Source organism: Streptomyces ardesiacus (assembly GCF_003112575.1).
Classification (GTDB): domain Bacteria; phylum Actinomycetota; class Actinomycetes; order Streptomycetales; family Streptomycetaceae; genus Streptomyces; species Streptomyces ardesiacus.
The window spans coordinates 682,448-739,108 of sequence record NZ_BEWC01000002.1; the positions used below are offsets into that span (position 1 = coordinate 682,448).

At 73.2% G+C, this 56,661-nt stretch carries 52 protein-coding genes (1 of these 52 running past the window's edge); 29 read left to right on the forward strand and 23 right to left on the reverse strand.

All coding sequences use genetic code 11. From position 1 onward, the window contains the following. Positions 1-126: 126 nt before the first annotated feature. The gene (locus Sdi02f_RS10160; protein WP_108933120.1) at positions 127-1,143 is read right to left on the reverse strand and encodes a GNAT family N-acetyltransferase; all 1,017 of its coding nucleotides are present in this window, start codon (positions 1,141-1,143) and stop codon (positions 127-129) included. A gap of 140 nt (positions 1,144-1,283) precedes the next feature. On the opposite strand from Sdi02f_RS10160, the gene fdxA reads away from it, so the two are divergent. Together fdxA and Sdi02f_RS10170 are read left to right on the forward strand one after the other, a co-directional pair. After that, positions 1,284-1,604, forward strand: coding sequence for a ferredoxin (gene fdxA / locus Sdi02f_RS10165; protein WP_003973842.1), 321 nt, complete (start codon positions 1,284-1,286; stop codon positions 1,602-1,604). Positions 1,605-1,725: 121 nt separating this feature from the next. Next, on the forward strand, positions 1,726-2,823 hold the full coding sequence (locus Sdi02f_RS10170) for a bifunctional succinyldiaminopimelate transaminase/glutamate-prephenate aminotransferase (protein ID WP_030400739.1): 1,098 nt from the start codon (positions 1,726-1,728) through the stop codon (positions 2,821-2,823). Between the two features lie 92 nt (positions 2,824-2,915). Here Sdi02f_RS10170 and Sdi02f_RS10175 read toward each other — a convergent pair whose 3' ends face one another. Together Sdi02f_RS10175 and Sdi02f_RS10180 are read right to left on the reverse strand one after the other, a co-directional pair. Then, on the reverse strand, positions 2,916-3,347 hold the full coding sequence (locus Sdi02f_RS10175) for an ATP-binding protein (RefSeq protein ID WP_108933121.1): 432 nt from the start codon (positions 3,345-3,347) through the stop codon (positions 2,916-2,918). A 282-nt stretch (positions 3,348-3,629) separates the two neighbouring features. Then, positions 3,630-4,610: a VldE C-terminal domain-containing protein gene (locus Sdi02f_RS10180; RefSeq protein WP_078869361.1), complete on the reverse strand. Its 981-nt coding sequence runs from the start codon at positions 4,608-4,610 to the stop codon at positions 3,630-3,632. Between the two features lie 83 nt (positions 4,611-4,693). Between Sdi02f_RS10180 and dapE the strand changes: the two genes are divergently transcribed. Both dapE and Sdi02f_RS10190 read left to right on the forward strand, forming a co-directional pair. After that, positions 4,694-5,773 carry a succinyl-diaminopimelate desuccinylase gene (dapE, locus tag Sdi02f_RS10185; protein ID WP_030400736.1) on the forward strand — a complete coding sequence of 360 codons (1,080 nt, stop codon included), beginning with the start codon at positions 4,694-4,696 and terminating at the stop codon, positions 5,771-5,773. A gap of 116 nt (positions 5,774-5,889) precedes the next feature. After that, a complete protein-coding gene (locus Sdi02f_RS10190) occupies positions 5,890-6,648 on the forward strand; it encodes an LOG family protein (protein WP_108933122.1) in 759 nt (252 codons plus the stop codon). A gap of 29 nt (positions 6,649-6,677) precedes the next feature. On the opposite strand, the gene folP is transcribed toward Sdi02f_RS10190, so the two are convergent. Further along, positions 6,678-7,550, reverse strand: a complete 873-nt coding sequence (gene folP, locus Sdi02f_RS10195; RefSeq protein ID WP_031082558.1) for a dihydropteroate synthase — start codon at positions 7,548-7,550, stop codon at positions 6,678-6,680. Positions 7,551-7,707: 157 nt separating this feature from the next. Between folP and Sdi02f_RS10200 the strand changes: the two genes are divergently transcribed. Both Sdi02f_RS10200 and Sdi02f_RS10205 read left to right on the forward strand, forming a co-directional pair. Beyond that, complete coding sequence (locus Sdi02f_RS10200) at positions 7,708-8,067, forward strand: DivIVA domain-containing protein (RefSeq protein WP_053665387.1); 360 nt, start codon at positions 7,708-7,710, stop codon at positions 8,065-8,067. Then, positions 8,064-8,648, forward strand: coding sequence for a DNA-3-methyladenine glycosylase I (locus tag Sdi02f_RS10205; protein WP_030400732.1), 585 nt, complete (start codon positions 8,064-8,066; stop codon positions 8,646-8,648). Before Sdi02f_RS10200 ends, Sdi02f_RS10205 begins: the two co-directional genes overlap by 4 nt. Before the next feature lie 42 nt (positions 8,649-8,690). On the opposite strand, the gene chcB is transcribed toward Sdi02f_RS10205, so the two are convergent. Then, entirely contained in the window at positions 8,691-9,500 is an 810-nt protein-coding gene (gene chcB / locus Sdi02f_RS10210; protein ID WP_450176003.1) for a 2-cyclohexenylcarbonyl CoA isomerase, read from the reverse strand. Positions 9,501-9,854: 354 nt separating this feature from the next. Between chcB and Sdi02f_RS10215 the strand changes: the two genes are divergently transcribed. Next, the gene (locus Sdi02f_RS10215) at positions 9,855-10,022 is read left to right on the forward strand and encodes a DUF3117 domain-containing protein (RefSeq protein WP_003966491.1); all 168 of its coding nucleotides are present in this window, start codon (positions 9,855-9,857) and stop codon (positions 10,020-10,022) included. A gap of 97 nt (positions 10,023-10,119) precedes the next feature. On the opposite strand, the gene Sdi02f_RS10220 is transcribed toward Sdi02f_RS10215, so the two are convergent. After that, positions 10,120-10,818, reverse strand: a complete 699-nt coding sequence (locus tag Sdi02f_RS10220) for an O-methyltransferase (RefSeq protein ID WP_078869359.1) — start codon at positions 10,816-10,818, stop codon at positions 10,120-10,122. A gap of 302 nt (positions 10,819-11,120) precedes the next feature. On the opposite strand from Sdi02f_RS10220, the gene sigE reads away from it, so the two are divergent. From sigE to Sdi02f_RS10245, 5 genes are all read left to right on the forward strand, one after another. Next, entirely contained in the window at positions 11,121-11,789 is a 669-nt protein-coding gene (sigE, locus tag Sdi02f_RS10225) for an RNA polymerase sigma factor SigE (RefSeq protein WP_030400729.1), read from the forward strand. After that, on the forward strand, positions 11,786-12,775 hold the full coding sequence (locus tag Sdi02f_RS10230) for an anti-sigma factor family protein (protein ID WP_053665383.1): 990 nt from the start codon (positions 11,786-11,788) through the stop codon (positions 12,773-12,775). Before sigE ends, Sdi02f_RS10230 begins: the two co-directional genes overlap by 4 nt. Positions 12,776-12,869: 94 nt before the next feature. Further along, positions 12,870-14,879 carry a trypsin-like peptidase domain-containing protein gene (locus Sdi02f_RS10235; RefSeq protein ID WP_108933123.1) on the forward strand — a complete coding sequence of 670 codons (2,010 nt, stop codon included), beginning with the start codon at positions 12,870-12,872 and terminating at the stop codon, positions 14,877-14,879. A 146-nt stretch (positions 14,880-15,025) separates the two neighbouring features. Beyond that, the gene (locus Sdi02f_RS10240) at positions 15,026-15,499 is read left to right on the forward strand and encodes a sec-independent translocase (RefSeq protein ID WP_030400726.1); all 474 of its coding nucleotides are present in this window, start codon (positions 15,026-15,028) and stop codon (positions 15,497-15,499) included. A 247-nt stretch (positions 15,500-15,746) separates the two neighbouring features. Beyond that, positions 15,747-16,418 carry a hypothetical protein gene (locus tag Sdi02f_RS10245; protein ID WP_030400725.1) on the forward strand — a complete coding sequence of 224 codons (672 nt, stop codon included), beginning with the start codon at positions 15,747-15,749 and terminating at the stop codon, positions 16,416-16,418. A 93-nt stretch (positions 16,419-16,511) separates the two neighbouring features. On the opposite strand, the gene Sdi02f_RS10250 is transcribed toward Sdi02f_RS10245, so the two are convergent. The 3 genes from Sdi02f_RS10250 to Sdi02f_RS10260 are packed head-to-tail and all read right to left on the reverse strand — an operon-like array spanning position 16,512 to position 19,580. Then, positions 16,512-17,645 carry an Mrp/NBP35 family ATP-binding protein gene (locus Sdi02f_RS10250; RefSeq protein ID WP_030400724.1) on the reverse strand — a complete coding sequence of 378 codons (1,134 nt, stop codon included), beginning with the start codon at positions 17,643-17,645 and terminating at the stop codon, positions 16,512-16,514. Positions 17,646-17,689: 44 nt separating this feature from the next. Then, positions 17,690-18,289 carry a DUF1003 domain-containing protein gene (locus tag Sdi02f_RS10255; protein ID WP_031082566.1) on the reverse strand — a complete coding sequence of 200 codons (600 nt, stop codon included), beginning with the start codon at positions 18,287-18,289 and terminating at the stop codon, positions 17,690-17,692. Further along, positions 18,279-19,580 carry a magnesium transporter MgtE N-terminal domain-containing protein gene (locus Sdi02f_RS10260; RefSeq protein WP_030400722.1) on the reverse strand — a complete coding sequence of 434 codons (1,302 nt, stop codon included), beginning with the start codon at positions 19,578-19,580 and terminating at the stop codon, positions 18,279-18,281. Before Sdi02f_RS10260 ends, Sdi02f_RS10255 begins: the two co-directional genes overlap by 11 nt. A gap of 268 nt (positions 19,581-19,848) precedes the next feature. Here Sdi02f_RS10260 and Sdi02f_RS10265 point away from each other — a divergent pair, with 268 nt between their 5' ends. Next, on the forward strand, positions 19,849-20,586 hold the full coding sequence (locus Sdi02f_RS10265) for a hypothetical protein (protein WP_030400721.1): 738 nt from the start codon (positions 19,849-19,851) through the stop codon (positions 20,584-20,586). A gap of 18 nt (positions 20,587-20,604) precedes the next feature. Here the strand turns inward: Sdi02f_RS10265 and Sdi02f_RS10270 are convergent, their stop codons facing one another. After that, complete coding sequence (locus Sdi02f_RS10270) at positions 20,605-21,117, reverse strand: hypothetical protein (protein ID WP_108933124.1); 513 nt, start codon at positions 21,115-21,117, stop codon at positions 20,605-20,607. Positions 21,118-21,150: 33 nt separating this feature from the next. Continuing rightward, positions 21,151-22,266, reverse strand: coding sequence for a magnesium and cobalt transport protein CorA (locus Sdi02f_RS10275; RefSeq protein ID WP_030400719.1), 1,116 nt, complete (start codon positions 22,264-22,266; stop codon positions 21,151-21,153). Positions 22,267-22,822: 556 nt separating this feature from the next. Here Sdi02f_RS10275 and Sdi02f_RS10280 point away from each other — a divergent pair. Beyond that, positions 22,823-23,419 (forward strand): suppressor of fused domain protein, encoded by a 597-nt coding sequence (locus Sdi02f_RS10280; protein WP_030400718.1) that lies wholly within the window; start codon positions 22,823-22,825, stop codon positions 23,417-23,419. 76 nt (positions 23,420-23,495) lie between these two features. Here the strand turns inward: Sdi02f_RS10280 and Sdi02f_RS10285 are convergent, their stop codons facing one another. Next, positions 23,496-24,719: an MFS transporter gene (locus Sdi02f_RS10285; RefSeq protein WP_030400717.1), complete on the reverse strand. Its 1,224-nt coding sequence runs from the start codon at positions 24,717-24,719 to the stop codon at positions 23,496-23,498. Between the two features lie 230 nt (positions 24,720-24,949). On the opposite strand from Sdi02f_RS10285, the gene Sdi02f_RS10290 reads away from it, so the two are divergent. From Sdi02f_RS10290 to Sdi02f_RS10300, 3 genes are all read left to right on the forward strand, one after another. Continuing rightward, on the forward strand, positions 24,950-25,600 hold the full coding sequence (locus Sdi02f_RS10290; RefSeq protein WP_031082570.1) for a DUF6758 family protein: 651 nt from the start codon (positions 24,950-24,952) through the stop codon (positions 25,598-25,600). A gap of 233 nt (positions 25,601-25,833) precedes the next feature. Then, entirely contained in the window at positions 25,834-26,691 is an 858-nt protein-coding gene (locus Sdi02f_RS10295) for a PHP domain-containing protein (RefSeq protein ID WP_055467377.1), read from the forward strand. A gap of 62 nt (positions 26,692-26,753) precedes the next feature. Continuing rightward, the gene (locus Sdi02f_RS10300; protein ID WP_030400714.1) at positions 26,754-27,359 is read left to right on the forward strand and encodes a MarC family protein; all 606 of its coding nucleotides are present in this window, start codon (positions 26,754-26,756) and stop codon (positions 27,357-27,359) included. A gap of 66 nt (positions 27,360-27,425) precedes the next feature. Here the strand turns inward: Sdi02f_RS10300 and Sdi02f_RS10305 are convergent, their stop codons facing one another. Continuing rightward, positions 27,426-27,578 carry a DUF8834 family protein gene (locus tag Sdi02f_RS10305; protein WP_007444413.1) on the reverse strand — a complete coding sequence of 51 codons (153 nt, stop codon included), beginning with the start codon at positions 27,576-27,578 and terminating at the stop codon, positions 27,426-27,428. A gap of 264 nt (positions 27,579-27,842) precedes the next feature. Here Sdi02f_RS10305 and Sdi02f_RS10310 point away from each other — a divergent pair, with 264 nt between their 5' ends. Beyond that, entirely contained in the window at positions 27,843-28,739 is an 897-nt protein-coding gene (locus tag Sdi02f_RS10310; RefSeq protein WP_108933125.1) for an NYN domain-containing protein, read from the forward strand. On the opposite strand, the gene Sdi02f_RS10315 is transcribed toward Sdi02f_RS10310, so the two are convergent. Together Sdi02f_RS10315 and Sdi02f_RS10320 are read right to left on the reverse strand one after the other, a co-directional pair. Then, positions 28,736-29,617 carry an alpha/beta fold hydrolase gene (locus Sdi02f_RS10315; RefSeq protein WP_030400712.1) on the reverse strand — a complete coding sequence of 294 codons (882 nt, stop codon included), beginning with the start codon at positions 29,615-29,617 and terminating at the stop codon, positions 28,736-28,738. The genes Sdi02f_RS10310 and Sdi02f_RS10315 overlap by 4 nt on opposite strands. 115 nt (positions 29,618-29,732) lie before the next feature. Beyond that, positions 29,733-32,177, reverse strand: a complete 2,445-nt coding sequence (locus tag Sdi02f_RS10320; protein ID WP_108933279.1) for a DEAD/DEAH box helicase — start codon at positions 32,175-32,177, stop codon at positions 29,733-29,735. Positions 32,178-32,668: 491 nt separating this feature from the next. Between Sdi02f_RS10320 and Sdi02f_RS10330 the strand changes: the two genes are divergently transcribed. Further along, positions 32,669-33,451 (forward strand): ferritin-like domain-containing protein, encoded by a 783-nt coding sequence (locus Sdi02f_RS10330; RefSeq protein ID WP_108933126.1) that lies wholly within the window; start codon positions 32,669-32,671, stop codon positions 33,449-33,451. Positions 33,452-33,508: 57 nt separating this feature from the next. On the opposite strand, the gene Sdi02f_RS10335 is transcribed toward Sdi02f_RS10330, so the two are convergent. From Sdi02f_RS10335 to Sdi02f_RS10350, 4 genes are all read right to left on the reverse strand, one after another. Beyond that, complete coding sequence (locus Sdi02f_RS10335; RefSeq protein WP_030400710.1) at positions 33,509-33,778, reverse strand: hypothetical protein; 270 nt, start codon at positions 33,776-33,778, stop codon at positions 33,509-33,511. A gap of 230 nt (positions 33,779-34,008) precedes the next feature. Beyond that, positions 34,009-34,236 (reverse strand): DUF3107 domain-containing protein, encoded by a 228-nt coding sequence (locus tag Sdi02f_RS10340; protein WP_007444428.1) that lies wholly within the window; start codon positions 34,234-34,236, stop codon positions 34,009-34,011. Between the two features lie 142 nt (positions 34,237-34,378). Next, entirely contained in the window at positions 34,379-35,020 is a 642-nt protein-coding gene (locus tag Sdi02f_RS10345; protein ID WP_030400709.1) for a TetR/AcrR family transcriptional regulator, read from the reverse strand. A 246-nt stretch (positions 35,021-35,266) separates the two neighbouring features. Further along, on the reverse strand, positions 35,267-35,488 hold the full coding sequence (locus Sdi02f_RS10350) for a hypothetical protein (protein ID WP_030400708.1): 222 nt from the start codon (positions 35,486-35,488) through the stop codon (positions 35,267-35,269). Between the two features lie 227 nt (positions 35,489-35,715). Here Sdi02f_RS10350 and Sdi02f_RS10355 point away from each other — a divergent pair, with 227 nt between their 5' ends. From Sdi02f_RS10355 to Sdi02f_RS10365, 3 genes are all read left to right on the forward strand, one after another. After that, positions 35,716-36,783, forward strand: a complete 1,068-nt coding sequence (locus tag Sdi02f_RS10355; RefSeq protein ID WP_108933127.1) for an alpha/beta fold hydrolase — start codon at positions 35,716-35,718, stop codon at positions 36,781-36,783. Between the two features lie 8 nt (positions 36,784-36,791). After that, positions 36,792-38,462, forward strand: a complete 1,671-nt coding sequence (locus Sdi02f_RS10360; RefSeq protein ID WP_108933128.1) for a DUF3152 domain-containing protein — start codon at positions 36,792-36,794, stop codon at positions 38,460-38,462. A gap of 217 nt (positions 38,463-38,679) precedes the next feature. Beyond that, positions 38,680-40,446, forward strand: a complete 1,767-nt coding sequence (locus Sdi02f_RS10365) for a DUF3492 domain-containing protein (protein ID WP_108933129.1) — start codon at positions 38,680-38,682, stop codon at positions 40,444-40,446. A 62-nt stretch (positions 40,447-40,508) separates the two neighbouring features. Here the strand turns inward: Sdi02f_RS10365 and Sdi02f_RS36350 are convergent, their stop codons facing one another. Beyond that, entirely contained in the window at positions 40,509-40,697 is a 189-nt protein-coding gene (locus Sdi02f_RS36350) for a hypothetical protein (RefSeq protein WP_245962169.1), read from the reverse strand. Positions 40,698-40,778: 81 nt separating this feature from the next. Here Sdi02f_RS36350 and Sdi02f_RS10375 point away from each other — a divergent pair, with 81 nt between their 5' ends. The 4 genes from Sdi02f_RS10375 to moeZ all read left to right on the forward strand — a co-directional run bounded on the left by Sdi02f_RS10375 (position 40,779) and on the right by moeZ (position 45,178). Further along, the gene (locus tag Sdi02f_RS10375) at positions 40,779-41,981 is read left to right on the forward strand and encodes a hypothetical protein (RefSeq protein ID WP_245962170.1); all 1,203 of its coding nucleotides are present in this window, start codon (positions 40,779-40,781) and stop codon (positions 41,979-41,981) included. A gap of 111 nt (positions 41,982-42,092) precedes the next feature. Further along, on the forward strand, positions 42,093-43,151 hold the full coding sequence (locus Sdi02f_RS10380) for an SDR family oxidoreductase (RefSeq protein ID WP_030400703.1): 1,059 nt from the start codon (positions 42,093-42,095) through the stop codon (positions 43,149-43,151). Next, positions 43,139-43,936 carry a spherulation-specific family 4 protein gene (locus Sdi02f_RS10385; RefSeq protein WP_245962171.1) on the forward strand — a complete coding sequence of 266 codons (798 nt, stop codon included), beginning with the start codon at positions 43,139-43,141 and terminating at the stop codon, positions 43,934-43,936. The genes Sdi02f_RS10380 and Sdi02f_RS10385 overlap by 13 nt, the downstream gene beginning before the upstream one ends. 63 nt (positions 43,937-43,999) lie before the next feature. Further along, positions 44,000-45,178 (forward strand): adenylyltransferase/sulfurtransferase MoeZ, encoded by a 1,179-nt coding sequence (moeZ, locus tag Sdi02f_RS10390; RefSeq protein ID WP_030400701.1) that lies wholly within the window; start codon positions 44,000-44,002, stop codon positions 45,176-45,178. A 71-nt stretch (positions 45,179-45,249) separates the two neighbouring features. On the opposite strand, the gene Sdi02f_RS10395 is transcribed toward moeZ, so the two are convergent. The 3 genes from Sdi02f_RS10395 to Sdi02f_RS10405 all read right to left on the reverse strand — a co-directional run bounded on the left by Sdi02f_RS10395 (position 45,250) and on the right by Sdi02f_RS10405 (position 51,425). Then, a complete protein-coding gene (locus Sdi02f_RS10395; protein WP_053637486.1) occupies positions 45,250-46,791 on the reverse strand; it encodes an alpha/beta hydrolase in 1,542 nt (513 codons plus the stop codon). 154 nt (positions 46,792-46,945) lie between these two features. After that, the gene (locus Sdi02f_RS10400) at positions 46,946-48,496 is read right to left on the reverse strand and encodes an alpha/beta hydrolase (protein WP_108933132.1); all 1,551 of its coding nucleotides are present in this window, start codon (positions 48,494-48,496) and stop codon (positions 46,946-46,948) included. Between the two features lie 115 nt (positions 48,497-48,611). After that, positions 48,612-51,425, reverse strand: a complete 2,814-nt coding sequence (locus Sdi02f_RS10405; protein ID WP_108933133.1) for a lysylphosphatidylglycerol synthase transmembrane domain-containing protein — start codon at positions 51,423-51,425, stop codon at positions 48,612-48,614. A gap of 185 nt (positions 51,426-51,610) precedes the next feature. On the opposite strand from Sdi02f_RS10405, the gene Sdi02f_RS10410 reads away from it, so the two are divergent. From Sdi02f_RS10410 to Sdi02f_RS10420, 3 genes are all read left to right on the forward strand, one after another. Beyond that, positions 51,611-52,039 (forward strand): MGMT family protein, encoded by a 429-nt coding sequence (locus tag Sdi02f_RS10410; RefSeq protein WP_281262860.1) that lies wholly within the window; start codon positions 51,611-51,613, stop codon positions 52,037-52,039. 266 nt (positions 52,040-52,305) lie between these two features. Continuing rightward, entirely contained in the window at positions 52,306-55,848 is a 3,543-nt protein-coding gene (locus Sdi02f_RS10415; RefSeq protein WP_108933135.1) for an ATP-dependent helicase, read from the forward strand. A gap of 165 nt (positions 55,849-56,013) precedes the next feature. Further along, on the forward strand, positions 56,014-56,661 hold the 5' portion of the coding sequence (locus Sdi02f_RS10420; RefSeq protein ID WP_108933136.1) for an ATP-dependent helicase. It continues 2,847 nt past the right edge of the window; 648 of the gene's 3,495 nt are visible here — the first part of the coding sequence; the start codon lies at positions 56,014-56,016; its stop codon lies beyond the right edge, outside the window.

Genomic DNA, 56,661 nt, shown 5'->3' on the forward strand with positions numbered 1-56,661 from the left:
GGGGTCGATACGGGGGCGGGACGGGACGGGACGACGCCGGGCGGGCGGGGCGGGAGGGACGGTACGACGCCGGGCGGGCCGGGGCGAGGCGGGACGACGCCGGCCGAGGCGTGGCGGGGCGATCGGCTACCGGTCCGTCCCGGCGTCCCCGGGCTCCCGGTAGTGGTGGTAGGCGTGGTGCGCGGCGAAGCCCGTCCCGGCGTACAGCGCCCGGGCCCCGGCGTTGTCCGTCTCCACCTGGAGCCACGCCGCCGACGCGCCCTCGTCGAGCGCCCGCCGGGCCAGCGCGGACATCACGGCGGTCGCGAGCCCCCGGCGCCGCTGCGCGGGGTCGACCTCGACGGCCGCGAAGGAGGCCCAGCGCCCGTCCACGACACACCGCCCGATCGCCGCCGGAACCCCCGCCGCGTCCGCCCCCGGCACCGTGGCGAACCACACCGACGGTCCGCCGCCCAGCACCCGCAGGGCCACCTCGCTCACGCCCTTGCGCTGGTACCGGGCCAGCCAGGCCTCGTCCGCCTCCCGGGACAGGACCACACCGTCGCCCCCGGCCCGGTCGGCGACCGGTGCGAGCGCGCCGGTCCACACCTCCGCCGTCACCTCCCGCACCCAGCCCCGCCGCTCCAGCTCCGCGCACAGCAGCTCCTGCGTGCCGACGGCGCCGGTGGCGGTCTGGACGTACGCGGGCAGCCCGCGCTCGCGGTACCAGCGCCGTACGGCCGTCAGCGCCCCGTCGAGCGGGAGCCCCGGATCGCCGAGCGGCAGCACGGAGTTGGCTCGCCGGGTGAAGCCTCCGGCCGCCCGCAGCTCCCACGCGCCGAGCCGTTCGCTCTCCACCGGGGGCCAGGCCCGCGCGGCGGCCCGCGCCAGCTCCTCGTAGGACGCGGCGGGCCCGCGCCTGCGGGCGGGTGCGGGCGGCACGACCTTCCCGGCGACCAGACCGGACTCGGCGACCCGCACGGTCTCGCCACTCTTTCGTGTGATCAGCAGCACACCATCGGTCCACGATGTGAGAACACCAACCGTGTCGGTGAACTTCTCACCTGCGACACCAGCGTGGCCCAAGCGCCGTACGGAGACTCGTTTGCCCACGTCAGCAGCGGTGATACGGACCTCAAGCCGTCCTGCGGCAGAGATTTCCACGGGTCTGTCCACCCCTCCTGTTCGGATCATGCCCAAGAACGGAGATACTAGGGGCGGGCATCGACGACGCCGCGCTCCCGCGCGCCAGGCGGCGGAGCCTACGGAGGCCCGCCAGCGCCCTATCGAGGAGGAACGACAGCGTGACCTACGTCATCGCGCAGCCTTGTGTCGACGTGAAGGACAAGGCGTGCATCGAGGAGTGCCCGGTCGACTGCATCTACGAGGGCCAGCGGTCCTTGTACATCCACCCGGACGAATGCGTCGACTGTGGTGCCTGTGAGCCGGTCTGCCCGGTCGAGGCGATCTTCTACGAGGACGACACTCCCGAGGAGTGGAAGGACTACTACAAGGCGAACGTCGAGTTCTTCGACGAGCTCGGCTCGCCCGGCGGCGCCAGCAAGCTGGGGCTGATCGAGCGCGACCACCCGTTCGTCGCCGCGCTGCCGCCGCAGAACCAGTAAGAGCGGCCCCGCACACGCGCCGCCTCGGTCCCGTACGGCCCGGTCACTCCGATCGGCGCCGCACGGGACCGAGGCGTTTGCCGTAGCACCGGGCGCCGACGAGGAAAGGGAGCCACCCACCGTGTCCGCAGTCTCCGACCGTCTTCCCACCTTCCCCTGGGACAAGCTGGAGCCGTACAAGAAGACGGCCGCCGCCCACCCCGGCGGCATCGTCGACCTCTCGGTCGGCACCCCGGTCGACCCGGTCCCCGAGCTGATCCAGAAGGCCCTGGTCGACGCGGCGGACTCCCCGGGCTACCCGACCGTCTGGGGCACCCCGGCGCTGCGCGACGCGATCACCGGCTGGGTCGGGCGCCGCCTCGGTGCCCGCGACGTCACCCACCGCCACGTGCTGCCCATCGTCGGCTCCAAGGAACTCGTCGCCTGGCTCCCGACCCAGTTGGGCCTCGGCCCCGGCGACAAGGTGGCCTTCCCGCGCCTGGCCTACCCGACGTACGAGGTCGGTGCCCGCCTGGCCCGCGCGGAGTACGAGGCGTACGAGGATCCGACCGCTCTCGACCCGGCGGGCCTGAAGCTCCTGTGGCTCAACTCCCCGTCCAACCCGACCGGCAAGGTCCTTTCGAAGGCCGAGCTGACCCGGATCGTGGCCTGGGCGCGCGAGCACGGCGTCCTCGTCGTCTCCGACGAGTGCTACCTGGAGCTGGGCTGGGAGGCCGACCCGGTCTCGGTCCTCCACCCGGACGTCAACGGCGGTTCGTACGACGGCCTGGTCGCCGTGCACTCCCTCTCCAAGCGCTCCAACCTCGCCGGGTACCGCGCGGCCTTCCTCGCCGGCGACCCGGCGGTCCTGGGCCCGCTCCTGGAGATCCGCAAGCACGGCGGCATGATGACCTCGGCGCCGACCCAGGCGGCCGTGGTGGCGGCCCTCGGCGACGACGAGCACGTCCGCGTCCAGCGCGAGCGCTACGCGGCCCGCCGCACCGTCCTGCGCGAGGCCCTGCTCGGCCACGGCTTCCGCATCGAGCACAGCGAGGCCAGCCTCTACCTCTGGGCCACCCGCGACGAGTCCTGCTGGGACACGGTCGCCCACCTGGCCGACCGCGGCATCCTGGTGGCCCCGGGCGACTTCTACGGCCCCGCGGGCGACCACTTCGTCCGCGTGGCCCTGACCGCGACGGACGAACGGGTCCAGGCAGCGGCAGCCCGCCTGAAGCCCTGACCCCGGCCGCGGGCGTCGTTCCGACCCGGAACACACGAACGCCGGGGTCCAGGGAGCGCATCCCGGACCCCGGCGCCGCTGCGGCCCGGCGCTCAGCCGACCGGCAGCCCCTGAACCGGCAGCCCGCCCTTGCCCAGCGCGTCCGTCGGCAGGCCGCCCTTCGTGGCGGTCGCCGCCGTGTCACCCACGATGTCCCCGGCGGCGCCCGCCGCACCCCCCGCGGCGTTCTGCGCGGCGGGCGTGGCCTTCTTGACGACCGATCCACCGGTCTTGCCGGCGGCCGGCACGGCCTTCTTGACGGCCTTGCCGCCGGTGTCGCCCGCGGACTTGGTGACGCTCTGCGCCGCGGAGTCGACGGTGTTGCCGACGTTCGCCCCGTCCAGGGCGGTCAGCCCCCCGAGGTTCGGGGTGGCCGGAAGTTTGGGAGCCGCGCTCGCGGAGCCGGCCGCACCGACCCCGGCAGCCGCTCCCGCAGCGACGAGCAGCGCGGCACGGGCGATCCGGCGGGTCAGGGGGAGGGACATGATGCTCCTTCGACGGAAGTCAACGATGATCGTCCGGACTCGGACGCAGTGACTACCGCTCGAGAGCCGCGAAGGTTGCGGCGGCCCAACGTAAAGAGTTGGTAATGCGTCGCATTATCAGGTGCACAGAAAAACGGGCAAAAGGGCGGCGGTCGGAAAGTCTGCTGAATCCTTACGGCCCTTGATTTTCCTGGGCTCCCGCGCGTTCGGGGGTGAGTGTGCGAAAACCCGTGCTCCGCGCCGACGCGGTCACTCTCCAGGCCGACGGTTCGTACGGGCGAACTACCGGGCGGAGGTGATCCGCACCGGCCCCGCCGCCCGCTCCGCCCCCTTGGCGCCCGTCGAGCCCTTCGGGTACCACTTGCTGTCGGTGTTGCCCGCGGTCCACTCCCGGCCCGCATAGGTGACCCGCTGGATGCGCAGTGACGAGGCGTTGGCCACCGCCCAGTGCGCCACCTGCCAGCCGCGCCGCTCGGCCTCCCGCTGCCCCTTCGCTCCGGTGCCGCCGGTCACGGGCACGGTCACGGTCCGCTCGTCGGGGGCGCCCGCGGACCGCGAGGCGCCGGTGCCGGCGTCCTCACCCGCGGACACCTGCGCGCCGGCCGGTGCGAGCACGGCGCGCCCGAAGTCCCGCACCAGCGCCGCGCGTACCGCCTCCGGACCCTTCCGGGGCGCCGAGCCGGGGCGCCCGTCGCAGGTCAGCGTCGCCGCGGAGCGCCCGGTGAGCGCGGCGGCGAGCAGCGCGGCGTCCTGCTCGTGCTTGGCGTACGCGTACGGGAAGGCACTGCGCTGCACACGCTGGGCGGCGTCGGTCAGCGGAAGGTCCAGATACCCGGGAACCTTGACCAGGTGGTCGTAGAACAGGCCCGCCGAGTACACCGGATCCATGATCTCCTCGGGCTTGCCCCAGCCCCACGAGGGCCGCTGCTGGAACAGGCCGAGCGAGTCCTTGTCGCCGTGGTCCAGGTTGCGCAGCGACGACTCCTGCATCGCGGTCGCCAGGGCGATCGTCACGGCCCGCTCCGGCAGTTGGCGCGCGGTGCCCACGGCGGTGATCGTCGCCGCGTTCACCGCCTGCTCCGGCGTGAACGCGTACGCCCTCCGGCCGTCCTCGCCCGAGACCACCTTGCACCCGGGGGCGCCCGCGCCCCCGGCGACGTACTGCACGGCCAGATAACCGGCGACCGCGAGGAGGGCCATGGAGGCGGCGCCCGAACGGGCGAGGCGGCCACGGCGTTTGCGGGGAGGGGACGGCTGGAGCACGCGTACAAGGTACTGGAGGGTAAGGTCCGGTGTCCCCCGGGTGCGCACACTGCCCGAAGGGGCAGGGCGCTAGGGTCGGGGCCATGGCCGATACCCCGCTTGACCTCACGCTGGACGCCGCGGAGCTTACCGCGCGGCTCGTCGACCTCCCGTCCGAGAGCGGCACCGAGAAGCCGTTGGCGGACGCGATCGAGAGCGCCCTGCGGGCCCTGCCCCACCTCTCGGTCGAGCGGTACGGCAACAACGTCGTCGCCCGTACGGAACTGGGCCGCGCCGAGCGTGTGATCCTGGCCGGCCACATCGACACGGTGCCGATCGCCGGCAACGTCCCCTCCCGGCTGGACGAGGACGGGGTCCTGTGGGGCTGCGGCACCTGCGACATGAAGGCGGGCGTCGCCGTCCAGCTGCGCATCGCGGCCACCGTTCCCGCCCCCAACCGCGACCTGACCTTCGTCTTCTACGACAACGAGGAGGTCGCCGCCGAGCTGAACGGCCTGAAGCACGTCGCCGAGGCCCGCCCCGAGTGGCTGGAGGGCGATTTCGCGGTGCTCCTCGAACCGTCCGACGGCCAGGTCGAGGGCGGCTGCCAGGGCACGCTGCGGGTGCTGCTCAAGACGTCCGGCGAACGGGCCCACTCGGCGCGCTCCTGGATGGGCTCCAACGCCATCCACGCCGCCGCCCCGATCCTCGCCCGCCTGGCGGAGTACGAGCCGCGCCACCCGGTGATCGACGGCCTGGAGTACCGCGAGGGCCTCAACGCGGTCGGCATCACCGGCGGGGTGGCGGGCAACGTCATCCCCGACGAGTGCGTCGTCACGGTCAACTTCCGCTACGCCCCCGACCGCAGCCCGCAGGACGCCCTCGACCACGTGCGCGAGGTCTTCGCCGACTGCGGCGTGACGGACTTCGTGGTGGACGACCACAGCGGTGCGGCCCTGCCCGGCCTGTCCCACCCGGCCGCGGCCGCCTTCGTCGAGGCGGTGGGCGGCACCCCGCAGCCCAAGTACGGCTGGACGGACGTGTCCCGCTTCTCCGCGCTCGGCGTCCCGGCGGTCAACTACGGCCCCGGCAACCCGCACTTGGCGCACAAGCGCGACGAGCGGGTCGAGGTGGCGAAGATCCTGGCCGGGGAGGAGCGCCTGCGCTCCTGGCTGACGGCCTGATCCGCCGGGGCCCACCGCGTTTGTGCCGCTGCGTGGCGGACATGCTGAGGTCCCTCGCACGTAACCCGCGTAGATCTACGCTGAGGTGGAAGAACCCGCGACTGGAGGGAGCACGCATGCCTACTGGCAACCCCGAGGGCAAGAAGCAGCCACCGGAGGAGCAGCGCCTGGGTCCCGTCCTCCGGCGGCGGGGCCAGGTGCAGGGGAGCACCACGGACCAGCGGCTGCTGGACGAGCGTGCTCCGACGGACTGGGTGCACACCGACCCCTGGCGGGTGCTGCGCATCCAGTCGGAGTTCATCGAGGGCTTCGGCACGCTGGCCGAACTTCCGCCCGCCATCAGCGTCTTCGGCTCCGCCCGTACGCCGGCGGACTCGCCCGAGTACGAGGCGGGCGTGCGGCTGGGCCGCGGCCTGGTGGAGGCGGGCTTCGCCGTCATCACGGGCGGCGGTCCCGGCGCCATGGAGGCGGCCAACAAGGGGGCCCTGGAGGCGCAGGGCACCTCGGTCGGCCTCGGCATCGAGCTGCCCTTCGAGCAGGGGCTCAACCCTTACGTCGACATCGGCCTGAACTTCCGTTACTTCTTCGTCCGCAAGATGATGTTCGTGAAGTACGCGCAGGGCTTCGTCGTCCTGCCCGGCGGCCTCGGCACCCTGGACGAGCTGTTCGAGGCCCTCACCCTGGTGCAGACCCAGAAGGTGACCCGGTTCCCGATCGTCCTCTTCGGCTCCGCGTACTGGGGCGGCCTGGTCGACTGGCTCCGCGGCACCCTGGTCGCCCAGGGCAAGGCCGCCGAGAAGGACCTCCTCCTCTTCCACGTCACGGACGACGTGGACGAGGCGGTGGCCCTGGTCTCCAAGGAGGCGGGCCGGTAGAGCGGCCGGCCCCGGGCGGGGGCCACGGCCTACGCCAGCCCCCGCCGGGCCACCGCGGGCTCCCGGTGCCCGGCGATCGCCGACACCATGTCCAGGACCTGGCGGGTCTCCGCCACCTCGTGGACCCGGTAGACCCGCGCCCCCAGCCACGCCGACACCGCCGTCGTCGCCAGCGTGCCGATCACCCGTTCCTTCACGGGGCGGTCCAGCGTCTCCCCGACGAAGTCCTTGTTGGACAGGGACACCAGCACCGGCCACCCCGTCTCCACCATCTCCCCGAGCCGCCGCGTCGCCTCCAGGCTGTGCCGCGTGTTCTTGCCGAAGTCGTGCCCGGGGTCGATCAGCACCGACTCCCGCGGCACCCCGAGCCCCACCGCCCGCTCGGCCAGCCCCAGGGTCACCCGCAGGATGTCGGCCATGACGTCGTCGTACGCCACCCGGTGCGGCCGGGTCCGCGGCTCGGCGCCGCCCGCGTGCGTGCACACCAGCCCCACCCCGTAGCGGGCCGCGACCTCCGCGAGCTTCGGGTCGACGCCGCCCCACGCGTCGTTCAGCAGGTCCGCGCCCACCTCGCACACGGCCTCGCCGACCTCGTGCCGCCAGGTGTCGACGCTGATGACGACGTCCGGGAAGCGCCGCCGCACCTCCGCCACGAAGCCCACCGTGCGCCGCGCCTCCTCCGCGGCCGACACCTCGTCCCCGGGACCGGCCTTCACCCCGCCGATGTCGATGATCGCGGCGCCCTCGGCCACCGCCTGCTCCACGCGCGCGAGGGCGGGCTCGTCGCGGAAGGTCGCCCCCTGGTCGTAGAAGGAGTCGGGGGTCCGGTTCACGATCGCCATGATCACCGGCTCGTGCGCCGTGAACTCACGCCTGCCCAGCCTGAGCGTCCCCTGTGACATCTTCTCGTCCATACCCGTTCTCTCGTCCCGCTCTCGACCCCGGGTGCGCGGTCCTTCGACGGCCGCGGCCCCGACTGTCAGACTCGCATGGCACGATCGGACCCGACACAACGACTCGTACTCCGGACTCAACCGACCCGACCATGGGGGCCCAGCGATGGTCATGTTCCTGTTCCTCGTCATCGCGCTGGCCGTCGTCGTGGCCGCGGTGACGCTCGCCGTGGTGGGCGGCGGCGACAGCGGGCCGCTGCCCGACGCCGCGCCCGAGCGGGTGCGGGACGTGCTGCCGCCGGACCGCCCGGTGGGCCGCGGCGACGTGGAGCGGCTGCGCTTCCCGGTCGTCGTCCGCGGCTACCGCATGGCGGAGGTCGACGACGCCCTCGGCCGCCTCGACGCCGAACTGGCCGAGCGCGACGCCCGGATCGCCGACCTGGAGTCCGCGCTGGCGGGCGCCCGCACCGCGGCGGCCCACCGGCCCGTCGTCATGGACAAGCAGACCCCCGAGGAGCGGCAGTGAGCGCCGGGGAGGCCGTCGCGGGCCCGGACGGCGCGCTGCGCTGCCCCTGGGCGCTGTCCACCGAGGACTACGTCGCGTACCACGACGAGGAGTGGGGCCGCCCCGTCCACGGCGACGACGCCCTGTACGAGCGGCTCAGCCTGGAGGCCTTCCAGTCCGGCCTGTCCTGGATCACCATCCTGCGCCGCCGTACCGGCTTCCGCAGGGCCTTCGCGGGCTTCGCGATCGCCGAGGTCGCCGCCTTCACCGACGCGGACCGCGCGCGCCTGCTCGCCGACACCGGCATCATCCGCAACCGCGCCAAGATCGACGCGACCCTCGCCAACGCGCGCGTGCTGGCCGAGTGGGCCCCCGGCGACCTGGACGAGCTGATCTGGTCGCACGCCCCGGATGCCTCCGGACGGCCGGTCCCCAAGACCCTCGCGGACGTCCCGGCCGTCACACCGGAGTCCACGGCGCTGTCCAAGGCCCTGAAGAAGCGGGGCCTGCGCTTCGTCGGCCCGACGACGGCGTACGCGCTGATGCAGGCGTGCGGGCTGGTCGACGACCACCTGGCGACGTGCGCGGCCCGCCGGACCTGAGCCCCCGCGCGCCCGCCACCGCCGCACGCCGCGTCCGGCCGCCTACCGGCCCAGGTACGTCGGCTTCTGCTTCTCCACGAACGCCCGCACCGCGATCGCGTGGTCCTCCGAGGACCCCGCCCGCGACTGCAGCTCGTCCTCCTTGTCGAGCGTCTCGGAGAGCGAGTGCGTCATCCCGTAGGCCACCGCCTCCTTCAGCGCCGCGTACGCCACCGTCGGCCCCTCGGCCAGCGCCCGCGCCGTCTTCTCGGCCTCGGCGCGCAGCTCGGCGGCGGGCACGACCCGGCTCGCGATGCCCAGCTCGTACGCCTCCTGCGCGCCGATGCTGCGCGGGAAGAGCAGCAGGTCGGCGGCGCGCCCGGGCCCGACGACGCGCGGCAGCGTCCAGGAGATTCCGGAGTCCGCGGTGAGCGCCACGCCGGCGAAGGACGTGTTGAACGCCGCCGTGTCCGCGACGATCCGGTAGTCCGCCGCGAGCGCGAACCCGAGGCCCGCGCCGGCCGCCACGCCGTTCACCGCCGCGACCACCGGCTTCTCGGCCCCGGCGAGCGCCCGCACGATCGGGTTGTAGTGCTCGCGCACCGTGCTCATCGTCTCGCCCGAGCCGCTCTCCCGGTCGGCGGCCAGCAGCCCGACGTGCTCCTTGAGGTCCTGGCCGACGCAGAACGCCCGGTCCCCGGCGGCGGTCAGCAGCACCGCCCGTACGGCGTCGTCCGCCGCCGCGGAGCGCACCGCCTCCCGGAGCGCGACCTTGGTCTCGATGTTCAGCGCGTTCATCGCCTCGGGGCGGTTGAGCGTGAGCGTCGCGAGCCCGTCGCGCACCTCGTAGAGCACGGTGTCGGCCATGGGGATCCCCTCCGTGTAGCGGCGTGCAGTGGCGTGTGTCCGGGAGACAGCATGACGGAGATCACCGGGAACGGATCGCCCGGGCGATGTGACCTGCGTCAAAGAATTCCGGTCCGTATCCATTCGGCGGAAGTAGGAGAAGGCGCGCAGTATCGCAGTCACATCGCCGAATTGAGTGGTTTTGCTCGCGTGCGTTGCCCAAGCGATGCCGACTGATGTTGGTCATCGGGTCCTGGGATGCGGGATAATGGCTGGGAAGCAATGTGTTCGATGCCGGTGTCGCGCGTCCAGGCCGGATTGCGCGTGCCCTCAGGGGCCGTCGGCGGTGACGGTGAGCTGGTATCAGGAAGGGGAACGAGCATGGCGGCCATGAAGCCGCGGACGGGCGACGGCCCGCTCGAGGTGACCAAGGAGGGGCGGGGCATCGTCATGCGCGTTCCGCTCGAAGGCGGCGGTCGACTCGTCGTCGAGCTGACCCCCGACGAGGCCGACGCGCTCGGCGACGCCCTCAAGAAGGTCGTCGGCTGACGCGCGAGCGACCATACCCTTCAGTCGCCCCGGTACCCCACATGGTGCCGGGGCGATTGTTCTGCACCACGCATGTCCCGGCGTCCCGCGCATTCTGTCAGCGCTTCACGGCGCACAGCAGCCCGTCGCCTGCCGGAAGCAGGGACGGCACCAGTTCCTGGCTCTCCCGCACCGCGCGCAGGAGTTCCCGTACCCGCAGCACCTCGGTTGGCTGCGGTCCGGAGTCGATGGTGCGGCCGGCGCCGAAGACGCCCTCGAAGGCGACGAGACCCCCCGGACGCAGCAGACGCAACGATTCGGCGAGGTAGTCCAGGTATTCCAGGCGGTCGCCGTCGCAGAAGACGAGGTCGTACCCGGCGTCCGCGAGCCGGGGCAGCACGTCCAGGGCGCGGCCGGGGATGAACCGGGCCCGGTTGCTCGCGAACCCCGCGGCCCGGAAGGCCTGGCGGGCGAACTGCTGGTGCTCCGGCTCCGGATCGACCGTGGTCAGGACGCCGTCCGGTCGCATGCCCTGCAGCAGATGGATCCCGGAGACCCCGCAGCCGGTGCCGATCTCCGCGACCGCCTTGGCGTCCACGGCGGCGGCGAGCAGCCCCAGGGCCGAGCCCGTGCCCGGGGTCACCGAGCGCAGGCCCGCCTCGCGGGCCCGGTCGCGTGCCCAGAGCAGCGCGTCGTCCTCGGCGACATAGGCGTCGGCGAACGCCCAGCTCGTCTGCCGGTTGGCGGTAATGACCCTCTCCTGTCCCCGTCGTTGCCTCGGCGTGACTGTATCCGTTGGCGTCGGGAACCCGCAGATGGGACCAGTCGTTCAAAGGGGGAAGCAAAGAGACGGATGCGGAGACGGCCGAGCGGCCGGGGCCGCGACGGGGAGGGGCGGCGATGGACCAGGGCGTCGAGCGGGTGGCGACCCGGCCGGACGAGCCGTACCGGCCTCGATCAAATTCTCGTAAAACCGCTTATCCGGAGCTAACGGGCGAGGTGGCTATGGTAGGGGCTCCACTGGACACCACCAGAGCCGACAGGGGAGGTGCGGCCGCGCCCGCGGATCGGGGCGGAGTGCTGCGGCGCTTCCTCGGATCGGCAGGCAGGCCGAAATCCGTGAACGACACCGCTGCTGACCACCGCCACGCCGACCGTCCCGCGGGACACGGCCAGACCGCGACCTTCACCGGCGACGCGGACGGGCCTGCGTGGACTCCGCCCTCCTGGGAGGAGATCGTCAGCACCCACAGCGGCCGGGTCTACCGCCTCGCCTACCGCCTCACGGGCAATCAGCACGACGCCGAGGACCTCACCCAGGAGGTCTTCGTCCGCGTCTTCCGCTCCTTGTCGACCTACACCCCGGGCACCTTCGAGGGCTGGCTGCACCGCATCACCACCAACCTCTTCCTCGACATGGTCCGCCGCAAGCAGCGCATCCGGTTCGACGCGCTCGGCGACGACGCGGCCGAGCGGCTGCCCAGCCGGGAGCCCACCCCGCAACAGCTCTTCCACGACGCCCACTTCGACGCGGACGTCCAGCAGGCCCTGGACACCCTCGCGCCCGAGTTCCGCGCCGCCGTCGTCCTGTGCGACATCGAGGGGCTGTCGTACGAGGAGATCGCCGCGACCCTCGGCGTCAAGCTCGGCACGGTCCGCTCCCGCATCCACCGCGGCCGTTCCCAGCTCCGCAAGGCGCTCGCGCACCGTTCCCCGAAGGCGCGGGCCGACCGTCGCTCGTTCGCGGCCGGTGTTCCCGCGCTGGGAGGAGGGGGCACGAGCGCGTGAGTGGGTCACGGCCTGACTCCGAGGGTCACCTCGCGGAGCAGCATCTGGGAGACCGACTCTCCGCCCTGGTGGACGGAGAGCTCGGTCATGACGCGCGTGAGCGCGTGCTGGCGCACGTGGCGACCTGCCCGAAGTGCAAGGCGGAGGTCGACGCGCAGCGCCGGTTGAAGAACGTCTTCGCCGAGGCGGCCCCGCCGGCCCCCTCCGAGAGCTTCCTGGCCCGCCTCCAGGGGCTTCCCGGGGGCGGTGACGCGGACGACGGCGGCTCGCCGTTCGCCGGGCTGCCCGGCTTCGGAGCCACTACGCACTCCGGCGTCTTCGGCACCGGACCGGGCGAGCGGTTCGAGTTCGACTACGTCCCCGCCCGGCCGCACGCCCCCGTCCTGTCGGCCTCCTCCCAGGGCCGGGCCGGCTTCCGGATCCACGACGTGGGCAAGCAGGAGTCCGAGCGCTCGGCCTCGCGGGGCCTGCGGATCGCCTTCGCCGCCGCCGGAGCGGTGTCGCTGGCCGCGCTCGCCCTGGGCGGCGTCACCCTCGGCACACCGGACACCAGCACCGAGGCACGCGGCTCGGGCAGCGGCAGCAACGTGACGCCGATGCGCACCCCGGGTTCGGCGGCGGCCACCGGCTCCGAGAGCCAGCGCCGCCGCACGGCCGGCCCTCTGCTCGGGCAGGGGCAGCGCATGCTGGGCGACACCCCCGTCGCGCCCACCACGGCCGCCGCCCCGCTGCTGCCCGGCATGCCGGCCCCGGCCGGAGGCGACCTCCGCCAGCAGGCCGTCCGGGCGCTGACCACTCCGGTGACCGCCGGCGCGGCCGTCATGTCCCCGCTGATACGCCCGCTGGAGGCGGTCCCGCCGCTCTCCCTGAGCTCCTGGTCGGCGAGCGACGAGGTCAGGCCGCCCGGTCTGCTCGCCGCGCCCGACCCGGCCCCGTCCCCCTACCCCGCGGCCTCCCCGGCCGCGTCCTCCCCTCCGGTTCGCTGAGGGGATCTGCGCGCCGGTCCGCGAACCTGATTGAATCCGGGGTGGCGCCAGAGCCCTTGGAGCCGACGATCTGCGGCCAGCTGCGGGGGAGAAGATGAACGAGGGGAAGCCCACGAAGGCGAAGTGGTGGAGTCGTCCCCGCTCGTCCGAAGACGCACCCGACGGCGACTTCGAACTGGAACGCCCCCGCCCGGCCCGTCCCGCGGCAGCGGGCACGGACACCGGCGCGGACGCGGCCCTCGACGACCGGCGTGCCGAGACGGGTGACTTCGAACTGGAGCGCCCCGTGGCGCCCCGCGCGGCCGACGAGGGGGACTACGAACTGGACCGGCCCGAGCGGAAGGAACCGGCGGACGCCCCTCCGCCGCCGCGCGCCGGCACCGGCACCCCCGCCGGACCGGCAGGGGAGACGGGCGGACCGGAACCCGAGGAGTCCGGCCCCGCCCCGGCGGCCGACGACGCCCCGGCCGCCGAGCGTCCCAAGCCGCTGCACGAACCCGACCCGTACAGCACCCCGCCGTACGGCGAGCCGGGCCCCTGGGCCCCCGCTCCGCCGGTCCAGCACCCGGCGGCCACACCGGCGCACGGCACCGTGACGGCACCGCACGCACCGGCCGTACCCGCACCCGCGACGGCACCGGCGGCCTCTCCGCCTCCGGGCGCGGCACCCGACCCGGCGTTCGCCGAGGCGCCGCCTCCGATACCGGGGGCGGGCCAGGGCCGGCACCCGGCGGCCCCCGTCCCGCCGTACGCCACGGCAGCGCACTTCGCCGCGCCCACCGCTGCCCCTGCCGCTGCCCCCACCGCGGCGCCCGCCGCCCCGCCGGCCTCCGACCCGGCAGCCGCCCCGCCGTCCGACCCGTGGGCAGGGCCGACGGCCCCGCCGTCCGGTGCCGACCCCGCCGCCGATCCGTGGGGGCGTTACGACCCCTGGGCCGCCTCCGCCGTCCGGCACCACGAAGCGGCCGACCCGACGCCGACGCAGCGACGCCGGCGCAGGGCCAGGACGCTCGTCGGCGGGGCCCTGCTCATCGCCCTGGTCTCCGGCGGCCTCGGCGGCGCCGTGGGCGCGTACCTGGAACGCAACGGCGGCGTGGGGACGGTCGAGCTGCCGCAGGCCGCCCCCGAGGCGGCCGAGCGGGCTCCGGACAGTGTCGCCGGCATCGCCGCGCGTGCCCTGCCCAGCGTGGTGACCCTGCACGTGAGCGGCAGCGAGGCCTCCGGCACCGGCACCGGCTTCGTCCTCGACGACCGCGGCCACATCCTCACCAACAACCACGTCGTGGAGCCCGCAGGCTCCGGCGGCGAGATCACCGTGACCTTCAACAGCGGCGACACCGCCGAGGGCACGGTCGTCGGCCGGGACAGCGGGTACGACCTGGCCGTGGTGAAGGTCAAGGGCGTCAAGGGCCTCACCCCCATGCCCCTCGGCAACTCCGACAGCGTGCGCGTCGGCGACCCGGTCGTCGCCATCGGCGCCCCCTTCGACCTGGCCGGCACGGTCACCTCCGGCATCATCAGCGCCAAGGAACGGCCCATCACCGCGGGCGGCGAGGAGGGCGACGGCAGCGACGTCTCCTACGTCGACGCCCTGCAGACCGACGCGCCCATCAACCCGGGCAACTCCGGCGGCCCCCTGCTGGACGGCGCCGGCCGGGCCGTCGGCATCAACTCCGCCATCCGCTCCGCCGACAGCGGCAGCGCCGAGTCGGACGGCGGCCAGGCCGGTTCCATAGGGCTCGGCTTCGCCATCCCCATCAACCAGGGCAAGCGGGTCGCGGAGGAACTGATCAACACCGGCAGGGCCACCCACCCCGTCATCGGCATCACCCTCGACATGGGCTACGCGGGGGACGGCGCCCGCGTGGGCGCCAAGGGCAGTGACGGCGGAGCCGCGGTCACCCCGGGCGGTCCCGGCGCGAAGGCGGGCATCAAGCCGGGGGACGTGATCACCGCGGTCGACGGACAGCGGGTGCACTCCGGCGAGGAACTCATCGTCAAGACCCGTGCCCACCGCCCCGGCGACCGCCTGGAACTGACCCTGGAACGCGACGGCAAGGAGACGAAGGTCTCACTGGTGCTCGGCTCCGCGGGCGGGAGCTGACCGACGGGCAGGACCCGACAAGGGGCCAGGAAGGCAAACAATTCGGAAAGCGGTCACGTACACCCGCCCGGCAGCCCCGGGACGGTACCGGCCGGCCGGGGTCGGCGGGTACCGTGGTGCCGGCCCGGACTTTCAAGGAGCTTCAGGTGTTCAATGACATAGGCGCACTAGAGCTGGTGACGCTCGTCGTCCTCGCCGTGCTCGTCTTCGGTCCGGACAAGCTCCCCAAGGTCATCCAGGACGTGACGCGCACCATCCGGAAGATCCGGGAGTTCTCGGACAGCGCCAAGCAGGACATCCGCCAGGAGCTGGGCCCCGAGTTCAAGGACTTCGAGTTCGAGGACCTGAACCCCAAGACGTTCCTCCGCAAGCAGTTGGACAACGACGAGCTGGGGCTCAAGGAGATCCGCAACGGCTTCGACCTGAAGAAGGAGATGGCCGAGGTCGCCGACGCGGTCCACAGCCGTGACGCGGAGTCCTCGGCCTCCGGCTCGTCGTCCTCCGGCTCCTCGGGCTCCGCCGGTTCCGGCAGCGGCCGTGTCGACATGTCCAAGAAGCCCGGCCCCTCCGAGAAGCCCGCCGCCGACGACCGCCCGCCCTTCGACGCGGACGCCACCTGATCCGGGCCCCGCACGCGGCCCCACGTCCGGCCCACGGCCGCCCCGTGCGTCGCGAACGTGACGTGTCTCATACTCCGGACGGGGCGCGCAAGCCCTGAAGACGACGCCCGCGCGGCCCACGCGCCGGGCGATTCCCCGGCTGCCGCCAGTGGTGTGGCTATGCTGCCCGAGTTGTTGTGCGGACCGGACGAGTGCGCCCGAAGGGGGGCGGGCACGGTCCGACGAGAGCGAGGAGGCGTCCGGGCACATGGAGACGACGAGTCGGGCAGTCGCACAGACGCCGGCCGCGGAGGGCGGACCCGGGTCCCCCTACGGCCGCCGTACGGTCGACGACTACCTGCGTGCGCCCTTCCCGTGGTACGGCCTCGACGAGGCCTTCACCGGGCCGCGCCGGCTGATGCAGGTCGGTACGGCGGCCGACGGAGCGGTGGAGCACGGTTCGATCGGGCACGGCGACGAGCCGTCGGTCCGCAACGAGCACGTGGCGGGCGACGAGCAGGACGCCAAGGAGAAGTTCGCGGTCGTCGTGACGGTCGCGGCCAACCCCGACCGGCGCAGCGCCGACGGCACCGGCCTGCTGGAGGCCACCTCGGTGTCCTCGGCGGCCTGGCTCGCCGGGGTGGGGCTGCTGTCCTTCACCTGGCCCGGCCAGATGGACCACTCGCTGCGCGACGACTGGCTGGAGCAGCAGACCGAGACCGCGTGGGTCCTCGCGGACGACCTCGAGGGCGAGGACTGGACGACGCTGTCCCTCCCGGTGGACGGCGTGCCCACGCCCTTCCACTACCGGGAGTCCGAGTTCGGCTGGGTGCTGGCCGGCTCCACCGGGCAGGGCGTCCACCTCGGCGCCTACGGACGGGGCATGAGCGCCTACGGGCTGGCCTTCGCCGTGGTCAAGGACATCGCCGCCTACGCCTAGCCGCGGCCCGTCCGGCAGCCGCGCGCGTACGACGAGGGGCGCCGTCCCGGCGGACGGCGCCCCTGCTTCCGTGCCCGTCCCCCGGCGGGGGGATCAGAACTTGTTCTTGGGAGTGATCCCCAGCGACAGCCCGGAAAGACCCCGCTGACGGCCCCCCAGCTTGCCCGCGATCGAGCGCAGGGCCGCGCCCGCCGGGGAGTCCGGGTCGGACAGGACGACGGGCCTGCCCTCGTCGCCGCCCTCGCGCAGCCGGACGTCGATCGGGATGGCGCCGAGCACCGGCACCGACGCACCGGTCGTACGGGTCAGGCCGTCGGCGACCGCCTGACCGCCGCCGGTGCCGAAGACGTCGACCATCTCGCCGCAGTGCGGGCAGGGCAGCCCGGACATGTTCTCGACCACGCCGACGATCTTCTGGTGGGTCTGCACGGCGATGGCGCCCGCCCGCTCCGCCACCTCGGCCGCGGCCTGCTGAGGGGTCGTCACGACCAGGATCTCGGCGTTCGGCACGAGCTGCGCCACCGAGATCGCGATGTCGCCGGTGCCGGGCGGCAGGTCGAGCAGCAGGACGTCCAGGTCGCCCCAGTACACGTCCGCGAGGAACTGCTGGAGCGCGCGGTGCAGCATCGGGCCGCGCCAGACGACCGGCGCGTTGCCCGGGGTGAACATGCCGATCGAGATGACCTTCACGCCGTTGGCCGACGGCGGCATGATCATGTTCTCGACCTGGGTGGGACGCCCGTCGGCGCCCAGCATGCGGGGCACGGAGTGGCCGTAGATGTCCGCGTCGACGACACCGACCTTGAGGCCGTCGGCCGCCATCGAGGCCGCCAGGTTCACCGTCACCGACGACTTGCCGACGCCGCCCTTGCCGGACGCCACCGCGTACACCCGGGTCAGGCTGCCCGGCTTGGCGAAGGGCACCTCGCGCTCGGTCTGCCCGCCCCGGAGCGCGGCGGCCAGCTCCTTGCGCTGCTCGTCGCTCATCACGTCCAGCTCGACGTCGACGCGCGTGACGCCCTCGACCCGCGACACCGCGTCCGTCACGCGCTGCGTGATGGTGTCCCGCATCGGGCAGCCGGAGACCGTCAGGTACACGGCGACCGCGACCGCTCCGTCCGCGCCGATCTCCACCGACTTGACCATCCCCAGCTCGGTGATGGGCCGGTTGATCTCGGGGTCGTTCACCGTCGCCAGTGCCTCGCGCACCGCGTCTTCCGTAGCCATAGACACGATGGTACGGCGCCGCCCACGGGGCGCGGAAAGCCCCGTCAGCGGTCGTGTACGTCACTCCCGGCGGACCGGTCCGCCGGGAGTGCCCCCTGCTGCGACCGCCGGCCGTCCTGCCGCTCCTCCAGGTCCCTGACCAGGTCCTGCAGCTCGGAGCGGATCCAGTCCCGCGTGGCGACCTCGCCGAGGCCGATGCGCAGGGCGGCGATCTCCCGGGTCAGGTACTCGGTGTCGGCGATCGACCGCTCGTTCTGCTTGCGGTCCTGCTCCAGGTTGACCCGGTCCCGGTCGTCCTGCCGGTTCTGCGCGAGCAGGATCAGCGGGGCGGCGTAGGAGGCCTGGAGCGACAGGGCCAGGGTCAGGAAGATGAACGGGTACTCGTCGAACCGCAGGGCGCTCGGGGCCGCCACGTTCCACAGCACCCACAGGATGATGACGACCGTCATCCAGACGATGAACCGCCCGGTGCCCAGGAACCGCGCGATGCGCTCGGAGAGCCTGCCGAACGCCTCCGGGTCCCACTCGGGCAGCAGCCTGCGGCGCGGCGGGCGGGGCTGGTCGAGGCGGGCCCGGGTCCGGGAGGACGCGGTCGCCCCGGACGCGGCGCGCTCCCGGGCCGCCGTCTCGCGCTCAGGCACCACCGGCGCCCACCTCCCCCGTCGTCCCGGCCGCGTCGTCCAGGTGGTACTCGGTCTCCCGCCAGTCGTCGGGCAGCATGTGGTCCAGGACGTCGTCGACGGTGACCGCGCCGAGCAGCGCCCCGGAGTCGTCGACGACGGGCGCCGCGACCATGTCGTACGCGGCGAAGAACCCGGCGACCACGGGCAGCGCGGCGTCCGGCTCCAGGGGCTGCAGGTCGTCGTCGAGGATCGAGCCGACCAGCGTGTACGGGGGGTCCCGCAGCAGCCGCTGGAAGTGGACGGTGCCCAGGTACTTGCCGGTCGGGGTCTCCTCGGGCGGGCGGCAGACGTACACCTGGGCGGCGTGCGCCGGGGACAGGTCGGGGTTGCGGATGCGGGCCAGGGCGTCGGCGACGGTCGCGTCGGGCCGCAGCACGATCGGCTCGGTCGTCATCAGGCCGCCGGCCGTGTGCTCCTCGTAGGCCATCAGCCGCCGCATGTCGGCCGCGTCGGAGGGCTGCATCAGGCTCAGCAGCCGCTCCTTGTCCGCCTCGGGCAGCTCGCCGAGCAGGTCGGCGGCGTCGTCGGGGTCCATCGCCTCCAGGACGTCCGCGGCGCGTTCCTCCTTGAGCTTGCCGAGGATCTCGATCTGGTCGTCCTCCGGCAGCTCCTCCAGCACGTCGGCGAGGCGGTCGTCGTCGAGGGCGGCGGCGACCTCGGCGCGGCGCTTGGCGGACAGGTGGTGCAGGACGTTGGCGAGGTCGGCCGGGCGCAACTGCTCGAACGTGGCCAGCAGGTTCTCGGCGCCCTGCCCCTGCTCCTCGACGGAGAAGCCGGTGACGCCGGACCACTCGACGGTCAGCGTCTCGCCCTTGTTGCGGCGGAACGCGCCGCTCCTGCGGCCCTTGCGGACGAAGACCTTGTCGATCTCCCAGTCCCGGCGGGCGGGCAGCTGCTGCACCGACAGGTCCAGCACGGTGACCTCCTCCTGCGTCTCGGTGAGCGTCACCCGCCGGTCGAGCAGCTCGCCGAAGACGAGGCGCTCGGTGGGCCGCTGCTCGAAACGCCGGACGTTGAGCACGCCGGTGGTGATGACCTGGCCGGAATCGATGCCGGTGACCCGCGTCATGGGCAGGAAGATCCGGCGGCGGGTGGGGAGTTCGACGACCAGCCCGAGGACCCGCGGGGGTTTGCGGCCGACACGGAGCATGACGACCAGATCGCGCACGCGGCCCACCTGGTCACCGGCCGGGTCGAACACGGCGATGCCCGAGAGGTGGGAGACGAAGATCCGGGGGGCGCCCGCTGCCATGGCCGCGGCTCCTTTCCTCACGTCTCGCGCGGCGCGGGGCCGGGGGCGAGTGCGTGAAGGCTGATTCGTAGGGTGTCTCTTTTCCGAATTGCCCGCTCGGACGCGCTTCAGGCTAGCCCGTCCCGATCGGCATCGCCCTGGCGGCCGGTCCGGACGGACTGGCTCCGTCCGCCCCGACCGGCCCCGGTACGCTGCGGCCTGGCCCGGTCGGCTCGCCGCCGACGCCCGTCGGCCCCGTGTCAGCCCTGTCAGAAAGGCAGTCCCACCTGTGTCTGTGACTCCCCGGCGCCGAATCCGCAGGGCCGCCTGGCTGGGCGCCGTGTGCGCCCTGGCCGTGACGGGGGCCGGGCTGACGGGATGCGGCAGCGAGGACCCCGACGCGGGCACCAACGGCCTGGGCAAGCTCCCCGCCGACAAGATCCACGCCAAGGCCGCCACGGCCGCCGAGGCCGCCGGCACGGTGCGCCTGCACGGCACGGTGGAGGCCGGGGGCAACACGTACACCCTCGACATGCGGCTGAAGGCCGACGGCGGCACCGGGTCGGTCGCCGCGCAGGGGACGACGTTCGGGCTGCTGCGCGTCGGCGAGCAGCTCTTCCTCAAGGCCGACGCCACGTTCTGGAGCCACGGCGACGGCGACGCCAAGGCGGCCGACAAGCTGGCCGGCAAGTACGTGAAGGTGCCGCAGAGCGACCCCGTGTACAAGAAGTTCAGCGGCTTCACGGACAAGGACGTCCTCCTCGACGGACTGCTGACCCTGCACGGCACGGTGAAGACCGACGGCCGTCACGAGCAGGCGGGCGTGCGCACCATCCGGATCACCGGGGACGAGGGCGCGGGCGGCTCGCTGGACGTCTCCCTGGAGGGCACGCCGTACCCGCTGCGCCTGGTGCGGGCGGGCAGCGCGGGCACGATCGGCTTCTCGGACTGGAACAAGGACTTCGCGCTGGAGCAGCCGGCGAAGGACGACACCCTGGACTACGGCGGACAACTGCCGACGTCCTGAACCGGGCCCGGCCCGGCACTACCGGCGTCGCCGCCGCTTCAGCAGCAGCCGGTGCAGCCCCGCCGGCGCCGGGTGCCGGGTCGTCGCCGGGCTCGCGAGCGGCGCCTCGGCCAGCGAGCCGTCGGGCAGCGGCGCGGTGGTCCCCGTCGGCTCCAGGCGCAGCACCCGGCACTCGCGGGCCCAGCGGTCGGTCATCGCCTCGCCGTCCGGGGCGTTCAGCCGCTTGCCCTTGAGGCCGCCGACCGCCGCCTGCCACGCCTCGGAACCGGACGGCAGTTCCACGACCCGCGCGGCCCAGGAGACCAGCCGGCCGCCCTTGTCCTTGCTGCGCACCGTCACCTCGGCCGCGGCCCCGTCGGCCAGGCCCGGCAGCGGCTGCTCGCCCGGTCCGTCGCCGACGACGCAGGCCGCGCCCTCGTGCCAGACGTGCCACAGCGCCCGTGCGGGCACCCCGGGACCCTGGACCCAGATGAGGCCGGACTTCTTGGTGGCCTCCTCGACCAGGGCCTTGTCGAGCAGCTCGCTTGTCATGCCGTCAGCCTATCCAGGGGCCCGGGGGCGGGTTCAGAGCCAGCCGTTGCGCTTGAGCGTGCGGTGGATGCCGAGGCAGATGCCGACCGTGATCGACAGGACCAGCGGGTAGCCGAACTTCCAGTGCGTCTCCGGCATGTAGTCGAAGTTCATGCCGTACACGCCGCAGACCATGGTCGGCACGGCGATGATCGCGGCCCACGAGGTGATCTTGCGCATGTCCTCGTTCTGCGCGACGGACGCCTGGGCCAGGTTGGCCTGGAGGATGGAGTTCAGCAGTTCGTCGAATCCGATGACCTGCTCCTGCACCCGTGCCACGTGGTCGGCGACGTCCCGGAAGTACTTCTGGATCTCCGGGTCGACCAGCCGCATCGGCCGCTCGCTGAGCAACTGCATGGGACGCAGCAGTGGGGCCACCGCCCGCTTGAACTCCAGCACCTCGCGCTTGAGTTGGTAGATCCGGCCGGCGTCCGTGCCGCGCGGGGTGCCCTTGCGGCCCGGCGAGAACACCTCCGTCTCGACCTCGTCGATGTCGTCCTGCACCGCGTCGGCGACCGCGATGTAGCCGTCGACGACGTGGTCGGCGATGGCGTGCAGCACCGCCGAGGGGCCCTTGAGCAGCAGCTCCGGGTCCTCCTGGAGCCGGCGCCGCAGGGCGCGCAGCGAGCCCTGGCCGCCGTGCCGGACGGTGATGAAGAAGTCCCGTCCGGTGAAGCACATGACCTCGCCGGTCTCGACGACCTCGCTGTTGGCGGTGAGCTGGTCGTGGTCGACGTAGTGCACGGTCTTGAAGACCGTGAACAGGGAGTCGTCGTAGCGCTCCAGCTTGGGCCGCTGGTGGGCCTGGACCGCGTCCTCCACGGCCAGCGGGTGCAGCCCGAACTCCCGGGCGATACCGGCGAACTCGGCCTCGGTGGGCTCGTGCAGGCCGATCCACACGAAACCGCCGTCGCGGCGCACCTGGCGCATCGCCGTGTGCGGGGTGAGCGGCACGTCGGTCCGCACGCGCGTGCCGTCGCGGTAGATCGCGCAGTCGACGACGGCGGAGGCGGTCGCCGGGTCGCGGGTGGTGTCGTAGGGACTGCTGTCCTTGCGCAGGGAGACGCGGGACGGGCGGACCACGGCGCGCAGGTCACGGATCATCGACATGGCAGGCTCCTTCGCGGCGGGCAGCGAAAAGGGCCGGTGACGGATGGAACCGCCCGGAATGAGGACGTCCTGACCACGCGTGCTCGGCGCGTCCACAAAGCGGGGGGCACCGCACCGTCGCGGTGACCGACTTCGCTGCTGAATCAGCGTCTGACACGGATCGGCGCGGTCGACACGGATCCAAGGTGGGCGCGTCGGCGGACCGGATCAGACAAAAGATCAGGCAAAACGGGACGAAGTGCTCTTCCGTGTGAAGGCGCGCGAACGAAAAGCGGCAGTGGGAAGAACCGGAACTGCTCGGTCAGCGGCCGGAAGAGCGAGTGGTACTGCACGGTCGACTTCGGTCCATGCCAGCCCCACCTCCTCCGGCCGGTCCCTCGTGAGGGACGATCCATTCCCCTTGTTTGGAGGGGTTCCCCGTAGGGGATATTGCACAGCGTCGGGGACTTGATCGCGACGCACTGCGTGCTGCCCCGAACCGCTGGGCCAGAGTACCAGTCGACCGACGTGTCAAGGCGCCGCTTTGCCTCTTCGCGACGAGTTCTATGCTCGCCGCATGGCTGATGTTCTTCCTCTGGTCGAGGCCCGGTTGCGCACCGCGCTGGGCGAGCCGGACGCGCGCGCGGCGGTCACCTTCCTCGGCACCGACCGCATCGAGGTACTGCGCTTCCCCGCCGCCGGCCAGGAGGGCGACGTCGTCCGCTACGCCACCCTCGGGATGTCGGCCCAGCCCATGGCGGACCCCACGGCGGTGCTGGCCGACCCGGTCAAGGGCCCCCGCGCCGAGCTGGTGCTCTCCGTGCGCGCCGGGACGGCCGACACCGACAAGGTGCTGCGCCCGCTCGCCGTGCTGGCCGCGTCCCCGCAGGTCGAGGGCGTGATCGTGGCGCCCGGTGCCTCGCTGGACGTCGGTGAGCCGTTGTGGCCCGGGGCCCCGTTCACCTCGGTCCTGGTCGCCGAGCCGGGCGGTCTGGTGGAGGACCTGGAGCTGGACGCCCCGCTGGACCCGGTGCGGTTCCTGCCGCTGCTGCCGATGACGCCGAACGAGGCCGCCTGGAAGCGCGTGCACGGCGCGCCCGCCCTCCAGGAGCGCTGGCTGAACCACGGAACGGACCTGCGCGATCCGTCCCGCAGGTCCGTTCCCCTGGACTGACGCACCGGAGTGACGCAACTCACCGGTGCGGCTCGTGGGTTGGGCGTCGGCCTGCATCGGCCGCCGTCGGCCGGTCTCAGTCGGCGAAGACCGTGACCGAGTCCTCGGCCGCGTGCTTCGGCTCCAGCTCCTGCGCGTCGTGGGTGAGCGCGCGGCGCCGTACGGCGACCACGGCCGCGCCGAGCACGGCGGTCACCGCCGCCACCACGAACGGGATGTGGACGTCGGTCCACTCCTCGATCTTCGGCGCGAAGTAGGGCGCGGCCGCGGCGGCGAACCAGCGCACGAAGTTGTAGCCCGCGCTCGCCACCGGACGCGGCGCGTCCGAGACCCCGAGGGCCAGCTCGGTGTAGACGGTGTTGTTCACGCCGATGAACGCGCCGGACAGGATCGTGCAGACGACGGCGGCGGTGTGGTTGCCGTACCCGAGGACGAGCACGTCGGCCGCGAGCAGCACCAGCGAGCCGCCGAGCACCTTGAGCGAGCCGAAACGCCGCTGCATGCGCGGCGCCACCAGCACCGAGAAGACGGCGAGCAGCACGCCCCAGGCGAAGAACACGGCGCCGGACTTGTACGGCGTCATGTTCAGCACGAACGGGGTGAAGGCCAGCACGGTGAAGAACGTGTAGTTGTAGAAGAACGCCGAGACCGCGGCGGAGGCGAGGCCCCCGTGGCCCAGCGCCCTGACCGGGTCGAGCAGCGAGGTCTTGCGGGCCGGCTTCGGCTGTTCCTTCAGGAACGCCGAGATGCACAGGAAGCCGATCGCCATCAGGAAGGCCGTGCCGAAGAAGGGGTAGCGCCAGCTGGCGTCGCCGAGCAGCGCTCCCAGCAGCGGACCGCAGGCCATGCCGAGGCCGAGGGCGGACTCGTAGAGCAGGATCGCGGCGGCGCTGCCCCCGGCCGCCGCGCCGACGATCACCGCGAGGGCCGTCGAGACGAACAGGGCGTTGCCCAGTCCCCACCCGGCCCGGTAGCCGACCAGTTGGCCGACGGTGTCGGAGGTGCCGGCGAGGCCCGCGAAGACCACGACGAAGGCCAGGCCGAGCAGCAGGGTCTTGCGGCCGCCGATGCGGCTGGAGACGAAGCCGGTGACCAGCATGGCCAGGGCGGTGATGAGGAAGTACGAGGTGAACAGGAGGGAGACCTGTCCGGCGCTCGCGTCCAGGCCCTTGGCGATGGACGGGAGGATCGGGTCCACCAGCCCGATGCCCATGAAGGCCACGACGGACGCTCCCGCGGTCGCCCACACGGCCTTGGGCTGCCGCAGGATGCCGCCCGCACCCGCGTCGAAGGGATCCATTGCTTGCTCTCCAATGCCGACGAGACGGTGCCAAATGGTTGGCGTATACACATAGTAAGTTAGCTGTGCTAATTAATGCAACATGCACCTAGTTCTGCGGGGTCCTGCCCGGGGTCCTGCCCGGGGTCCTGCCCGGGGTCCGGCCCGGGGCCCGGCCCGTGCGGCGCCCTCCCGACCGGACGGGTGATCGTCCTTGACGTGGGCGGGCGAGGGTAGGACCGTGGGGCTCTATGAGGGGCGAACCCAGTTGCCCGAAGTGTGGTGGCCGGGTCAGGGCTCCCGGCCTCTTCGCCGATTCCTGGCAGTGCGACCTGCACGGAACCGTGCATCCTCTGCAGCCCGTGCTCCCGCCCAGCGTCGAGGCGCTCGGCGTCGTGGTGCACCGCACGCAGGTGCCGGTGTGGATGCCCTGGCCACTGCCGGTCGGCTGGCTGTTCACCGGCGTGGCCTGTGCGGGCGACGACCGCAGCGGGGGCCGGGCGACCGCCGTCGCCTGTTCCGGTCCCGGTCCGCTGGGCGGCATCGGTGAGCTGATCCTGGTCGCCGAGGAGCTCGGCGTCGGCCTGGGCGCGCGGTACGCGGGCCTGGACGCCCCCGACCCCGGTCCGTACATGGACGTGGAGAAGCCGCCCCAGGCCAAGGTTCTGGCCGCGGGCCGGCCCACCCCTCTCTGGCACGTCTCCGGCGGCCCCGTCGACCGTGCCGTCTTCGCCGGGGAGGCCCTCGGGATGTGGCTGTGGGCGGTCGTGTGGCCCGAGCGGTCGGGACTGCTGATGTACGAGGAGCTGGTGCTGACCGACCTGCGGGACGCGGGCGCCGAGATTGAACTGGTGCCGTGCGGGGCGCTGTCGCCGCGGCTGATCGAGCCGACGGTGCCGTGACGCTCCGCGCGGGGTGCGGGGTGCGGGGGCCGGCGGGGTACGGGTTCGTGCGGGCGCGGGTCAGAGCGGGCGTGGGCCGGGTGCGGATGCGGATGCGGGTGCGGGTCCGTGCGGGCGCGGGTGAGCGGGGCGCGTAGGGGGCGCAGGCGGGCTGCGGGTGTGACAACGGGGGTTCGGGTTCCGGTTATCCTTGAGCGTCCCCTTCCGTCCCGTCACCGCTTGGAGTCAGCGTCGTGCGCATCGATCTGCACACCCACTCCACCGCGTCCGACGGCACGGACACCCCGGCCCAGTTGGTGCGCAAGGCCGCCGCGACCGGCCTCGACGTCGTCGCGCTGACCGACCACGACACCACCCGGGGCCACGCCGAGGCGATCGCCGCGCTGCCCGAGGGGCTCACCCTCGTCACCGGCGCCGAGCTCTCCTGCCGCCTCGACGGCGTCAGCATGCACATGCTGGCCTACCTCTTCGACCCCGAGGAGCCCGCCCTGCTCGCCGAGCGCGAGCTGGTGCGCGACGACCGGGTGCCCCGGGCCCGGGCCATGGTCGCCAAGCTGAACGAGCTGGGCGTGCCGGTCACCTGGGAGCAGGTCGCCGGGATCGCCGGGGGCGGCTCGGTCGGCCGCCCGCACGTGGCCTCCGCCCTCGTGGAACTGGGCGTCGTCCCGACCGTGAACGACGCCTTCACCCCGGACTGGCTGGCCGACGGCGGCCGGGCCCACGTGGAGAAGCACGAGACCGACCCCTTCGAGGCGATCCGGCTGATCAAGGGCGCGGGCGGCGTCGCCGTGTTCGCGCACCCGGCCGCCGTCAAGCGGGGCCGCACGGTGTCCGAGGCCGCGATCGCCGACCTGGCGGCCGCCGGGCTCGACGGCATCGAGGTCGACCACATGGACCACGACGCGGAGACGCGGGCACGGCTGCGCGGGACGGCGAAGGAGCTGGGCCTCCTGGTGACCGGCTCGAGCGACTACCACGGCAGCCGGAAGACCTGTGTGCTCGGCGAGTACACGACCGACCCCGAGGTCTACGGGGAGATCACGCGACGGGCGTTCGGGGCGTTCCCCGTGCCCGGGGCCGGCGGGGCCTGAGCCTCACCCCCGCGCGACCTCCTCCACCCTTCCTTCTCTTCCGCAAGGCCAGTAACACACCCATGTTCGACGTCGCCGTCTTCGGCTCCCTCTTCCTGACCCTTTTTGTCATCATGGATCCCCCCGGGATCACCCCGATCTTCCTCGCGCTGACCGCCGGCCGTCCCGCCAAGGTGCAGCGGCGGATGGCCTTCCAGGCCGTCTGCGTCGCCGGTGGCGTGATCACGGTGTTCGGTCTGCTCGGGCACCAGATCCTGGACTACCTGCACGTGTCCGTGCCCGCCCTGATGATCGCGGGCGGGCTGCTGCTCCTGCTGATCGCCCTCGACCTGCTCACCGGCAAGACGGACGAGCCGAAGCAGACCAAGGACGTCAACGTCGCCCTCGTCCCGCTCGGCATGCCCCTGCTCGCCGGGCCCGGGGCGATCGTGTCGGTCATCCTGGCCGTGCAGAAGGCGGACAGTGTGACCACGCAGGTCTCGGTGTGGGCGGCGATCCTCGCGATCCACGTGGTGCTGTGGCTGGTCATGCGCTACTCGCTGCTGATCATCAGGGTGATCAAGGACGGCGGCGTGGTCCTGGTGACCCGGCTCGCCGGCATGATGCTCTCCGCGATCGCCGTGCAGCAGATCATCAACGGCGTCACGCAGGTGGTCCAGGGCGCGTGAGCGCCACGACAGAGCCCCCGCACGGCGTTCCGTGCGGGGGCTCCGAGCATGTGCGAACGGTCCGCGTTACAAGGCCGAGGTGTCGGCGGGGCGGATCCACAGGCGCTGCCCGATGGCGGCGGCCTGCTGAACGATGCGGTTCACGGAGGCGGCGTCCACGACAGTCGTGTCCACGGGGGTCCCGTCGACGTCGTCGAGTCGCATGACTTCAAAGCGCATGGCCTCTCCCTTGATCTGGTCATCCTCCTGCGGAGAACTACTGGTGTGGCTCCTGGGTCGTCGGTGCCCGGGCTCCCGAAGGGTTCAACGAGATGCCCTCTGCAAACATTCCCTACGCTAAGGAAATTTTTCGCACGGCTAATTACTGACAAGTAAGTCGCTTGTTACGAGACGATGGGAGCGGATTCGGCCGATAAGTACCTGATGCAAGACTGACCGGGACCGGTTGTGTTCGTAGCGTGACGGCCGGGACAATGGAGGGTGATGAACGACGACCTCGCCCCCCTGAACGCTCGCATCGATCGCACGAACGAGCTGCTCCAGCGCATGCTCGCCGAGGTGGCGAAGACCCCTTCGACCCACGCGATCTTCGTCGACGCCGGGTACCTGTACGCGGCGGCGGGGCGGCTGGTGGCCGGGACCGAGGACCGCAGGGCCTTCGACCTGGACGCCGAAGGGCTGATCGAGGCGCTCATCGACCGGGCCCGCAGCGTCTTCGCGGACAGCCGCCTGCTGCGGGTGTACTGGTACGACGGTGCCCGGCGCCGCATCCACACCGCCGAGCAGCAGTCCATCGCCGAGCTGCCGGACGTCAAGGTCCGCCTGGGCAATCTGAACGCGAACAACCAGCAGAAGGGCGTCGACTCCCTCATCCGCACCGACCTGGAGTCCCTCGCCCGGCACCGCGCGATCAGCGACGCGGCCCTGCTCGGCGGTGACGAGGACCTGGTGTCGGCAGTCGAGGCGGCCCAGGGGTACGGCGCCCGGGTGCACCTGTGGGGCATCGAGACGCCGGAGGGCCGCAACCAGGCCGAGCCGCTGCTCTGGGAAGTCGACAGCCAGCGCACCCTCGACCTCGACTTCTTCAAGCCGTACGTCTCCCGGCGCGCCACCCACTCCGTCGAGGGGCCGGTCGCCCCGCGTCCCGGCCGCGAGGACGTCCGCTTCGTGGGCGCCCGGATCGCGGCGAAGTGGCTGGCGGAGCGGGGCCGCGACACCTTGGTGGAACTGCTCCCCGGCCACCCCTACCTCCCCGGCTCCGTGGACCAGGACCTGTTGGTGGAGGCCGAGGGGCTGCTCCAGTACTCCCTGCGCGGCCAGGCCGACCTGCGCCGGGCGCTGCGCGACGGGTTCTGGGAGCACCTGCGGGCGCAGTACTAGGCCGGCCCGGGGTGGTCGTCCCAGAAGCCGGCGAGGGCGCGGGCGGTCGGCAGGGGCTGGTCGGTGTTGGGGGAGTGCTCGGCGCCCACGACGACCGTCCGGCGCGCGCCCAGCCGTAGGGCCATCTCGTCGAGGAGCGGCACCGGCCAGGTGTCGTCGTAGGCGCCCGACAGCACGTGGTACGGCAGCGGCACCGCGGCCAGCTCCGCCACGCGGTCCGGCTCGGTGCACAACTGGCGCCCCGTGGCGAGCAACTGCGCCGGCCTGGTGCCCAGCCAGCGGTCGCGGAGCCGTACCGGGTCCTCCGGGCCGTGGGCGGGGGCCGGGGCGCCGGCCTCCTCCGGTGGACCCATGGCCTGCATCACCTCCCAGACCTCCGCCATCGTCATCGTGGCCAGGGCGTCCCGCAGCAGCTTCACCCGCCGCCGCTGGGACTCGGAGATCCGCGCCGGGCCCGAGGACATGAGCGTGAGGGAGAGGAACGGGGCGTGGTCGAGCAGGACGGCGGCCCGTGCGATCTGACCGCCCAGGGAGTGCCCGACGAGATGCACGCGCGTCCCGAGGGCGGCCACCTGCGCCAGCACGTCCCGGGCCAGCTCGGGCCGGGCGTACGCGGCCTCGTCGTGCTCGGGCCCGTCCGACTCGTACTGACCCCGTCCGTCCACGGCGACCGTGCGGTACCCGCGCACACCGAGCGGCCGGTGCAGCAGCGTGAAGTCCTCCTTGCTCCCCGTGAACCCGGGCAGCATCAGCACCACGCCCCTCGGCGCGACCCCGTCTGCCACCGGCGAGTCGACGACGGCGAACTCACCGCGCGCGGTGCGCAGCCGGTACGCGCGGGCGTCCGGGGGAGGGCTGAAGGCGGCGTTCCTGCTCACGGGCAGAGGCTATCGGGCGGGGGCCGACGGGCGGAGGCACGGGTGCGCCGACGCCGTCGGCCCGGCCCCGCGCGGATGGCGGGACCGGGCCGACGGACCGGGCGAGCGGCGTGGATCAGCTCTCGCCGGCCTCCACGGGCTGCGGGGCGGCGGCCGTCTTGCGGGTGCGGCGCGCCTTCGGCTTCGCCTCCGCCGCGTCGGCCGCCTCGACGGCGGCCGCGGCCTTACGGGTCCGACGCCGCGGTGCGGCCTCCGTCTCCTGCGAGGCCTGCGCCGGAATCTCGGCGGCGGCCTCGGTGGCGGCGGCGGTCTTCCGGGTGCGGCGGGTCTTGGGCTTGGCCTCCGTGCCTTCGGCGGTGTCGGTGGCTGCCTCGGCGGTGGCTTCGGTCTTGGGGGCGGCCGTCTTGCGGGTGCGGCGCGGCTTGGCCTCGGCTTCTGCCTCGGGTGCCGGTGCGGCGGGTTCGGTGGCCTTGCGGGTGCGGCGGGTCTTGGGCTTGGCCTCCGTGGCCTCGGCGGTGTCGACGGCCGCCTCGGCGGCGGCCTCGGTCTTGGGGGCGGCCGTCTTGCGGGTGCGGCGCGGCTTGGCTTCGGCTTCTGCCTCGGGTGCCGGTGCGGCGGGTTCGGTGGCCTTGCGGGTGCGGCGGGTCTTGGGCTTGGCCTCCGTGGCCTCGGCGGTGTCGACCGCCGCCTCGGCGGCGGCCTCGGCCTTGGGGGCGGTCGCCTTGCGGGTGCGGCGCGCCTTCGGCTTGGCCTCGGCCGACTCCGCCGTGGCCTCGGCCGTGTCGGCCGTCTCCTCGGCGGCCGTGGCCTTGCGGGTGCGGCGGCGCGGCTTCTCGACGGGAGCCTCGACGGCCGGGGCCTCGACGACCGCCGGCGCCTCCACGACCGCGGGTGCTTCGACGACCGCCGGGGTCTCGACGACGGCCTGGGACTCCACGGCCGTCGCCTCGGTGGCCGCCGGGGTCTCCGCCGACTTGCGGGTGCGGCGGCGGCGCGGCTTCGCCGGGGTCTCCGCCACGATCTCCGCGGCCTCGGAGGGCGCCGGAGCGCTGTCCTCGGCGGTCTGCGGCGCGGGGGCCTCGGTCGTCGCGGCCGTCTCCGGACGGCGCGACGGCTCGCCGCCGCGCGTACGGCGCCGGCGGCGCAGCGTGCGGGGACCCGCGTCGGCGGCGCTGTCCGCCTCGCCGGTCACGGCCTCGGCCGCGGGGCTCGCGGCGGCCTCCGCGTCCACCGGAGCACCTCCGCGCATCCGACGGCGACGGCGCGGCGTCGTACGGGACGGACGGTCGCGGTCGCGGTCGCCGGAGCGCGCGTCGTCCCGGCCGCCCCGGCCACCCCGGTCGCCGCGTCCGCGGCCACCGCGTCCGCCCGGCTCGCCCAGGTCCTCAAGCTCCTCCGCGTCCAGACCGGCGCGGGTGCGCTCGGAGCGCGGCAGGACGCCCTTGGTGCCCTCGGGGATGCCGAGGTCGGTGTACAGGTGCGGGGAGGTGGAGTAGGTCTCGGCCGGGTCGCTGAAGCCCAGGTCGAGCGCCTTGTTGATCAGCTGCCAGCGGGGGATGTCGTCCCAGTCGACCAGCGTGATCGCCGTACCCTTCGCGCCCGCGCGGCCCGTGCGGCCGATGCGGTGGAGGTACGTCTTCTCCTCTTCCGGCGACTGGTAGTTGATGACGTGCGTCACGCCCTCGACGTCGATGCCGCGGGCGGCGACGTCGGTGCAGACGAGCACGTCCACCTTGCCGTTGCGGAAGGCGCGCAGGGCCTGCTCGCGGGCGCCCTGGCCGAGGTCGCCGTGGACCGCGCCGGAGGCGAAACCGCGCTGCTTGAGCTGGTCGGCCAGGTCGGCCGCGGTGCGCTTGGTGCGGCAGAAGACCATGGCCAGACCCCGGCCGTCGGCCTGCAGTATGCGGGCCACCATCTCGGGCTTGTCCATGTTGTGCGCGCGGTAGACGAACTGCTTGGTGTTCGCCACCGTCGCGCCCGCGTCGTCCGGCGAGGTGGCGCGGATGTGCGTGGGCTGCGACATGTAGCGGCGGGCGAGTCCGATGACCGCGCCCGGCATGGTCGCCGAGAACAGCATGGTCTGGCGCCGGGCCGGCAGCATGTTGATGATCTTCTCGACGTCGGGCAGGAAGCCCAGGTCGAGCATCTCGTCGGCCTCGTCGAGGACCAGGCACTTGACGTGCTTGAGGCTCAGCTTCTTCTGGCCCGCCAGGTCCAGCAGGCGGCCCGGGGTGCCGACGATCACGTCGACGCCCTTCTTCAGGGCCTCCACCTGCGGCTCGTAGGCCCGGCCGCCGTAGATCGCGGTGACGCGGACGTTGCGCACCTTGCCGGCGGTCAGGAGGTCGTTGGTGACCTGCTGGCACAGCTCGCGCGTCGGGACGACGACGAGGGCCTGCGGGGCGTCGGTCAGGGACTCGGGCGCCGCGCGGCCCGCCTCGACGTCGGCGGGGACGGTGACGCGCTCGAGGAGCGGAAGGCCGAAGCCCAGCGTCTTGCCGGTGCCGGTCTTGGCCTGGCCGATCACGTCCGTGCCCGAGAGGGCCACGGGGAGCGTCAGCTCCTGGATCGGGAAGGGGTTGGTGATGCCGACGGCTTCAAGGGCTTCGGCGGTCTCGGGGAGGATCCCGAGGGATCGAAACGTCGTAGTCAGGGTGCTGCCTCTTCTGTGTGCGTGGTGCGAGGCGAGCGCGCGGGTCGTGCCGGACCGTGTCGGGGACGTCGGCTGCCTTACGGGTGAGCCGTAGGACACGGGACCTCTGTCGACGCTCCAGCGCTCGTACCACTGAGGGTCCCCCTCCGGGCTCCGTACGCAGTTCGGCGTACGGCAGGAGGGCTGTCGGGTCGGAGCCGATCGGGCCACCGACCGGGCATCCTCATGCGTGCGGCCCGACGACGATGTCACGTACCCGTACGTCACATACTCGGCAGGCGCATTACCACCATACCCCGGAATCGCGCACACGCGATGGCCGATTTGCTCACGTAGTCGTCGTCACACTCACTGACCAGGGCCTTACCACCCCCGAAGAGCGGACTATTGTGCGCTGCATGACGAGCTCTGACAAGCCTGGCACCGCCGCAGACGCACCCACCGAGACCACCGGAACCGCAGGTACCCCGGGCAGCGCCGGAGCCACCCCGGTCGCCTCCCGGGACTGGGAGTCGGCCGCGGCCGACCCGCAGTACCGCGCCGCGGTCGTGGACCTGCTCGGCGCCCTCGCGTACGGCGAACTGGCGGCGTTCGAGCGGCTCGCGGAGGACGCCAAGCTGGCGCCCACGCTGGCGGACAAGGCGGAGCTGGCGAAGATGGCCTCCGCGGAGTTCCACCACTTCGAGCGGCTGCGCGGCCGGCTGGCCGAGATCGGCGAGGAGCCGACGGGGGCCATGGAACCGTTCGTGGCCGCCTACGACGGCTTCCACAAGCAGACCGACCCCTCCGACTGGCTCGAAGGGCTCGTCAAGGCCTACGTCGGCGACTCCATCGCCAGTGACTTCTACCGCGAGGTCGCCGCACGCCTCGACACGGACACCCGCGAGCTGGTCCTCGCCGTGCTCGACGACACGGGGCACGCCGGGTTCGCCGTGGAGAAGGTGCGCGCGGCGATCGACGCCGACCCGCGCGTGGGCGGGCGGCTCGCCCTGTGGGCGCGGCGGCTGATGGGGGAGGCGCTCTCGCAGTCCCAGCGGGTGGTGGCCGACCGCGACGCGCTGTCGACGATGCTCGTGGGCGGGGTGGCGGACGGCTTCGACCTGGCGGAGGTCGGCAAGATGTTCTCCCGGATCACCGAGGCGCACACGAAGCGGATGGCGGCGCTGGGGCTGGCCGCCTGACCTCTGTCGCCCCGCCCTGCGCCGACGCGGGGATCCGGCCCGGTGCGGCGGCTGCCGTCAGGCGGTCGCCGAGCTGCGCCGGATTCTTCCCGCCGGACGCAGCAGCAGCGACAGTGAGGCCGCGGAGAACGTCGCAGATCCCAGAAGCACCGCCACGAGCCCCCCGGCGCCCAGCGCGGTGTGCGTGACGAACGCCCCGAAGAGGGCCCCGGCGACACCGGTCGGCAGCACCAGGAGCCGGGCGGGCAGGCGGTGGGGCAGACGGTGCGCGGCGGCCCATGCCAGGGCGAATCCGAGGATCGCGGCGCTGAACGCTTCCAAGAGCATGTCGGGGTCCCTCCCACACGGCCGGCCTGCCCCAAACGGTCACAGCCGACTTACCCCTGCCCTGCGGAACACAATCCTCCTCCTGTGGGTGAACTGTGCTCCGTACGTGAACGCGAACGGGAAGACGGGACGCGAACGGGAGGACGGCGGCGTGCGAACGGGAAGACGGGTGGGCCCGGCGGAGATTTCCGCCGGGCCCACCCGTCCGCGTCCGTCGTCCGCGTCGCCGACTACAGCGCGCCGAAGCCCACCTTGCGCGGAGCCGGCTCACCGATCTCGACGTAGGCGAGACGGTCGGCCGGCACCAGGACCTTGCGGCCGTGCTCGTCCACGAGGCTCAGCAGCTGCGACTTGCCGGCCAGCGCCTCGCCCACCACGCGCTCGACCTCCTCGGCGCTCTGACCGCTCTCCAGAACGATCTCGCGGGGCGCGTGCTGCACGCCGATCTTGACCTCCACGGCTATGTCCCTCCGACGGTCAGTGAGTGCGCGATCTTACGCGCCGTACCAGCACACATTAGCCCGGTGAGGGGACGTGCACGCTGCGCCGGAGAACGCCAGGAGCGAACAGCCGACGGGAACAGAATCCGCGCGGTGCCGGTCAGTGCTGCTCGGTGCCGTGCAGCGGGAAGCCCGCGATGCCGCGCCAGGCCAGCGAGGTCAGCAGCTGGACCGCCTGGTCGCGCGGGACGCTGCGGTCGCTGTGCAGCCAGGAACGCGCCACCACCTGCGCGAGGCCGCCCAGACCGGAGGCCAGCAGCATCGACTCCGCGCGCGAGAGGCCGGTGTCCTCGGCGATGACGTCGCAGATCGCCTCGGCGCACTCGTTGGTGACCTTGTCCACGCGCTCGCGCACGGCGGGCTCGTTGGTCAGGTCCGACTCGAACACCAGTCGGAACGCGCCGCCGTCGTCCTCGACGTAGGCGAAGTACGCGTCCATCGTCGCGCGGACGCGCTGCTTGTTGTCGGAGGTCGACGCGAGCGCGCTGCGCACGGACTGGATCAGCGCCTCGCAGTGCTGGTCCAGCAGGGCGAGGTAGAGGTCGAGCTTGCCGGGGAAGTGCTGGTAGAGCACCGGCTTGCTGACGCCGGCGCGCTCGGCGATGTCGTCCATCGCGGCCGCGTGGTACCCCTGGGCCACGAAAACTTCCTGTGCGGCGCCCAGCAGTTGGTTGCGTCGGGCTCGGCGGGGAAGGCGTGTGCCCCGCGGGCGTACCGCCTCTGTCTGCTCGATGGCTGTCACGCCGCCTCCCATAGTCGTCCTCGTGCGGTGTGCGCCGCGTCGACATCGTACTTTTCGGTAACCGCGGTGTGTGAGCCGCGAGCGCAGAATTTCACGGACCGGACAGTGGCGAAAACCGCACAACAAGTTTCAAAAGGGCTCAGGCCGGGCAAAGATCGGCCTCCCTTCTGTCCGGCGAGGCGTGCCGGGGCGGTGGTCGCCTCCGCGGTCCTCGCCCCCGCGGTCCTCGCCTTCGAGGCACGCGCCTCAGCGGTAGTCGTCCTCGTCGTGCGAGACGACCCGGGCCTGTTCGGCGAGGTCGGCCTCGTTGGCGCGGTCGGGGTCCACGTCCGTCAGCGGTTCGTCGCGCTCCTGCCCGACGTCCGCCCGCTGCTCGGCCGTGTCGGCGTCGGGTGCCTCCACGTCGCGTTCCTCCGCTTCCGGCACCTCGTCGGCGAAGGTCTCGGGGTCGGTCGGGTCGACGGTCATGCTGGGCTCCCTTCCTACGAACGTCCCTGGGGTGCAGGGGCCACACGCGGGTGCCCACTTCACGAGCGTAGGAGACTCCCGATCCGGACGCCATGCGTCGCCCGTCCCGGTCCTCCGCGGCCGGCCCTCGCACCGATGGCATGCGTACCCCGTACGTGGGCCGTCAGTGCACTGTCTGTGACGGCGAACACATGAGTCACCGCGTGATCGTCTCGTAACATTGCCGCATGCCTTCGACCGAGCCGCCCTCCGTGCCGCCCGCCAACGTGCTGCCGAAGGTCGCGGCCGTCGGGGTCGCGGACGGGGAGCGGCTCAGGTCGGTCCGCCTTCCCGGCGTCACCCTGACGGTACGGTCGAGACCGCCTGCCCGCGAGGGTTTGCCGCCCGCCCTGTACGTCCACGGCCTCGGCGGTTCCTCGCAGAACTGGTCCGCGCTCATGCCGTTGCTGGACGGGGTCGTCCACAGCGAGGCCCTCGACCTGCCCGGTTTCGGCGACTCCCCGCCGCCGGACGACGGCGACTACTCGATCACGGGCCACGCGCGCGCGGTCGTGCGTCACCTCGACGCCGCCGGGCGCGGCCCCGTGCACCTCATCGGCAACTCGCTGGGCGGCGCCGTCGCGACCCGCGTCGCGGCGGCGCGGCCCGACCTGGTGCGGACCCTGACGCTGGTCTCGCCCGCGCTGCCGGAGATCCGCGTGCAGCGCAGCGCCGTGCCGACGGGGCTGCTGGCGCTGCCGGGAGTGGTGCCGCTGTTCAACCGGCTCACCCGGGAGTGGACGGCGGAGCAGCGGGTCCGCGGCGTGACGGCGCTCTGCTACGGCGACCCCGCGCGGGTGACGCCGGAAGGCTTCCGCAACGCCGTGGAGGAGATGGAGCGGCGGCTGCGGCTGCCGTACTTCTGGGACGCGATGGCCCGTTCCACCCGGGGACTCGTCAACGCGTACACGGTGGGCGGCCAGCACGGACTGTGGCGACAGGCCGAGCGGGTTCTCGCACCCACGCTCCTGGTCTACGGTGGACGGGACCAACTCGTCGGCTACCGCATGGCCCAGCGGGCCGCCCGTGCCTTCCGCGACTCCCGGCTGCTGACCCTGCCGGACGCGGGACACGTGGCGATGATGGAGTACCCGGACGCCGTGGCCACGGCGTTCCGTGAGCTCCTCGCGGACACCGGGGGCGCCGCGCACACCGCGGACGGCCCGGACGCCGTGGACAGCGGGAGTCCGGCGGGTGGCGAGAGGACCGACGGGGCCGTCGACGGCGAGCCCGCCAACCAGACAACAGGAGGCTGAGGCGCGACGTGGGACGCCACAGCCGCCGTGGGCCCGCCCCCAGGGCCGACGCCGCGGAGAACGCCGCAACACGTGAGAACCGCACCGGCGGGCGGGCCCCGGAACCACCGCACCCGGCGAACGGGACCGCGCGGGGGCCGTACGGGCAACGGGGGGAGCAGGGGGACCCGAGGGCGCGGGAGGCGTTCCGGTCGGCGCCCGGCGAGAACCCGGGCATGCGCCAGGGGTTCGCGGGTCCCGGACCGGGCCGGGGAGGCGGCACCGGCACGCCGCTCCCGGACGGCACGCCGGCCCACGGCTTCCCGCGGCCGGCGGACCGCACACCGGCCCAGGGCGTCCCCCGGTTCCCCGACGGCACGCCCGCCCACGGCACGCCCGCCCACGGCGCACCCGGGTTCCCCGGCGGCTCCCCGGGGCAGGGCGCGCCGGGGGTCCGGGGCGGTCACCCCGAGCAGCGGGAACCCGGCGGCGGCTGGGGCGAGTGGAACGGCCGGTCCGGTGCCGGGTACGGACCCGGGACGGGAGCGCGCGCCGGCGCCGCCCCCGCGTCCTACGCGCCGGCGCCCGGGTCCTCCGCACCGTCCGGTCCCTCCGCACCGTCCGGGCCCCTGCCCCGGCAGCGGCGGGCGTCCCGGGAGGGGCCGCGGCAGGACTACCTCGACGCCTTCGACACGGATGCCTTCGACGCCGAGGACGACGTCTTCGCGACCCGCCCCGCACGCCGTGCGCCAGGCGCGGCGCGGCCCGCCGACCCGTACGCCTCCGTCACCGACTGGAGCGCCGCCGACGGGGGCGCCGCCGGGCGCGGAGGCGGGGGAGGCGGTGTCCTCGACGACACCGAGGACCGGTCGCCCACGGGCGAGCCCGCGGCGGCCAAGGGTGCCAAGGGCCGGACCTTCACCGGTATCGCGGCGGCCGCCGTCACCACGGTGCTGGCCGTCGTCGTGGCCGGTCAGGTGGCCGACGGGACGGACGGGGGCGACACGCGCTCCCAGGCGGCCACGGACCAGGCCCGGGACGCCCACGGCTCCGCGTCACGGGACGACGCGCGGCCGACGCCCTCCGCGTCCGCGAAGCCGCTGACGTACGAGCAGAAGATGGGCAAGACGTACCCGCTCAGCGCCACCCTCAAGGGCTCCGGGAAGTTCGAGGCGGTCCCGGGCATCGCCAAGGGGACCGGGAAGGGGGAGCGGTACGCCTACCGCATCGACGTGGAGCAGGGGCTCGGCCTCGACGGCGAACTCTTCGCCGAGGCCGTGCAGAAGACGCTCAACGACGACCGGAGCTGGGCCCACAACGGCGCCCGCACCTTCGATCGCATCGAGTCGGGCCAGCCCGATTTCGTCATCACCCTGGCCAGTCCCGGGACCACCGCCGAGTGGTGCGCCAAGTCCGGCCTGGACACCACCGAGGACAACGTGTCCTGCGACTCGGCCGCCACCCAGCGGGTGATGATCAACGCCTACCGGTGGGCGCAGGGCGCCGAACCGTACGGCGACGCGATCCACCCCTACCGGCAGATGCTGATCAACCACGAGGTCGGTCACCGTATCGGCTTCAACCACGTCACCTGCGACAAGGACGGCGAACTCGCCCCGGTCATGCAGCAGCAGACGAAGTTCGTCGACCACGACGGAATCGACTGCCGCCCGAACCCCTGGGCCTACCCGAACAGTTGAGCAGGGTCAGATCGGGCCCGTGCATCACACCCAGTGACTGCTTGATCTCCTAGCGCGACCGAACGCGTTTCGTGCGGGAAAGTTACGACCGTTCACCCCTTTTGGTGGCGCGATGGACAACCGTCCGTCGCGCCACCTCCTTGTCCGCATACGTTCGTCCCGCTGCGAGCCGCCGGGCCAACGGCGGCTCCCCAAACGGGAGATCGGGGGTGCGCGCGTGCGCATCGGACTGCTTACGGAGGGTGGCTATCCGTATGTGAGCGGTGAGGCCGGACTCTGGTGCGACCGGCTCGTGCGCGGCCTGGACCGGCACGAGTTCGACGTCTATGCCCTCAGCCGCAGTGAGCAGGAGGAGGCCGGCGGCTGGGTTGCGCTGCCGCCGCAGGTCGGCCGGGTGCGCACCGCCCCGCTGTGGGAGTCCGTGGACGACGGAATCGTCCACGGACGGCGCGCGCGCCGGCGCTTCTCCGAGTGCTACGGCGAGCTGGCCACGCTCCTGTGCGCCACCACCCCCGGAAGTCCGTCCGCGGCTGCGGGCGGGAAGGCGGAAGAGGGGGCGGGAGGGCAGTCGGCCCTTGAGGCGGACCGTTTCGCCAGCGCGTTGTACGGGCTCGCCGAACTCGCCCGCGACGAGGGCGGGCTGCCCGCCGCACTCCGCTCGGAGACCGCCGTGCGCGCCCTGGAGCGCGCCTGTCGCGCGCCCGGCGCCCACAGCTCCGCACGCCAGGCGCGCGTTCCCGACCTGCTGACCGTCGCGGCGCGCCTCGAACGCGCCCTGCGCCCCCTGTCGCTGGACTGGTACGAGGACGACGACCTCGGCTCGGTGGACCTGTGCCACGCGGCCTCCGGCGGCACGGCCGCCCTGCCCGGCCTGCTCGCCCGGCACTTCTGCGACGTCCCCCTGCTCGTGACCGAGTACGGCGTGCGACTGCGGACGCACTACCTTACGGAACCCGATTCCTCGCCCGCGATACGCTCCCTGCTCGCTTCCTTCCATGGTCGGCTGGCCGCCGAGACCTACCGGCGCGCGGCCGTGATCACGCCCGGCAACACGCACGCCCGCCGCTGGCAGGAGCGCTGCGGGGCCGACCGCGCCAAGCTGCGCACGGTCCACCCGGGCATGGACGCGACCCCCTTCGCCCAGGCGGCGGAGTCACCGGAGTGCGCCGACCCGCAGACCCTCGTCTGGGTCGGACGCGTCGAGCCGGCCAAGGACCTGGTCTCGCTGCTGCACGCCTTCGCGGAGATCCGCCGGGCCGAGCCCGGGGCGCGCCTCAGGATCGTCGGCACCCCGTCCGGGCCGGAAGGCGCCGCCTACCTCGCCCACTGCAAGGCACTGGCCGCGCAGCTCTTCCCGGACGAGGCCGACGGCCCGCACGCCGTCGGGCGCAACCCGGTCGCCTTCGAGGAGACCGGCGGACCCGAACTGCCGACCCGCGCCGACGCGTACGCCTCCGGTGCCCTGGTGGTGCTCTCCAGCGTGGTCGAAGGGTTCCCGTCCGGGCTCGTCGAGGCCATGTTCTGCGGCCGCGCGACGGTGTCGACGGACGTCGGCGCGGTGGTGGAGGCCATCGGCGGCACCGGGTTGGTCGTGCCCCCGCGCAATCCGCGGGCGCTCGCCGAGGCGTGCGTCGCGCTGTTGCGCGACCCCGAGCGCCGTGACCGGCTGGGCGCCGCCGCGCGCGCCCGCGCATTGGAGCTGTTCACCGTCGAGCAGAACATCGCGGCATTTCACAGCATTTACCTGGAGATCCTTTCGCGCACACCGGTCCGCCGCGTCGTCCTCGACGAGACCGGCGAGCCCCTCCCCTTCGCTGTTCCCGCCGAGGCCCACGTCCCCGGCCGCTGGAGCGACCCCGCCGCCCGGGGCACGGCCAGGGGCGGCCCCGGCTCGCCCCGGAGCGCTCCGGGCTGGGCGACGGACGATCCCGTCCGGGCCACGGCCAGGGCCACGGTGCCGGCGACCGAGGGAGCGGCCCTATGAGCGGCATCGGCGAACTGGACCGGCCCGAGACCCCGCGCAGCCCGGGCGCCTGGGACGAACGCTCACGGACGTGTCTGGCCGACGGGACGGACGAGGCGGACGGCGTGCGTTCTGCGGCGGCGGACCGGAGTCCGGACTCCGCGGAGGGGTGCGGTCATGACGGTGACGGTGGCGACGGCGACGGTCGCGGTCGTGGTGGTGACGGTCGCGGTCGTGATGGTGACGGTCGCGGTCGTGATGGTGACGGTCACGGTCGTGATGCTGACGGTCGTGGCGGTGTCGGTTGCGGGGGTGACGCCCATGAGGGCGACGCCCGTGGGAACGACGGTCGTGTGGGTGCCCGGGGCCGTGACGACGGCCCTGTCGGTGCGGGGCGTGGAGGAGGCGACGTCGCTGGAGCGGTCCGCGACGGCAGTCGGCCGCCGTCCGGATCCGCGGCCGCCGTACGCCGCTCCGCCGCGGCGGATCCCGTGAAGGGACTGCTGCACCGGCACCGCGACCTGTGCGAACGCGCCGTGGACCCACTGGAGATCGCGGCGGGCCTGGAGGCGCACGGCGTCACCGACCGGACCGCCGCACGTTTCCGCCACCGGGACGTCTTCTCCCTGGCCGAGGAGATGTACGCCCGTGTCCCGCGCGACGGCGACACCCCGGCCCGCCCCGAGGAGGCGCCGGTGTCCCGGCCACGCGGGCCACGCGCCGCCGGGGTCATCCTCGCCCTGCTGCCGGGCGCGCTGTGTGCCGCCGCCGTGGTCTGCCTGCGGCTCACCGAGGGACGGCCGCGCCTGATCGCCGCCGCCGTCGGTGTCCTCGCGGTGGCCCTGGCCCTGGGCGCGGCACTGCGCCGGGGGCCGCTGAGGGCAGCGACGCGCAGCACGAGCACCTGGGCCTGCTGGCTGGTCGGCTACGCCCTCCTCGGCGACGGACTCCTCGACAACGCCCTCACCGGCGGGCCCGACGGCCTTCCCGACGGCACCGCCGACGACCCGTGGCCCGTCACCGTCGGCCCCGTCCTGGCGCTCGCGCTGTCCTACGCGCCCGCGGCCGGGTGCGCCCACCTCTTCACCGCCGGGGCCCGCCGCAAACTCGCGTCCAGCCGGGGCCTGGCCGAGTTCTCCGCCTCCGTTCGGCCTCTGCTGCTCGGCACGTTCGCCCTGTACGTGGGTGCGCTCGCGGCCCTGCTCGCGCTCACCGGCGCGGTGCTCGGCGAGCCCGCCGCCCATCCCCAGGGCCTCACTTTGGGTGCCCTGCTGCTGCTCGCCCGGCTGCTCACCGTGCACGGTCACCTGCACGCCTCCAGGCTCGTCCTCACCGCGGCGGCCGCCGCCGAGGCGGTCGCCCTGGCCGCGCCCTTCGCCGGCCGCCTGCCCGGCTGCGGCTTCCTGAGCGTCCCCGTGGAGACCCTGGTCGCCGCCTGCGGTCCGGCCGGTGTTCCGACGGCCGCCTGCGGGATCGGCGCCCTGGCCCTCCTGGTCCACGCGGCCCGTCGGCTGACCAGAGCCTCGGCCCACGCGCCGACGGAGCGGACGCGTTGAGCGTGCGCACGGACAGCCGTTCACCCGCCCCCGAAACCCTCGCATCACCCCTTGAAGGAGCCCCCAGATGACCACCTCCCGACCCGACGCCTCGGCACCGGGAGCCGCCCGATGAGAGTCCTGCTGATCGGAGCCAACGGCTACATCGGCCGCTTCGTCGCCGACCGCCTGCTCGCCGACCCCGCCGTCCAGCTCACCGCCCTCGGCCGGGGCGACGACGCCGACGTCCGCTTCGACCTCGCCACCGGCAGTCCCGGCGCCCTCACCCGCTTCCTCGACGCGGTCCACCCCGGAGTGGTCGTCAACTGCGCGGGTACCACCCGGGGCGGAGCCCGCGAACTCACCCGGCACAACACCGTCGCCGTCGCCACCGTCTGTGAGGCCCTGCGCCGCAGCGGCTGCGGCGCCCGCCTGGTGCAGGTCGGCTGCAGCGCGGAGTACGGCCCCAGCCAGCCCGGCTCCTCCACCGCGGAGGACGCCGTACCCCGCCCCGGCGGCCCCTACGGCGTCAGCAAGCTCGCCGCCACCGAACTCGTCCTCGGCTCCGGTCTGGACGCCGTCGTCCTCCGCGTCTTCTCGCCCGCGGGGCCCGGCACGCCCGCCGGCTCCCCGCTCGGCCGCCTCGCCGAAGCCATGCGGCGGGCGATGCAGTCCGGTGACGGTGAGCTGCGCCTCGGCGGTCTCGGTGCCCAGCGGGACTTCATCGACGTCCGCGACGTCGCCCGCGCGGTGCACGCCGCCTCGCTCTCCGCCGCGCAGGGCGTCATCAACATCGGCTCCGGCCGGGCCGTCCGCCTGCGCGACGCCGCCGCCACCCTCGCCCGGGTCGCCGGTTACGGCGGCGCCCTGCACGAACTCGACGGTCCCCCCGGCGCGCTGCGGCCCACCATCGGCCATCCCCGCGGCGAGTCCGTCGGCCACCGCCTCGACGCCCTCGGCCACCACCGGCCCGACGCCCTCGGCCACCATCGCCCGGACGGTCTCGCGGGCCGCGGCGAGCGCAGCGACCCGGAGCACCCGGCACCCGCCCCCCACCCGTACCCCGACGGCTGCGGCAGTTGGCAGCAGGCCGACGTGCGCACCGCCCGCGACCGGCTCGGCTGGCGCCCCCGGATCGCCCTGGAGGAGTCCCTCGCCGACATCTGGATGGAGGCGGCATGTCGTATCTGATCGGTGCCGGTGCCGGTGCCGGTGCCGGTGCCGGTGCCGGTGCCCGTGCCGGGGCCAGGACAGGCACCGCGAGTACGTGCGTCCGCACCGGGTTCGGTGTCCCGGGGCTGGCCCATCCCCTTCTCGCTCCCGACGAGTGGGCCGGCCTCACCTGCCCGGGCACCCCGCTGCACTGGGTCGTCCTCAACGTCGCCGACGGCCCCGGCGCCCACCCCGACCCGCGCTGCCTGGAGGCCGCCGGCCGCCTGCGCAACGCGGGCGTCCGTGTCCTCGGCCATCTCGACGCCGCGTACGGGGCCCGCAGCCTCGGCGAGCAGATCTCCGACGCCCGCCGCTACCTCGACTGGTACCAGGTCGACGGCTTCCTCCTCGACCGCTGCCCGTCGGAACGGGCCGCCCTCCCCGAGGTCCGCCGCACGGTCACCCTCCTCCGGGCGATACGTGACGATGCCCACATCGTCCTCGGCCACGGCACCCACCCCAGTCCCGGCTACGCCGAGAACGCCGACCAGCTCGTCACCTTCTCCGGCCCCTGGGCCGACTACCGCTGGTCCCAGGCGGCCGAGTGGAGCGCCGACTATCCGCCCGACCGCTTCTGCCACTTCGTCCACGGCGTGCCGCGCGGGCACCTGGAGGAAGCGCTGCGCATAGCCCGTTGGCAGGGTGCCGCGACGATCTACTTCACCGACCGCACGGACCGCGGCGGTCTCGCCGACCCCTGGGAGACGATGCCCGGCTACTGGGACGACATCGTCTCGCGGGTCGGGACGGGTGTCTCGGAATGAAAAAGGCCGTGGCAGTGTTACTTGGAGAACAACCGTAATTACTGACCGACCAACGGAGTCCCCGTGTCGCTGCCACCCCTGGTCGAGCCGGCTGCCGAGCTCACCGTAGAAGAGGTCCGCAGGTACTCCCGCCACCTGATCATCCCGGATGTGGGGATGGACGGGCAGAAGCGGCTGAAGAACGCCAAGGTGCTCGCCGTCGGCGCGGGCGGCCTCGGTTCGCCGACCCTGATGTACCTGGCGGCAGCCGGTGTCGGCACGCTCGGCATCATCGAGTTCGACGAGGTCGACGAGTCGAACCTGCAGCGTCAGGTCATCCACAGCCAGGCCGACATCGGCCGGCCCAAGGCGGAGTCCGCCCGCGACACCATCAAGGGCATCAACCCGCTGGTGGACGTGGTCCTTCACCAGGAGCGGCTCGAGGCCGACAACGTGATGGACATCTTCAGCCAGTACGACCTGATCGTCGACGGTACGGACAACTTCGCGACCCGTTACCTGGTCAACGACGCCTGCGTGCTGCTGAACAAGCCCTACGTCTGGGGTTCGATCTACCGCTTCGACGGCCAGGCATCCGTCTTCTGGTCCGAGCACGGGCCCTGCTACCGCTGCCTCTACCCGGAGCCCCCGCCCCCCGGCATGGTCCCGTCCTGCGCCGAGGGCGGCGTGCTGGGCGTGCTGTGCGCGTCCATCGGCTCCATCCAGACCAACGAGGCCATCAAGCTCCTTGCGGGCATCGGCGAGCCCCTGGTCGGCCGCCTGATGATCTACGACGCCCTGGAGATGACCTACCGTCAGGTCAAGGTCCGCAAGGACCCCAACTGCGCGGTCTGCGGCGAGAACCCGACCGTCACCGAACTCATCGACTACGAGGCCTTCTGCGGCGTCGTGTCCGAGGAGGCCCAGGCGGCGGCCGCCGACTCCACGATCACTCCCAAGCAGCTCAAGGAGTGGATCGACGACGGCGAGAACATCGAACTCATCGACGTCCGCGAGCCGAACGAGTTCGAGATCGTCTCCATTCCGGGCGCCCGGCTGATCCCGAAGAACGAGTTCCTCATGGGCTCCGCCCTCGAGAGCCTCCCGCAGGACAAGAAGATCGTCTTGAACTGCAAGACGGGTGTCCGCAGTGCGGAAGTCCTCGCGGTCCTCAAGTCCGCCGGCTTCTCGGACGCCGTCCACGTCGGCGGCGGCGTGATCGGCTGGGTCAACCAGATCGAACCGGAGAAGCCCGTCTACTGACCGGCTCCCGGATCCGCTTTCCGGACGGCGGGGGTTTCGCGCACCACGGGTGCCCGAAGCCCCCGCCGCCGTCATGAGCAGACCTTGCCGTCCTTCGGCACCGTCCCCTTCAGCAGGTAGGCGTCCACCGCGGAGTCGACACAGTCGCTTCCGCTCCCGTACGCGCCGTGACCCTCGCCCTCCCAGGTCAGCACCACGCCGACGTCCTTGCCCAGCTCGTCCGCCATCCTGCGGGCGCCTTCGTAGGGCGTGGCCGGGTCGCCCGTGTTGCCTACCACCAGGATCGGGGCCGCGCCGGGTGCGCTCACCTCCGGGGTCTCGTGCTGACCGGCCACCGGCCAGTCGTGGCACCACCCGGCCGTGTCCCAGCCGAGGAAGGCGCCGAAGACGGGCGAGATCTCCTCGAGCCTCGGCAGCAGCTTCTTCGTCTCCTCCACGGTCGGCCGCTGCTTGTCGTCCAGGCACGATATGACCCGCTGTGAGTGGGTCGTCGTGCCGTAGCGCCCCGAGGGATCGCGTTCGTTGTAGCCGTCGGCGAGCGCGAGCAGCTCGGAGCCGTCGCCCTTCTCGGCCGCCGTCAGCGCACTGGTCAGGGCCGGCCAGCCGCTCTCGCTGTACAGCGGCAGCACGATCCCGGTGACCGCGAGCGTCTGCGTCAGCTCGCGTCCCGGTGAGGACGTGGGCAGCGGCTTCGCGTCCAGCCGCTTCAGCAGGCCGGCGATCTTCCGCGATCCCTGCTCGGGGTCCTGACCGGTCGACTTCAGGTAGTCGTCCAGCGCGCGTTGGAAGCCCCTGGCCTGGTTCTCGGCGTGCCCCATCGTGTCGGCGCCCGGGTCCACCACGGCGTCGAGGATCACGCGTCCGACGTTCCGGGGGAACAGGTGGGCGTAGACGCCGCCCAGTTCGGTGCCGTAGGAGATGCCGAAGTAGTGCATCTTCTCGTCGCCCAGGACGTGCCGCATCAGGTCCATGTCGCGGGCGGTGTCCGTGGTCGAGACGTGCTCCATGAGCTTGCCGGCGGCCTTCTGGCAGCCCTTGCCGAAGTCGGCGGCGTCCTTCAGGTAGGCCTGCTCCTCGGCCGGGGTGTCCGGCGTGGAGTCCACCGACTCGGCTGCCTCGATCGCCTCGTCGGAGCGGCAGCGGACGCCCTCGCTGGCCGCCACGCCGCGTGGGTCCCAGCTCACCAGGTCGTACCGCTTGTGCAGAGAGGAAACGGTGTCGGCGTAGGACGGCAGCGTGGAGACGCCGGAGCTCCCGGGGCCGCCGAAGTTGAACAGCAGGGAGCCGATGCGGTCGTCGCCGCTCGCCCTGGACCGGATCAGCGCGAGATCGATCGTCTCGCCATCCGGACGGGACCAGTCCAGTGGCGCCTTGAGCGTCGCGCACCGCCAGTCGCCGTCCGGCGCCGGGGCGTCGTCGGTGCCCTTGCAGCGGGTCCAGTCGAGCGTCTGGGACGCCAGTGCCTTCGGTACTCCGGACGGGGCCGCCGCCGTGGGCGCCGCGCTGCTCCTGCCCCCGTCGTCCTTGTCCCCGTCGGACGAACCGCCGCCGCAGCCCGCGGTCAGCAGTGCCGCGGCGGCCGTCAGAGCCGTCCACCTCGCGAGACGCGCCATGTCCTCTCCCCCCTGGCAAGCCGTCCGCGCCGGGCGGCGGAAGGCGTCGATGCCATGGTAGGGGGAGTCCGCATGGACCGCCGAAGCCTGTGGATAACGTTCTGACCTGCCGATTCACCGGCGCACTCGGCTCGGCCGTTGATCGGGTCTGCGGTCAGGAGCACACCGTTCCCGCCGCCGGCACCTTGCCGTCGAGCAGGTAGCCGTCCACCGCGTTCTGCACGCACCGGTTCTTGCTGTCGTAGGCTCCGTGTCCCTGGCCCTTGTAGGTCAGTTCCACGCCGACACCCTTGCCCAGGGCGTTCACCATCCTGCCGGCGCCCTCGTAGGGCGTCGCCGGGTCGCCGGTGTTGCCGATCACCAGGATCGGCGGCGCACCGGGCGCGCTGACGTCGGGGTGGTCGGCGGCTCCGGCGACCGGCCAGTCGGTGCAACTGAGCATGGACCAGGCGAGGTAGTCGCCGAACAGCGGGGACGCCTTGCGGAACTCGGGCAGCTTGCCCTTCACATAAGCGGTGTCGTACCGGGGCTTGTCGTCGGCGCAGTTGATGGCGACGTTGGCAGCGGTGATGTTGCTGTACTTCCCGTCCTCGTTGCGTCCGTTCAACGCGTCCGAGAGCACCATGAGCACCCGTCCGTCGCCGTCGTACGCCTGCTCCAGGCCCTCGGTGAGGTACTCCCAGAAGTCCTTCGAGTACAGCGCCTGCGCGATGCCGCCGGTGGCGGCGGTCTCGGTGAGTTCGCGCGGGAAGACGCCGGGGATCGGTGTGCGGTCGAGGTCCTTCAACAGCCGGGCGATGCGCGCCTTGACGTCCTCGGCCGTGTCGCCGACGGGACAGCCCTCCGCCTTCGACACGCAGTCCGCGGCGAAGTTGTCGAGCGCCAACTGGAATCCCTTCGCCTGGCCCAGCGAGCTCTGTTCCGCCGTCTGCGTCGGGTCGACGACCGCGTCGAAGACGGCACGGCCCACGTGCCGGGGGAAGAGGTGGGCGTAGACGCCGCCGAGTTCGGTGCCGTAGGAGATGCCGAAGTAGTACAGCTTCTCGTCGCCGAGCACCTGGCGCATCAGGTCCATGTCGCGGGCGGCGTCAGTCGTGCGCACGTGCGGGAGGATCTTCTTCGAGTGCTGCTCGCAGGCCGCGTTGAACTTCTCGGTGCTGTCCACGAACTCGGTGCGCTCGGCCCGGTCGTCGGGGGTGGCGTCCTGCTGGAAGTAGCGGTCGAGCTGTTTGTCGTCCAGGCACTCCACGGGGTCGCTGCGGCCGACGCCGCGTGGGTCGAAGCTGACCAGGTCGTAGCGGGTGCGGAGTTTCGCGTAGTCCTGGCCGAACGCGGGCAGCGTGGTGACGCCCGACCCGCCCGGTCCGCCGAAGTTGAAGACCAGTGAGCCGATCCGCCGGTCCGCCGCGCCGCTGGCCACGGCCCGGATCAGCGCCAGGCCGACGGTGTCCCCCTTGGGGTGGTTCCAGTCGAGCGGCACCTTCATGGTGGCGCACTGCCACGCGTCGCCGTCCGGCAGCGGGGAGGGAGCGGCGCCGCCGCCCTCGGCCTCGGACGGTGCCGGGCAGCTCTTCCAGCTCAGCTTCTGCTTCGTCAGGTCCTCGTCGTCCTCCTGGGTGCCGCCGCCGCAGCCCGCCAGCAGGACGGACAGGGTGACGGCGGTGGCGGTCAGGGCGGCGGCGCGCAGCCGGGCGGGATTCGGCATGCGTCCATCGTGCGGTCGCGCGGGAGCACCCGCTCGTGACCAGGGCCGTACGAGGGACGAGGGGTGGGGGGGCGAGGTGCGAGGGGCGAGGGACGACGAGCGGGCCCGTCTCCGGTTACAGCGCCTCTTTGCGCGTGAGGTGGTTGAAGACCAGCCAGCCCGGCAGGACCGGCAGCCACAGGGTGAGCAGCCGGTAGAGCAGCACCGCGGGTGCGGCGACCTCCTTGGGGAGGCCGACGGCGATCAGACCGACCGTCAGCGTCGCCTCCACCGCACCCACACCGCCCGGCGTCGGCGCGGCGGACCCCAGGGCGTTGCCGGCGAGGAAGACGACCGCGACGCTTGCCAGGGAGATCGACGACGACTCGTCGCCGAAGGCGCGGATCGAGGCGTCCAGGCACATCACGAAGCAGGCGGTGAGCAGCAGCATGCCGCCGATGCCGGTGATCAGTTTCTGCGGCCGCTGCAGCACGTCCAGCATGCGCGGCACGACCCCGGCGAAGAGCGACCGCACGCGCGTGACGACGAATTTGCGCAGGAACGGCACGGACGTCACCACGAGCACCAGCACCGCCACGGTCAACAGGCCCGCGATGACCGTCCGGGACGGCGACAGCGACGGCGTCTTCTCGGTACCGGTCAGGTAGCCGAAGGACAGCAGCATCAGGATGTGGCAGCCGAGCCCGAACAACTGGGACGCGCCGACACTCGCCACCGCGAGCCCGGGGCGTACGCCCGCGCGTTGCAGGAAGCGTGTGTTCAGGGCGACGCCACCGACCGCCGCGGGGGCGACGATCTTCACGAACGACCCGGCGACCTGTGCGGCAACGGTGCGCAGGAAGGGCACGCGTTCGGGCACGAAGCCCAAGAGCGACATCGCCGCCGCGACGTAGCTCGCCGCCGAGAAGAGCACGGCCGCCGCCACCCAGCCCCACTGCGCGTTCGAGATCAGGGGGCCGAACTCGATGTGCGTGAGCTGCGTCAGCAGGAAGTAGGCGCCGATCGCGCCGGCGATGAAGCTGATCAGCGTGCGGGGTCGCACCCGCTCCAGGCGGGCCGGTTCGACGGGGGCCTGCGGCCTGATGCGCAGCACCGCGTGGCGGATCAGGGTGAGCAGGTCCTCCTCGCGCGCCTCCTCGATCGCCTCGTCCACGGCCCGTTTCTCGGCCCGCTGCTCGGCACGTACGGCCTTCTTGTCCGGCTTGCCTGCCTTATCCGTCTTGCCTGTCTTGTCTAGACTGCCGGGCTGAGTCGATGTGTCGGCTTTCTCGGGCGCGGCGCCCGTGGTGTCGCCGCCGGCCGCCTCCGCGCGGGCGAGCTTGGCCTGGCGGGAGGACTCCAGGACCGCCTCGCGCTCGCGCTGGGCCCGTTCCCGGGCCAGCCTGCGCAGGGTCGCGCGCGTGGAGCGGCTGAGTGCGATGGGCTGGAGCATGGGCAGGCAGTCCGCCACCGCGTCGGGACCGAGTACGCCCACCGCCGACGCGACCGCGCGCTCGGCGCCGACCCGCAGGCCGAGCGTCACCAGGAGCTGGGAGATGTCCATGCGCAGCAGCAGGTCGCCGGCGGCGATCTCGCCGATGCGCAGGTCGGTGAGGATCACCGTGCCGGAATGATCCACCAGGATCGCGTCGCCCACCAGCCTGCGGTGCGCGATGCGCCGGGACTGCAGGGCGCGTACCTGCTCCCAGGTGTCGCGCAGCAGGTCGTCGGTGATCTCCTCGTCCGCCAGCGAGTCCAGGGACCGCCCGCCGGTGTGCTCGTAGACCAGCATCACGGCGTCGGGGCCCAGCTCCGACGTGGCGATCAGCTTGGGGGCGTTGGCACCGGCCGCGATGGCCGCGTAGGCGAGCAGCGCCTCCTGCTCCAGGGCCTGCCGCAAGGAGGGGAGGCTGCTGCGGGTGGCGAAACCGCGCAGGGTCAGATTGCGCCAGGCCCGGTAGAAGAAGCCCTGTGCCTGCTGTTCCCGGTCCACCACCGTCACGTCGAGCGGCCGGCCGTCCTCCAGGGTGACGAAGTAGCGGCGCCCGCGGTCGCCGGTCTCGACGCTGTCCGACGGCGCCTCCTGCCGGGCGGCGGTCACCGGCCGGAAGCCGACGTGCCGCAGGCCCGCCATCAGCGTCCGGCCGGTGGGGCGGACGTTGGGGGAGCCGACGGCGTACAGCGTCCCGTAGGCGACGGTCCAGCCGATGAGGACGGTCAGGATGATCGAGAACGGTGTGGTGTAACCGGTGACGAGCATCGAGAAGGCGTCCAGGAGCAGCACGATCCACAGCACCGCGCGCCAGCGGGGTCTGCGGGACATGCCGACGGCCGTCATGTACGCGATGACCGGGGCGAGGTAGCCGTGCACGGGGTCGGTCAGCGCGTGGATGTCGCCCGGGGACGGCTGGGTGAGCGCCTCCTGGATCGAGCCGGGGGCGGCCTTGGCGACCCAGAGATCGGTGGCGAGGGTCACCCCGTGCGCGAGGACCGCCGCCAGCACGCCGTCGGCGATCCGCAACCCGTCCCGCTTGATCAGCCGCTCGATCGCGAACGCGACCGGCACCAGGAGGATCGCGATGCTGGACGCCAGCCCCGCGATCTTGATGAGCAGGTCGGGAGCCTGTCCCGTGCCTTTGTTGATGTCCTGTTCGAGGCCCGAGGTGGTGCCGTGCGCGAAGGCGGCGATGGCGAGAAGTACGGCGACGGCGAGGACGCCCACCAGGAGGCGCACCAGGTCGGAGGGGCGGTGCACGCGCGCGGGGAGCAGCGGTTCGTCGCCCTCGACCTCGTCGATGTGCGCCACGTCCTCGGGGTCCGCCGCCGTCGCCGACGGGCCTCCGGGCGCCCGCTCGCGGGGCTTCCCGCCGCCCGCCTCCGCGGTGTCGGGGCGCGACGAAGAGTCAGAGGTGCCCTCGGCGTCCTCGGGGTGCGCACCCTGCTGCTTCATCGCCTCTTCTTGCTCTCGTATCACTGGTCACCGCCCGCACGATGGTGGCATGCCGCGTCGGTCTCGGCAGGCATCAGGGTGCCCGTGCGGGCCGCACAGTCTGCCCGAAGCACCGCCTCCGGGCGAGGGCCGCGGGCCCTCGGGAGGGCGTCGCGCTGTCGGCGGGGTGCGGCACCATGGGGCGGATGAGCGAGCAGAGCCTTCCGGACGGCGCCGGTCCGGAGAACGCGGACGCGCTGCCCGAGTATGCCGAGCGGGTCCTCGACGTGACCGAACTGATTCCGCCGGGCCGGGTCATGACCTACGGGGACGTGGCCGAGTACCTGGAGGAGGGGGGACCCCGGCAGGTCGGCCGGGTGATGTCCCTCTACGGGGGCGGCGTTCCCTGGTGGCGCGTCGTCCGCGCGGACGGCGTCCTGCTCGCCGGGCACGAGCTGGAGGCCCTCGACCACTACCGGGACGAGGGCACGCCCCTGAAGGAGGCGGGCAGAGCCGCCGAGGGACACCTGCCGCGCCTCGATCTGAAGCGGGCGCGGTGGGACGGCGGCACGGGCGTCCAGGGGCACGGCGGACGTGCCCGGGAGGACGGCGGACGCGCGCAGGGTCACACCTGACAGCTTCCGCCATGCGCCCGGCCGATGGGTGACCTGTGATCCGTATGAGGTAAACCGGGCACTTCGGGCATGTCCGTGGCATGACGTACGTTCGTGGGGCAGGGGGCGTCCGTGCCGCGAGTGACGTGAGGGAAGAAGGGGAAGCGCTGCTTCCGTCTCTTTCCCCGGCGTAGCGTCGGCCGCACGCGTCCCCCTCATCCCGGGACCACCGCCCCACCCGTGGCGCGGACGGCCCACCAGCACACCCACCAGGACCGGCGAACCACGTGAGCTCCTTTTCCTCCAGCGGACACCCGCCGCACCCCCAGGTGCGGCGGGGGAGCCGTGGCGCTTACCGACTGGTGCGTACCCCGCCGGCCCCCACGGACCCCCCTCGTCTGGACGCCGCACAGCGCGCCGTGGTTGACCACCGGTCGGGACCGCTGCTCGTCCTGGCCGGGCCGGGCACCGGCAAGACCACCACACTGGTCGAGTCGGTGGCGGACCGGATCGCCGGGGGCGGCGACCCCGAACGCATCCTGGTGCTCACCTTCAGCCGCAAGGCGGCCGTCGAGCTGCGCGACCGGATGGCGATGCGGATCGGTGCCGCGCGTGCGCCCCGCGCGACGACCTTTCACTCCTTCGGCTACGCCCTGGTCCGCGCCCACCAGGACAACGACCTGTTCGTGGAGCCCCTGCGGCTGCTGTCCGGCCCGGAGCAGGACGTGACGGTGCGCGAGCTGCTCGCCGGACAGGTCGACCTGGAGCGGCTCGGGCTCGCCCATGTGCGCTGGCCCGACGAACTGCGCGCCTGCCTGACCACCCGCGGCTTCGCCGACGAGGTCCGCGCGGTGCTCGCCCGCAGCCGCGAGCTGGGGCTGGGCCCCGACGCGCTCGGGGCCTTCGCCCGGCGCATCGGCCGCCCCGACTGGCGTGCCGCCGCCGTCTTCCTCGCCGAGTACCTCGACGTGCTCGACCTCCAGGGCGTGCTCGACTACGCGGAACTGGTCCACCGCGCGGTGCTCCTCGCCCGCCGCCCCGAGGTCGCCGCGCACCTGAGCGCCCAGTACGACGCGGTCTACGTCGACGAGTACCAGGACACGGACCCGGCCCAGGTACGGCTCCTGCACGCCCTCGCGGGCGGCGGGCGCACCCTCGTCGCCTTCGGCGACCCCGACCAGTCGATCTACGCCTTCCGGGGCGCCGACGTGAACGGCATCCTGAACTTCCCGACCGCCTTCCCGCGCGCGGACGGCCGTCCGGCGCCGGTGGCGGTGCTGCGGACCTCACGCCGGTCCGGGGCCGGCCTCCTGGCCGCCACCCGGCTGCTCACCCAGCGCATGCCGCTGACCCGCCTTCCCGCCGACAAGGTCCGCGCCCACCGCGAGCTGACCCCAGAGCGGGACGGCGGGCGCGTCGAGGCGTACACGTACCCGACCTCCGGCACCGAGCTGGACAACATCGCCGACATCCTGCGCCGCGCGCACCTGGAGGACGGCGTCCCGTGGCGGGACATGGCCGTCCTGGTGCGCGCCGGTTCGCGCACCATCCCCACGCTCCGCCGCGCCCTCACCGCGGCCGGCGTCCCCCTGGACATCGACGGCGACGACCTCCCGCTGCGCCACGAACCCGCTGTGGCGCCCCTGCTGACGGCGCTGCGGGCCGTGGCGGAGGCAGAAGCGGGCACGGGCGACCAGCCCGGACCGGACGCGGGCCGGGCGGGGGACGCGCCGCCCGACGGGGCCGCGCGCACGCGTGACGCCGACGGGGACGCGCGGCCGGAGGACGCCGACGACGCGCGTACGGCCGATGCCGACACCGGCGCCGATGCCGAGGCCGCCTCCCCGGCCGCCCAGGCCGAATCCGCGTCGGACACCGATGTCGCCGACGCCGACACGGAGGGGCAGCCCCCGCGCGGTGGACGCACGCCCCGCGCGGACGATCCCTGCTGGCTCCCCACCGAGACCGCCCTCACCCTGCTCACCTCGCCCCTCGCCGGCATGGACGCCGCGGACCTGCGCCGCCTCGGCCGCGCCCTGCGCGAGGAGCAGCGGGCCGCCGGCAACCCGCTGCCGCCGCCCTCGGACGAACTGCTCGCCCGGGCACTGGCCGAGCCGGAGCGGCTCGCCGTGCACGACCCCGCCTACGCGCGCGGCGCCCAGCGGCTCGGTGCCCTGCTCCGCCAGGCACGCCGACGCCTCGCCGCGGGCGGCAGCGCCGAGGAGGCGCTGTGGGACCTGTGGGACGGCACACCCTGGCCCACCCGCCTGGAACGCGCCGCGCGGCGCGGCGGCGCGGCCGGACGCAACGCCGACCGCGACCTGGACGCCGTATGCGCGCTGTTCGCGACGGCCGCCCGCGCGGAGGAGCGCACCGGCGGCCGGGGCGCCCTGAACTTCCTGGAACAGATCGACGCCGAGGACATCGCGGCCGACACCCTCACCCGGCGCGCCGTGCGCCCCGACGCCGTCCGCCTGATGACCGCACACCGTGCCAAGGGGCTGGAGTGGCGGCTGGTCGTCGTGGCGGGCGTCCAGGAGGGGCTGTGGCCGGACCTGCGCCGCCGCGGCTCCCTCCTGGAGGCCGACCGGATCGGACGCGACGGACTCGCCGAACCCCTCACCCCCGGAGCCCTGCTCGCCGAGGAGCGCCGCCTGTTCTACGTGGCCGCCACCCGCGCGCGCGAGCGGCTCGTCGTCACCGCGGTGAAAGCGCCCGCCGACGACGGGGACCAGCCCTCCCGGTTCCTGACCGAACTCGGCGTCGAACCCGTCGACGTCACCGGCCGTCCGCGCCGCCCCCTCGCCGTCGGCGCACTCGTCGCCGAACTGCGCGCCACCACCGTCGACCCCCGCGTCTCCGCACCCCTCAGGGAGGCCGCCGCGCACCGCCTGGCCCGCCTCGCCGCCCTCACCGACGAGGACGGACGGCCCCTGGTGCCCTCCGCCCACCCCTACCGCTGGTGGGGCATGTGGGACCTGACCGAGAGCAAGGTCCCGCTGCGCGAACGCGACCAGCCCGTCACGCTCTCCGGCAGCGCCCTGGACCAACTGGCCAACACCTGCGCCCTGCAGTGGTTCCTGGGGCGCGAGGTGAAGGCCGACGCGCCCGCGACCACCGCCCAGGGCTTCGGCAACGTGGTGCACGTGCTCGCCGACGAGGTGGCCTCCGGTCACACCCTGGCCGACCTCGCCGTCCTCATGGAACGCCTGGACTCCGTGTGGAACGCCCTCGCCTTCGACGCACCGTGGAAGTCCGCGCAGGAAAAGGCCAACGCGCGCGCGGCGCTCGAACGCTTCCTGAAGTGGCACGTCATGGACCGTGCCGGACGCACCCCCGTGGCGAGCGAGCACGACTTCGACGTCACCCTTCAGGCAGGCGACTACGAGGTCCGCATCCGCGGCCAGATGGACCGCGTGGAGGCCGACGGCGACGGCCGGGCCTACGTCGTCGACTTCAAGACCGGCAAGCAGGCGCCCACCTCCGCGGAGGTGGCCCGCCACCCCCAGCTCGCCGTGTACCAGCTCGCCGTCCGCGAGGGCGCCGTCGACGACGCCTTCGACGGTGTGCGCCCCCGGCCGGGCGGCGCCGAACTCGTCCACCTGCGCCAGGGCGCGCCCAAGCGGGACGGCGGCGAGAGCCTGCCCAAGGTCCAGGCGCAGCAGTCGCAGGAGGGTCCGGAGGGGGAGTGGGTCGGCGACCTGCTCGCCACGGCCGCCGGGAAGGTCCTCGACGAGCGGTTCACCCCGACCACGGGCCAGCACTGCACCCACTGCGCCTTCCGCGCGTCCTGCAGCGCGCGGCCCGAGGGGCGGCACGTCGTGGAGTGATCGCCCGGGGCGTCCGGTGCGCGGCGCCGGTCCCCCCGGGCCGGGCGCGCGCCGGAGCCGAGTGGCCGGTGTGACACGTTGCACCACCCCGGCTGACCTGCGCATCCCTCGCCCCGACGGGCGGTTCGGCATCCGCTGTCAGTGGCCGCGGCTAGCCTCTGTGACGTGCGCGCCCACATCACCGATCCCGAGCAGCTCAAGGAGCTCCTCGGGATCCCCTTCACCCCGGAGCAGACGGCCTGCATCGTCGCGCCGCCCGCCCCGCAGGTGATCGTGGCCGGAGCCGGGTCGGGCAAGACGACGGTGATGGCGGCACGCGTGGTGTGGCTGGTCGGCACCGGCCAGGTCGCTCCGGAACAGGTCCTCGGCCTCACCTTCACCAACAAGGCGGCCGGCGAACTCGCCGAACGCGTTCGCAAGGCGCTGGTCAGGGCGGGCGTGACCGACCCGGACGCCATCGACCCCGACCACCCGCCGGGCGAACCGGCGATCTCGACCTACCACGCGTTCGCGGGCCGCCTCCTGACCGACCACGGCCTGCGCATCGGCCTCGAGCCGACCTCCCGCCTGCTCGCCGACGCCACCCGCTACCAGCTCGCCGCGCGGGTCCTGCGCGAGGCCCCCGGCCCCTACCCGGCACTCGCCCGGTCCTTCGCCGACCTGGTCAGCGACCTCCTCGCCCTCGACGCGGAACTCTCCGAGCACCTCGTGCGCCCCGAGGACCTGCTCGCCCGGGACACCGGTCTCCTGGACGCGCTGGCGGACGTCCGGCTCAGCAACGCCGATCTGCGCAAGGTCCCCGAGGCAGCCGCC

Coding starts and splice junctions, on each gene's coding strand:
- Sdi02f_RS10235 (WP_108933123.1), top strand. CDS start 12,870: ATGAACGAGGGGAAGCCCACGAAGGCGAAGTGGTGGAGTCGTCCCCGC.
- Sdi02f_RS10290 (WP_031082570.1), top strand. CDS start 24,950: ATGAGGGGCGAACCCAGTTGCCCGAAGTGTGGTGGCCGGGTCAGGGCT.
- Sdi02f_RS10310 (WP_108933125.1), top strand. CDS start 27,843: ATGAACGACGACCTCGCCCCCCTGAACGCTCGCATCGATCGCACGAAC.
- Sdi02f_RS10395 (WP_053637486.1), bottom strand. CDS start 46,791: ATGGCGCGTCTCGCGAGGTGGACGGCTCTGACGGCCGCCGCGGCACTG.
- Sdi02f_RS10285 (WP_030400717.1), bottom strand. CDS start 24,719: ATGGATCCCTTCGACGCGGGTGCGGGCGGCATCCTGCGGCAGCCCAAG.
- Sdi02f_RS10305 (WP_007444413.1), bottom strand. CDS start 27,578: ATGCGCTTTGAAGTCATGCGACTCGACGACGTCGACGGGACCCCCGTG.
- Sdi02f_RS10400 (WP_108933132.1), bottom strand. CDS start 48,496: ATGCCGAATCCCGCCCGGCTGCGCGCCGCCGCCCTGACCGCCACCGCC.
- folP (WP_031082558.1), bottom strand. CDS start 7,550: ATGTCACAGGGGACGCTCAGGCTGGGCAGGCGTGAGTTCACGGCGCAC.
- Sdi02f_RS10410 (WP_281262860.1), top strand. CDS start 51,611: ATGAGCGAGCAGAGCCTTCCGGACGGCGCCGGTCCGGAGAACGCGGAC.
- Sdi02f_RS10350 (WP_030400708.1), bottom strand. CDS start 35,488: ATGACCGTCGACCCGACCGACCCCGAGACCTTCGCCGACGAGGTGCCG.
- Sdi02f_RS10380 (WP_030400703.1), top strand. CDS start 42,093: ATGAGAGTCCTGCTGATCGGAGCCAACGGCTACATCGGCCGCTTCGTC.
- Sdi02f_RS10355 (WP_108933127.1), top strand. CDS start 35,716: ATGCCTTCGACCGAGCCGCCCTCCGTGCCGCCCGCCAACGTGCTGCCG.
- Sdi02f_RS10175 (WP_108933121.1), bottom strand. CDS start 3,347: ATGTCCCTCCCCCTGACCCGCCGGATCGCCCGTGCCGCGCTGCTCGTC.
- Sdi02f_RS10405 (WP_108933133.1), bottom strand. CDS start 51,425: ATGAAGCAGCAGGGTGCGCACCCCGAGGACGCCGAGGGCACCTCTGAC.
- Sdi02f_RS10270 (WP_108933124.1), bottom strand. CDS start 21,117: ATGACAAGCGAGCTGCTCGACAAGGCCCTGGTCGAGGAGGCCACCAAG.
- Sdi02f_RS10200 (WP_053665387.1), top strand. CDS start 7,708: ATGGTCATGTTCCTGTTCCTCGTCATCGCGCTGGCCGTCGTCGTGGCC.
- Sdi02f_RS10260 (WP_030400722.1), bottom strand. CDS start 19,580: ATGGCAGCGGGCGCCCCCCGGATCTTCGTCTCCCACCTCTCGGGCATC.
- Sdi02f_RS10280 (WP_030400718.1), top strand. CDS start 22,823: ATGGCTGATGTTCTTCCTCTGGTCGAGGCCCGGTTGCGCACCGCGCTG.
- Sdi02f_RS10385 (WP_245962171.1), top strand. CDS start 43,139: ATGTCGTATCTGATCGGTGCCGGTGCCGGTGCCGGTGCCGGTGCCGGT.
- Sdi02f_RS10275 (WP_030400719.1), bottom strand. CDS start 22,266: ATGTCGATGATCCGTGACCTGCGCGCCGTGGTCCGCCCGTCCCGCGTC.
- Sdi02f_RS10300 (WP_030400714.1), top strand. CDS start 26,754: ATGTTCGACGTCGCCGTCTTCGGCTCCCTCTTCCTGACCCTTTTTGTC.
- Sdi02f_RS10330 (WP_108933126.1), top strand. CDS start 32,669: ATGACGAGCTCTGACAAGCCTGGCACCGCCGCAGACGCACCCACCGAG.
- Sdi02f_RS10245 (WP_030400725.1), top strand. CDS start 15,747: ATGGAGACGACGAGTCGGGCAGTCGCACAGACGCCGGCCGCGGAGGGC.
- Sdi02f_RS10215 (WP_003966491.1), top strand. CDS start 9,855: ATGGCGGCCATGAAGCCGCGGACGGGCGACGGCCCGCTCGAGGTGACC.
- Sdi02f_RS10250 (WP_030400724.1), bottom strand. CDS start 17,645: ATGGCTACGGAAGACGCGGTGCGCGAGGCACTGGCGACGGTGAACGAC.
- Sdi02f_RS10190 (WP_108933122.1), top strand. CDS start 5,890: ATGCCTACTGGCAACCCCGAGGGCAAGAAGCAGCCACCGGAGGAGCAG.
- dapE (WP_030400736.1), top strand. CDS start 4,694: ATGGCCGATACCCCGCTTGACCTCACGCTGGACGCCGCGGAGCTTACC.
- Sdi02f_RS10335 (WP_030400710.1), bottom strand. CDS start 33,778: ATGCTCTTGGAAGCGTTCAGCGCCGCGATCCTCGGATTCGCCCTGGCA.